Annotated in this window: 50 protein-coding genes (1 of these 50 cut by a window edge); 18 read left to right on the top strand and 32 right to left on the bottom strand. The window is 63.0% G+C overall.

Annotated features, from left to right (window positions below; all coding sequences use genetic code 11):
• Nucleotides 1–1,562 carry the 3' portion of a GGDEF domain-containing protein gene (locus ACP7DE_RS04375; protein ID WP_426071361.1) on the top strand. The gene continues 226 nt to the left of window position 1, outside the view, so 1,562 of the gene's 1,788 nt are visible here — the last part of the coding sequence; its start codon lies beyond the left edge, outside the window; its stop codon occupies nucleotides 1,560–1,562.
• Between the two features lie 134 nt (nucleotides 1,563–1,696).
• On the opposite strand, the gene ACP7DE_RS04370 is transcribed toward ACP7DE_RS04375, so the two are convergent.
• The 4 genes from ACP7DE_RS04370 to ACP7DE_RS04355 form a co-directional block, all read right to left on the bottom strand.
• Entirely contained in the window at nucleotides 1,697–2,218 is a 522-nt protein-coding gene (locus tag ACP7DE_RS04370) for a DUF4262 domain-containing protein (RefSeq protein WP_426070926.1), read from the bottom strand.
• An 88-nt stretch (nucleotides 2,219–2,306) separates the two neighbouring features.
• Entirely contained in the window at nucleotides 2,307–3,695 is a 1,389-nt protein-coding gene (locus ACP7DE_RS04365) for a tetratricopeptide repeat protein (RefSeq protein WP_426070925.1), read from the bottom strand.
• Nucleotides 3,696–3,871: 176 nt separating this feature from the next.
• The gene (locus tag ACP7DE_RS04360; RefSeq protein ID WP_426070924.1) at nucleotides 3,872–4,501 is read right to left on the bottom strand and encodes a 3'-5' exonuclease; all 630 of its coding nucleotides are present in this window, start codon (nucleotides 4,499–4,501) and stop codon (nucleotides 3,872–3,874) included.
• A 48-nt stretch (nucleotides 4,502–4,549) separates the two neighbouring features.
• Nucleotides 4,550–5,800: an Hsp70 family protein gene (locus ACP7DE_RS04355; protein ID WP_426070923.1), complete on the bottom strand. Its 1,251-nt coding sequence runs from the start codon at nucleotides 5,798–5,800 to the stop codon at nucleotides 4,550–4,552.
• A gap of 177 nt (nucleotides 5,801–5,977) precedes the next feature.
• Between ACP7DE_RS04355 and ACP7DE_RS04350 the strand changes: the two genes are divergently transcribed.
• A complete protein-coding gene (locus tag ACP7DE_RS04350) occupies nucleotides 5,978–8,062 on the top strand; it encodes an Ig-like domain-containing protein (RefSeq protein ID WP_426070922.1) in 2,085 nt (694 codons plus the stop codon).
• A gap of 178 nt (nucleotides 8,063–8,240) precedes the next feature.
• On the top strand, nucleotides 8,241–9,347 hold the full coding sequence (locus ACP7DE_RS04345) for a LacI family DNA-binding transcriptional regulator (protein ID WP_426070921.1): 1,107 nt from the start codon (nucleotides 8,241–8,243) through the stop codon (nucleotides 9,345–9,347).
• 166 nt (nucleotides 9,348–9,513) lie between these two features.
• Here ACP7DE_RS04345 and ACP7DE_RS04340 read toward each other — a convergent pair whose 3' ends face one another.
• Nucleotides 9,514–9,933, bottom strand: a complete 420-nt coding sequence (locus ACP7DE_RS04340; protein WP_426070920.1) for a YidB family protein — start codon at nucleotides 9,931–9,933, stop codon at nucleotides 9,514–9,516.
• A gap of 260 nt (nucleotides 9,934–10,193) precedes the next feature.
• Between ACP7DE_RS04340 and ACP7DE_RS04335 the strand changes: the two genes are divergently transcribed.
• The 3 genes from ACP7DE_RS04335 (at nucleotide 10,194) to ACP7DE_RS04325 (ending at nucleotide 11,769) form a co-directional block, all read left to right on the top strand.
• Nucleotides 10,194–10,406 (top strand): hypothetical protein, encoded by a 213-nt coding sequence (locus ACP7DE_RS04335; protein ID WP_426070919.1) that lies wholly within the window; start codon nucleotides 10,194–10,196, stop codon nucleotides 10,404–10,406.
• Nucleotides 10,407–10,515: 109 nt separating this feature from the next.
• On the top strand, nucleotides 10,516–11,223 hold the full coding sequence (locus tag ACP7DE_RS04330) for a hypothetical protein (RefSeq protein WP_426070918.1): 708 nt from the start codon (nucleotides 10,516–10,518) through the stop codon (nucleotides 11,221–11,223).
• A gap of 72 nt (nucleotides 11,224–11,295) precedes the next feature.
• On the top strand, nucleotides 11,296–11,769 hold the full coding sequence (locus ACP7DE_RS04325; protein WP_426070917.1) for a DUF6328 family protein: 474 nt from the start codon (nucleotides 11,296–11,298) through the stop codon (nucleotides 11,767–11,769).
• 4 nt (nucleotides 11,770–11,773) lie between these two features.
• On the opposite strand, the gene ACP7DE_RS04320 is transcribed toward ACP7DE_RS04325, so the two are convergent.
• Nucleotides 11,774–12,232, bottom strand: a complete 459-nt coding sequence (locus ACP7DE_RS04320) for a DUF421 domain-containing protein (RefSeq protein WP_426070916.1) — start codon at nucleotides 12,230–12,232, stop codon at nucleotides 11,774–11,776.
• Nucleotides 12,233–12,262: 30 nt separating this feature from the next.
• The gene (locus ACP7DE_RS04315; RefSeq protein WP_426071374.1) at nucleotides 12,263–12,439 is read right to left on the bottom strand and encodes a hypothetical protein; all 177 of its coding nucleotides are present in this window, start codon (nucleotides 12,437–12,439) and stop codon (nucleotides 12,263–12,265) included.
• Between the two features lie 389 nt (nucleotides 12,440–12,828).
• On the opposite strand from ACP7DE_RS04315, the gene ACP7DE_RS04310 reads away from it, so the two are divergent.
• Nucleotides 12,829–14,046 (top strand): MFS transporter, encoded by a 1,218-nt coding sequence (locus ACP7DE_RS04310; RefSeq protein ID WP_426070915.1) that lies wholly within the window; start codon nucleotides 12,829–12,831, stop codon nucleotides 14,044–14,046.
• A gap of 346 nt (nucleotides 14,047–14,392) precedes the next feature.
• Here the strand turns inward: ACP7DE_RS04310 and ACP7DE_RS04305 are convergent, their stop codons facing one another.
• Nucleotides 14,393–14,797 carry a hypothetical protein gene (locus ACP7DE_RS04305; RefSeq protein ID WP_426070914.1) on the bottom strand — a complete coding sequence of 135 codons (405 nt, stop codon included), beginning with the start codon at nucleotides 14,795–14,797 and terminating at the stop codon, nucleotides 14,393–14,395.
• 14 nt (nucleotides 14,798–14,811) lie between these two features.
• Nucleotides 14,812–15,327, bottom strand: coding sequence for a hypothetical protein (locus tag ACP7DE_RS04300; protein WP_426070913.1), 516 nt, complete (start codon nucleotides 15,325–15,327; stop codon nucleotides 14,812–14,814).
• Between the two features lie 205 nt (nucleotides 15,328–15,532).
• Here ACP7DE_RS04300 and ACP7DE_RS04295 point away from each other — a divergent pair, with 205 nt between their 5' ends.
• Complete coding sequence (locus ACP7DE_RS04295) at nucleotides 15,533–15,718, top strand: hypothetical protein (RefSeq protein ID WP_426070912.1); 186 nt, start codon at nucleotides 15,533–15,535, stop codon at nucleotides 15,716–15,718.
• Here ACP7DE_RS04295 and ACP7DE_RS04290 read toward each other — a convergent pair.
• From ACP7DE_RS04290 to ACP7DE_RS04280, 3 genes are all read right to left on the bottom strand, one after another.
• Nucleotides 15,693–16,124: a hypothetical protein gene (locus ACP7DE_RS04290; RefSeq protein ID WP_426070911.1), complete on the bottom strand. Its 432-nt coding sequence runs from the start codon at nucleotides 16,122–16,124 to the stop codon at nucleotides 15,693–15,695. The two genes, ACP7DE_RS04295 and ACP7DE_RS04290, sit on opposite strands and share 26 nt — an antisense overlap.
• Before the next feature lie 437 nt (nucleotides 16,125–16,561).
• Complete coding sequence (locus ACP7DE_RS04285) at nucleotides 16,562–18,097, bottom strand: hybrid sensor histidine kinase/response regulator (protein ID WP_426070910.1); 1,536 nt, start codon at nucleotides 18,095–18,097, stop codon at nucleotides 16,562–16,564.
• Nucleotides 18,098–18,108: 11 nt separating this feature from the next.
• Nucleotides 18,109–18,939 (bottom strand): alpha/beta fold hydrolase, encoded by an 831-nt coding sequence (locus ACP7DE_RS04280; RefSeq protein ID WP_426070909.1) that lies wholly within the window; start codon nucleotides 18,937–18,939, stop codon nucleotides 18,109–18,111.
• Between the two features lie 228 nt (nucleotides 18,940–19,167).
• On the opposite strand from ACP7DE_RS04280, the gene ACP7DE_RS04275 reads away from it, so the two are divergent.
• Together ACP7DE_RS04275 and ACP7DE_RS04270 are read left to right on the top strand one after the other, a co-directional pair.
• Nucleotides 19,168–20,409 (top strand): PepSY-associated TM helix domain-containing protein, encoded by a 1,242-nt coding sequence (locus ACP7DE_RS04275; RefSeq protein ID WP_426070908.1) that lies wholly within the window; start codon nucleotides 19,168–19,170, stop codon nucleotides 20,407–20,409.
• Nucleotides 20,410–20,729: 320 nt separating this feature from the next.
• Entirely contained in the window at nucleotides 20,730–23,060 is a 2,331-nt protein-coding gene (locus ACP7DE_RS04270) for a TonB-dependent receptor (protein WP_426070907.1), read from the top strand.
• Here ACP7DE_RS04270 and mdcH read toward each other — a convergent pair.
• The 8 genes from mdcH to mdcA form a co-directional block, all read right to left on the bottom strand.
• Complete coding sequence (mdcH, locus tag ACP7DE_RS04265) at nucleotides 23,057–23,995, bottom strand: malonate decarboxylase subunit epsilon (protein WP_426070906.1); 939 nt, start codon at nucleotides 23,993–23,995, stop codon at nucleotides 23,057–23,059. The two genes, ACP7DE_RS04270 and mdcH, sit on opposite strands and share 4 nt — an antisense overlap.
• Nucleotides 23,992–24,618, bottom strand: a complete 627-nt coding sequence (locus tag ACP7DE_RS04260; protein ID WP_426070905.1) for a malonate decarboxylase holo-ACP synthase — start codon at nucleotides 24,616–24,618, stop codon at nucleotides 23,992–23,994. Before ACP7DE_RS04260 ends, mdcH begins: the two co-directional genes overlap by 4 nt.
• Nucleotides 24,618–24,746, bottom strand: coding sequence for a hypothetical protein (locus ACP7DE_RS04255; protein WP_426070904.1), 129 nt, complete (start codon nucleotides 24,744–24,746; stop codon nucleotides 24,618–24,620). The genes ACP7DE_RS04260 and ACP7DE_RS04255 overlap by 1 nt, the downstream gene beginning before the upstream one ends.
• A 61-nt stretch (nucleotides 24,747–24,807) precedes the next feature.
• Nucleotides 24,808–25,620: a biotin-independent malonate decarboxylase subunit gamma gene (mdcE, locus tag ACP7DE_RS04250; RefSeq protein ID WP_426070903.1), complete on the bottom strand. Its 813-nt coding sequence runs from the start codon at nucleotides 25,618–25,620 to the stop codon at nucleotides 24,808–24,810.
• A complete protein-coding gene (locus tag ACP7DE_RS04245) occupies nucleotides 25,617–26,471 on the bottom strand; it encodes a biotin-independent malonate decarboxylase subunit beta (protein ID WP_426070902.1) in 855 nt (284 codons plus the stop codon). The genes mdcE and ACP7DE_RS04245 overlap by 4 nt, the downstream gene beginning before the upstream one ends.
• Nucleotides 26,468–26,776, bottom strand: a complete 309-nt coding sequence (locus tag ACP7DE_RS04240; RefSeq protein WP_426070901.1) for a malonate decarboxylase subunit delta — start codon at nucleotides 26,774–26,776, stop codon at nucleotides 26,468–26,470. Before ACP7DE_RS04240 ends, ACP7DE_RS04245 begins: the two co-directional genes overlap by 4 nt.
• Nucleotides 26,763–27,662, bottom strand: a complete 900-nt coding sequence (locus tag ACP7DE_RS04235) for a triphosphoribosyl-dephospho-CoA synthase (RefSeq protein WP_426071360.1) — start codon at nucleotides 27,660–27,662, stop codon at nucleotides 26,763–26,765. Before ACP7DE_RS04235 ends, ACP7DE_RS04240 begins: the two co-directional genes overlap by 14 nt.
• A gap of 8 nt (nucleotides 27,663–27,670) precedes the next feature.
• Entirely contained in the window at nucleotides 27,671–29,347 is a 1,677-nt protein-coding gene (gene mdcA, locus ACP7DE_RS04230) for a malonate decarboxylase subunit alpha (RefSeq protein WP_426070900.1), read from the bottom strand.
• Between the two features lie 115 nt (nucleotides 29,348–29,462).
• Here mdcA and ACP7DE_RS04225 point away from each other — a divergent pair, with 115 nt between their 5' ends.
• Nucleotides 29,463–30,395 carry a LysR family transcriptional regulator gene (locus tag ACP7DE_RS04225; RefSeq protein WP_426070899.1) on the top strand — a complete coding sequence of 311 codons (933 nt, stop codon included), beginning with the start codon at nucleotides 29,463–29,465 and terminating at the stop codon, nucleotides 30,393–30,395.
• 187 nt (nucleotides 30,396–30,582) lie between these two features.
• Here the strand turns inward: ACP7DE_RS04225 and ACP7DE_RS04220 are convergent, their stop codons facing one another.
• From ACP7DE_RS04220 to ACP7DE_RS04210, 3 genes are read right to left on the bottom strand one after another with little or no spacing between them, the layout of a single operon-like run.
• Complete coding sequence (locus tag ACP7DE_RS04220) at nucleotides 30,583–32,424, bottom strand: glycoside hydrolase family 15 protein (protein ID WP_426070898.1); 1,842 nt, start codon at nucleotides 32,422–32,424, stop codon at nucleotides 30,583–30,585.
• Nucleotides 32,425–32,427: 3 nt separating this feature from the next.
• The gene (gene otsB / locus ACP7DE_RS04215; protein ID WP_426070897.1) at nucleotides 32,428–33,189 is read right to left on the bottom strand and encodes a trehalose-phosphatase; all 762 of its coding nucleotides are present in this window, start codon (nucleotides 33,187–33,189) and stop codon (nucleotides 32,428–32,430) included.
• A complete protein-coding gene (locus ACP7DE_RS04210; protein ID WP_426070896.1) occupies nucleotides 33,189–35,456 on the bottom strand; it encodes an alpha,alpha-trehalose-phosphate synthase (UDP-forming) in 2,268 nt (755 codons plus the stop codon). Before ACP7DE_RS04210 ends, otsB begins: the two co-directional genes overlap by 1 nt.
• 259 nt (nucleotides 35,457–35,715) lie before the next feature.
• Here ACP7DE_RS04210 and ACP7DE_RS04205 point away from each other — a divergent pair, with 259 nt between their 5' ends.
• From ACP7DE_RS04205 to ACP7DE_RS04195, 3 genes are all read left to right on the top strand, one after another.
• Complete coding sequence (locus ACP7DE_RS04205) at nucleotides 35,716–36,837, top strand: mechanosensitive ion channel family protein (protein WP_426070895.1); 1,122 nt, start codon at nucleotides 35,716–35,718, stop codon at nucleotides 36,835–36,837.
• Nucleotides 36,838–37,004: 167 nt separating this feature from the next.
• A complete protein-coding gene (locus ACP7DE_RS04200) occupies nucleotides 37,005–38,186 on the top strand; it encodes a serine hydrolase domain-containing protein (protein ID WP_426070894.1) in 1,182 nt (393 codons plus the stop codon).
• 91 nt (nucleotides 38,187–38,277) lie between these two features.
• Entirely contained in the window at nucleotides 38,278–38,439 is a 162-nt protein-coding gene (locus tag ACP7DE_RS04195; protein WP_426070893.1) for a hypothetical protein, read from the top strand.
• Here the strand turns inward: ACP7DE_RS04195 and ACP7DE_RS04190 are convergent.
• Entirely contained in the window at nucleotides 38,436–38,819 is a 384-nt protein-coding gene (locus ACP7DE_RS04190; RefSeq protein ID WP_426070892.1) for a YkvA family protein, read from the bottom strand. The genes ACP7DE_RS04195 and ACP7DE_RS04190 overlap by 4 nt on opposite strands.
• A gap of 92 nt (nucleotides 38,820–38,911) precedes the next feature.
• Between ACP7DE_RS04190 and ACP7DE_RS04185 the strand changes: the two genes are divergently transcribed.
• On the top strand, nucleotides 38,912–39,136 hold the full coding sequence (locus ACP7DE_RS04185) for a hypothetical protein (RefSeq protein WP_426070891.1): 225 nt from the start codon (nucleotides 38,912–38,914) through the stop codon (nucleotides 39,134–39,136).
• A 168-nt stretch (nucleotides 39,137–39,304) separates the two neighbouring features.
• Here ACP7DE_RS04185 and ACP7DE_RS04180 read toward each other — a convergent pair whose 3' ends face one another.
• Complete coding sequence (locus ACP7DE_RS04180) at nucleotides 39,305–39,529, bottom strand: hypothetical protein (RefSeq protein WP_426070890.1); 225 nt, start codon at nucleotides 39,527–39,529, stop codon at nucleotides 39,305–39,307.
• A 265-nt stretch (nucleotides 39,530–39,794) separates the two neighbouring features.
• Between ACP7DE_RS04180 and ACP7DE_RS04175 the strand changes: the two genes are divergently transcribed.
• A complete protein-coding gene (locus tag ACP7DE_RS04175) occupies nucleotides 39,795–43,181 on the top strand; it encodes a hypothetical protein (protein WP_426070889.1) in 3,387 nt (1,128 codons plus the stop codon).
• A 6-nt stretch (nucleotides 43,182–43,187) separates the two neighbouring features.
• On the opposite strand, the gene ACP7DE_RS04170 is transcribed toward ACP7DE_RS04175, so the two are convergent.
• From ACP7DE_RS04170 to ACP7DE_RS04160, 3 genes are read right to left on the bottom strand one after another with little or no spacing between them, the layout of a single operon-like run.
• Nucleotides 43,188–44,000: a ferritin-like domain-containing protein gene (locus tag ACP7DE_RS04170; RefSeq protein WP_426070888.1), complete on the bottom strand. Its 813-nt coding sequence runs from the start codon at nucleotides 43,998–44,000 to the stop codon at nucleotides 43,188–43,190.
• Nucleotides 44,001–44,027: 27 nt separating this feature from the next.
• Nucleotides 44,028–44,984: a DNA-binding transcriptional regulator DsdC gene (gene dsdC / locus ACP7DE_RS04165; RefSeq protein ID WP_426070887.1), complete on the bottom strand. Its 957-nt coding sequence runs from the start codon at nucleotides 44,982–44,984 to the stop codon at nucleotides 44,028–44,030.
• The gene (locus ACP7DE_RS04160) at nucleotides 44,984–46,303 is read right to left on the bottom strand and encodes a D-serine ammonia-lyase (protein WP_426070886.1); all 1,320 of its coding nucleotides are present in this window, start codon (nucleotides 46,301–46,303) and stop codon (nucleotides 44,984–44,986) included. Before ACP7DE_RS04160 ends, dsdC begins: the two co-directional genes overlap by 1 nt.
• A gap of 330 nt (nucleotides 46,304–46,633) precedes the next feature.
• Between ACP7DE_RS04160 and ACP7DE_RS04155 the strand changes: the two genes are divergently transcribed.
• Nucleotides 46,634–46,858: a hypothetical protein gene (locus ACP7DE_RS04155; protein ID WP_426070885.1), complete on the top strand. Its 225-nt coding sequence runs from the start codon at nucleotides 46,634–46,636 to the stop codon at nucleotides 46,856–46,858.
• 343 nt (nucleotides 46,859–47,201) lie between these two features.
• Here ACP7DE_RS04155 and ACP7DE_RS04150 read toward each other — a convergent pair whose 3' ends face one another.
• From ACP7DE_RS04150 to ACP7DE_RS04140, 3 genes are all read right to left on the bottom strand, one after another.
• The gene (locus tag ACP7DE_RS04150; RefSeq protein WP_426070884.1) at nucleotides 47,202–49,280 is read right to left on the bottom strand and encodes a TonB-dependent receptor; all 2,079 of its coding nucleotides are present in this window, start codon (nucleotides 49,278–49,280) and stop codon (nucleotides 47,202–47,204) included.
• An 89-nt stretch (nucleotides 49,281–49,369) separates the two neighbouring features.
• A complete protein-coding gene (locus tag ACP7DE_RS04145) occupies nucleotides 49,370–49,765 on the bottom strand; it encodes a DUF2946 domain-containing protein (RefSeq protein ID WP_426070883.1) in 396 nt (131 codons plus the stop codon).
• Between the two features lie 54 nt (nucleotides 49,766–49,819).
• Nucleotides 49,820–51,964, bottom strand: a complete 2,145-nt coding sequence (locus ACP7DE_RS04140; RefSeq protein WP_426070882.1) for a TonB-dependent siderophore receptor — start codon at nucleotides 51,962–51,964, stop codon at nucleotides 49,820–49,822.
• Nucleotides 51,965–52,207: 243 nt separating this feature from the next.
• On the opposite strand from ACP7DE_RS04140, the gene ACP7DE_RS04135 reads away from it, so the two are divergent.
• The gene (locus ACP7DE_RS04135) at nucleotides 52,208–55,714 is read left to right on the top strand and encodes a DUF748 domain-containing protein (protein ID WP_426070881.1); all 3,507 of its coding nucleotides are present in this window, start codon (nucleotides 52,208–52,210) and stop codon (nucleotides 55,712–55,714) included.
• Nucleotides 55,715–55,769: 55 nt separating this feature from the next.
• On the opposite strand, the gene ACP7DE_RS04130 is transcribed toward ACP7DE_RS04135, so the two are convergent.
• Nucleotides 55,770–56,368 (bottom strand): hypothetical protein (locus ACP7DE_RS04130; protein WP_426070880.1); only part of this gene is annotated, 599 nt, incomplete at its 5' end.

Here is a 56,368-nt window from a genome sequence, read left to right as displayed (position 1 = left end):
TCGAGCGCTTTGCCGAACTGCAACTGCCGGGCAAGCTGTTTCTCAATGTCAGCCCCGAATGCTTGCTGCTGCGCAATGCCCGCCATGGCGAAACCCTGGAATACATCGAGCACATCGGCATCAATCCGGACCGCGTCATCATCGAGCTGACGGAAAACCAGCCCACCTACGACTACGAACTGATGCGCGAAGCGGTGCTGCATTACCGCAACATGGGTTTCCAGATCGCCATCGACGACCTGGGTGAAGGCTTTTCCAGCCTGCGCCTGTGGTCGGAATTGCGCCCTGAATACGTGAAAATCGACATGCATTTCATCCAGGGCATCAATAACGACCCCGTGAAACTGCAATTCGTGCGCTCGATCCAGGAAATCGCGGAGAAATCGGGCACGCTGGTGATCGCCGAAGGCATTGAGGCGCAGACGGAATTGCTGGTCTTGCGCGACCTGGGCGTGGCCTTCGGACAAGGCTATCACCTGGGCCGGCCCAACGCGGTGCCGGCGCGTGCCCTGCCGGCGGAAGTGGTGCAGGCGCTGGGGCGCAACGGCGTGGCCGTGTATCCGCAGCGCAGCAGCCTGGAAAAGAATGGCGCCAGCATCCGCAAGCTGCTGCACCAGGTAGCGGCCGTCTCGCCGCAACGCAACAATAACGAGGTGTACGACATCTTCCTGAAAGACCCGAAGCTGATGATCATCCCCGTCGTCGACGACGGCGTGCCGCTGGGCCTGATCAGCCGCTTCGAAATGATCGACCACTTTGCCCGTCCCTACCAGCGCGAACTGTATGGCAAGAAATCATGCAGCCTGTTCATGGATGCCACGCCCCTCATTGCCGACCACGAGACGAGCTTGCAGGAACTCAGCTACACCATGGTGCAGTCGGATGCCCACCATCTGTTCAACGGCTTCATCATTACCGAACACGGCCGCTACCTGGGCATGGGCACGGGCCACGACTTGATGCGCGAAATCACGCAGATGCAGATCAATGCGGCACGTTACGCCAACCCGCTGACGCAACTGCCCGGCAACGTACCCATCAACGAACATATCGACCGCCTGCTGCACAGCGGTAGCCGCTTCTGGGTCTGCTATTGCGACCTCGACAACTTCAAGCCCTTCAACGATGTGTACGGCTACCGCAAGGGCGACGACGTGATCCAGCTGACGGGAGAAATCCTCAGCAGCCATTGCGACCCGAACCGCGACTTCATCGGCCATATCGGCGGCGACGATTTCATGATTTTGTTCCAGAGCGAAGACTGGGAAACGCGCTGCCAGGCCATGCTGGAACGCTTTGCCGCCGCCATCCTCGCCTACTACAGCACGGGCGACTGCGAACGGGGCGGCTACATCAGCGAAGACCGGCAGGGCAAGAAAGTGTTTTATTCATTGATCAGTCTATCCTTGGGCGTCATCAAGGTCGAGGCGCACCAGTACTACACCCACCATCAGATTGCCACGCAGGCGGCCGAAGCGAAGAAGCAGGCAAAGAAAATCCACGGCAACAGCCTGTTCCTGGACCGGCGGCAAGGCACGGGCGTGGCGCGCATGGATGCCTAGCCTAGGCAGGCAATATGCGGCGGAACGCAAGCAACGGGGAACACCAGCAACGGCCCAAGCTGTGACGCAAGAGCACCGGGGCGAACACGCACAGCGGGCCGTATCGGCACAAACCCTGGCCGTCGTCCCTGCTGTCATGGCGCCGGCGGCGCCGTTCCCAGCAGGGGCTGGCTCTCCACGTACTGTGCGCTGGCTTGCGCCTGCCACGGGAAATGGCCATCGCACGACGGCCAGACGATCTGGTACAGCGTAAAATCATCGCCCTGGTAGCACCAGCGCGCATAAGCGACGTAGTTGCGGTATTGCTCGACGGGCACGCGCACGAAGGCGCACGGATGGTCCTTCAGCAAGACGTCCGTGGTGGCCGTGAAATCCGTGATGGCGCCGCTGCGCGCGGCATCCAGTGCCACGTCGTGTATCTGGTGGGCCATGGATCGAGGCAAGCCCATGATGAGAAATTCAGGCTGGCCGAAGCTGTGACAAGCGCCTATCGTGAAGGCATAGCCGGGACCTTCTTCATCAGCACTGATATGGACGCCATGCCAGCCATGCGTGGCGATGTCATCGACGACTTTTTGCTCGGATGCATCCTCGCCTGCCTGCCTTACCCTGTTCCACCTTTCACTGTGCCAAAAACCCGCACTGGATGCACGCATTGTGCAAGCATTGCCTCATGGCGGCGCGACATGCCTGTCAGCAATTATCACATGCAGCGCGCGTCCATGCGCGCACGGTGCCGGTGCTTCAGTCTGGCAGCGGCAGCGGCGGGGAACGCCCCTGGTGCCATTGCCGCATGCGCTGCTGCGCCTCTTGCAGCTGTGCCGGCTTCAGCCTGGCGGCGATCGCTTCCCTGGCCCGGGTCGCTCCGCTATCGCCACCCTCGGCCGCCAGCGCCAGCCACATGTAGCCGCTGAGCAAATCCTTCTCCACGCCGCGCCCGCTGTTATACATGCCGCCCAGGTTGTACTGCGCCAGCGCATGACCCTGGCCGGCCGCATGCGTATACCATTGCACGGCCAGACCATCGTCTTGCGCTACGCCATGGCCGTTCGCATACATGACGCCCAGATTGTTCTGCGCGCTGGCATCGCCCTGCTCTGCCGCCGTGCGGTACCAACGCACGGCGCACACATCGTCGCGCTCCGCACCCTGGCCATTGGCATACATCACGCCCAGGTTGAACTGCGCATTCGACGCGCCCTGGGCTGCCGCCCTGGCATACCAGTCCAGCGCCTGCTGCAAGTCGCGGGCGATGCCGCGCCCGCCCGCAAACATGCCGCCCAGATTGTATTGCGCCATGCAATGGCCCTGCAGGGCGGCGCGCCGGTACCAAACGAGGGCGCGCGCCTCGTCCTGGTCCACGCCCTGGCCGCGCGCCAGCATCAGGCCCAGGTTGAACTGGGCGTCGGCATCATCCTGCTCGGCCGCCCGCTGCAACCAGGCATAGGCGCGCAGCTGGTCGGGCACCACGCCCAGGCCTTCCGCATAGGCCACGCCAAGTTGCCGCTGCGCTACGGCCAAGCCCTGGGCAGCGGCTTGGCGGAACCAGGCCAGCGCCTGCGCATCGCTTTGCACCACACCCTGGCCGCGTTTGTAGACGAGCCCCAGGTTCAGCTGCGCCTGCGCATCACCCTGCAAGGCTGCCTTGCGGAACCAGGCCAGGGCCAGCGCATCGTTCTTTTTCGCGCCCAGCCCTTGGGCATACGCTTCGCCCAGCAAGGATTGCGCGCTGGCCACGCCCTGCTCGGAGGCGCGGTAAAACCAGGCCAGGGCCAGCTCGTCGCTCTGCAGCACGCCCCGCCCCTTGCGGTACATCTGTCCCAGGTTTTGCTGGGCCGAGGCATCGCCCTGGGCGGCCGCGCGGCGAAACCACAGCACCGCGTCCTCGTTGCTCTGCGCCACGCCCCGGCCGTGGTAATACAGGGCGCCCAGGTGGTTCTGCGCGTAAGCCAGCCCTTGCAGCGCGGCCAGGCGTAGCCAGACAAAGGCGCGCGCATCGTCCTGCGCCACGCCTTCGCCCTTCTTGTACATCAATCCCAGGTTGAACTGGGCGTAGGCATTGCCCTGCTCGGCAGCCGTGCGGAACCAGATATACACCTGGTGGCTATCTCTGGCAGTATGGTGCTTGTCCATGTGCGCCCCCATCCACATTGCGCTTGCCGGCAGCACGCGCAAAACGGCGGACCAGGGCGACGAAATCGTGTGTTGCTTAAATTTTAAATTCGATGCGGGGGAAGGACTTGAGCAGGCTCAAACGAAATAACAAAATTATATCGTTTTAATGAGCCCGCTTCGAAAAGAAACGGGGATCAGCGGCGTGATGGATGCTTTTGCAGGAATTGCGGCACTTTCGCGGCGGCCAGCTTGTTCAGCGACACCAGCAAGTCGGCGTCGACATCGGCAAGGCCATAGTTGCTGCGCAGGTGGCGGCCGATATGGATCAGCACTTGCGCGGCCACTTCCGCATCCGACTCAGCCCTGTGGGCGGCGCTCTTGAAGACGATGCCGAGCTGGCTCGACAGCAAGCCCAGCTTGTAGCTGGCCATGCCGGGAAACACGCGGCGCGACAGTTTCAAGGAACACACGAGCGACTGGTGTGCGGGCGTCAGGTTCAGCCTGGCGCTTTCCGCGCGCAGGAATTTCTCATCGAAGCTGGCATTGTGTGCCGACAAGGCATCGCTGCCGATGAAGTCCAGCAACTGCGGCACCACCTCGGCCACGGGCGGCGCCTTATCCACCATCGCCTGCGTGATGCCCGTCAAGCCCGTGATGAACGAGGGAATGCGCGCATTGCAGTTGATCAGGGTCACATAGCGGTCCGTGATTTGCCCGCCTTCAATGCGCAAGGCCGCCACTTCCGTGATGCGGTCGCCCATGTCGGGAGATAAACCGGTCGTCTCGAAGTCGATCATGACGATCGGTTTGTCAAACACATTCATGGGGCGTTCTTTCGTGGGTGCGGCAGTGGCATGGCGAAGCCGCGATTATCAACCGAACTTGCGTACGGCGTCCAGCGCCAATCCCGCACCGATACTGCCGAACAGGTCGCCTTCGACCTTGCGTGCGGCCGGCACCAGGGCGGCGATCTTTTCGCGCAGCAAGCGCACGCCGCTCGAGCCGCCCGTAAAGAACACGGTATCGACGGCGTCCGGCGCCACGCCCGCGTCACGCAACAAACGCAGCACGGTTTCTTCCACGGAACCGCACAAATGGCCGATGGCTTCGTCGAATTGCGTACGTTTCAGCAACAGGCTTTGCGCGGGCGACAAACGGTCCAGTTCCAGCTGCACTTCGGCCGCGTCGGACAGGGCAATCTTGCCCTCTTCCACTTTCATCGCCAGCCAGTGGCCAGCGCGCTCGTCGATCAGCTTTTGCAGACGTTTCACTTTGTCTTGCTCACGCGCATCGCGGCACACGTCGGCCAGCTGCACCCAGATCTTCTTGGTGTAGGCCAAATTGATCGTGTGCCAGGTAGCCAGGTTGAAATAATAGCTGGACGGCACTTCGCTATTGTTATGCAGCCGGCTACCGTAGCCGAGCAGGGGCATGACGGATGACAGGCTCAGATATTTATCGAAGTCCGTGCCACCGATGTGCACGCCGCCGGTGGCGAGGATATCGTCGCGCCGCTCCGCCTTTTTCGCCCGCGCGGGCGACAAACGCACCAGCGAAAAGTCGGAGGTACCGCCGCCGATGTCGGCGATCAGCACCAGTTCTTCCTTGTCGATTTGCGACTCGTAGTCGAACGCGGCAGCAATCGGCTCGAACTGGAAGGCGACATCCTTGAAGCCGACGGAACGGGCCACTTCGGCCAGGGTGTCTTGCGCCAGCTGGTCGGCCTGCGCATTGTCGTCGATAAAGAAGACGGGACGGCCGAACACGGCGGACGAGAATTCGCGGCCGGCGGACTGCTCGGCGCGGCGTTTCACTTCGCCAATAAATTGCGCCAGCAACATGCGAAATGGCAGCGCGCGGCCGCCCACTTCCGTCTGGCCATCGATGAGACTGGTGCCCAGCAAGCTTTTCAGCGAGCGCATCAAACGGCCCTCGTAGCCGGCCAGATAGCCGGCCAGCGCCGCGCGGCCAAAACTGACTTCCTCGTCTTCCGCATTGAAGAAGACAACGGACGGTAAGGTCGTCTTGCCATCTTCCAGGCCGAGCATGGTGCTCTGCCCGGGACGTGCCCAACCTACCGTGGAATTTGACGTGCCGAAATCGACGCCGCAAGCATTGGCCATGTCGACCCTTCCCTGAATAAAGGGGCGTTATCTTATCAGAATGCACGCCATTGCACCAGAAAAATACTTCCGAAACGGCCAAGACAACAAGCTTGCTTTGCATCAAGTAGTGACGGCGTGCAAAAGCTACTCTTGAGATTGATGCCGAGCAACTCGGCGAGCTCCCGGAGACCCATCGTGCCCCTCGCCCCCCTGCGCCACCCGCGCCACCTGCCCACTGCTGTGCTGCCCGCCACTTTTCTGGCTGTCTTCCTCGTTTCCCTCGCCGGCTGCGGCGGCGGAGGCGGTACCGATACGCAGGTGTCCGGCGGCTGCTCGCTGCACAGCACGACAGGCTGCGGCGGCAGCCCGCCACCGCCCATTGTGCCGCCCGTGACGCCGCCAGTCACCCCGCCGGTGACGCCACCCGTGATTCCACCCGAGCCTGCCAACCTGGCCAGCGCCGTCAACCTGGTCTTTTCCAGCACGGAACTGGCCTCGGCAGGCCTGGCCGGCAGCGAAGTGGCCGTCACGGCCCTCGTCAAGGATGGCGCCAACCTGGCCTTGCCAAACGCAAAGATTTCCTTTGCCACCGATTCCGGCATCCTCGGCAGCGTCGATGCCGTGACAGACAAGAATGGCCAGGCACACGCCCTGCTGGGCACGGGTGGCGCGAACAGCAACCGCAGCATCACCGTGACGGCCAATGTCGGCACGCGCAGCGGCAAGGGCACGGTGGCGGTCACGGGCAGTAGCGTGGAACTGCTGGGGCCGGCCGCACTGATGCTGGGCCAGGGTGCCGACCTCACCGTCACCGTGCGCGACTCGGCAAAGCGGCCCGTGGCCGGCGCCGCGATTGCCTACAGCACGGGCGCCGGCAATGGCGTGCGCGTCAAGGATGGCGGCGCGGCGCTCAGCAATGCGCAAGGCCAGCTGCTGCTGCGCCTGACGGCAGGCAGCCTGGGCAAGGATGCCGTTTCCGTCAGCGCACTGGGCGCCGCCGCCACGCAAGCATATGCCGTGGCCGGCAGCGACCTGCGCCTGAGCCCTGCCGTGGGCCAGGACGCCAGTGGCGCTGACGTACTGCCGGAAGTGACGACCCTGGCGTGCCAAGCCATCGATGCGCGCTACGACAAGGCTGGCGCGGCGCAAACGGGCAGCGCCAGCCTGTCCACCTCGCGCGGCAGCCTGTTTGCAGACAGCGCCTGCAGCCAGGCCTTGCCCGCCAGCTTGATTTTTAGCAATGGCAACTTACCGCGCAGCTATGTGCAGTCGGCCAACGCGGGCGTGGCCACCATCACGGCCGCCGTGGCGGGCGGGCCCACGGCGCAGACGCGGCTGGAATTCGTCGCGCCCTTGAGCGCTGCCAGCAAGCTGGCAGCGCAAGCGGAGCCGGCCGTGCTGCGCGCCAATACGACCAATTCGGCGGCTTTGGCCGATAACACCAGCACCATCAGCGCCGTAGTCCGCGATGGCGCGGCAAACAACCTGGTCAAGAACGCGCCCGTGCTGTTCAGCATTTTGAGCGACCCCAGCGGTGGTTACCTGCGGCAAGCCGGCCGCGTACTGACGGGTAGCGACGGTCTGGCCCGCGCCGCGTATGTGGCGGGGCCGGCCGATAGTGGGCGCGACGGCGTGCTGATACAGGCCCGCATCGAGGGCGCACCGCAAGCGGTGGCCACGGCCCTCGTGCGCCTGACGGTAGCGCGGCAAGCGCTGTCGATCAAGCTGGGCACGGGCAACCTGCTGCGCGAATACTCGGCCAGCGTGCTGCAGAAGGACTTTGCCGTGTTCGTTTCCGACAGCGCCGGCAACGCCGTGCCCGGCGTCGCCATCACGGCCGCCGCCTGGCCCAGCCACTATGCCAAGGGATATTACGTGTGGGAAGCGGACAAACCCGAGTTCCCCGACACGGGCGTCTGGCGCCGGGCCCTGCCCCACTACAGCTGCGCCAACGAAGACGTCTTGCGCAACGGCATTTTTGACGCCGCCTATGACCGCAACGGCAATGGCGTGCTCGACCCGGGCATCCCCCTGACCGTCAGCGCCAGCGGCCTGAGCGACGCGCTGGGCATGGCTACCGTCACCGTCAGTTATCCGCGCAATGTTGGTTCCTGGGTACACGTGGCCCTGACAGTGCGCGGCACCGTCAGCGGCACGGAAGCGAGCGCCACGGCAGAATTACCGTTGCCCACCCTGGCCAGCGATTTCAGCGCACGCCGCATCGACCCGCCGGGACGCATCAGCCCCTATGGCAGCGGCCCCTGCGACAGTCCCGATTGAGCAGCTGGCAGACCACTTGCCATTCAGCCATATTTTTGCAACATGAACAATAAGCGTGATGGGCATGCAGTCTTGCCATGCAGCAATTTTTTACGCTATGCTCGTTCTGCCCGCCCAGGCCGCAATAAGCGGCCGGGCCTGCAGGAATACTTTGCGACAGCCAGCTTGCCAGACCAATATGCGAAAAAAGAATACTGTAGACCGGACACCCAGCACCACCCTCCCCGTACCCGGTGCCGGGCGGCGCGTGACCTCGTATGACGTGGCCCTGCTGGCCGGCGTCTCGCAATCGGCCGTGTCGCGCTGCTTCAAGCCCGGCGCCAGCATCTCGCCCGCCACCCACGCCAAGGTCATGCAGGCGGCCATCAGCCTCGACTACATCCCTAACGCGGCCGCGCGCAGCCTGATCACGCGCCGCTCGAACCTGGTGGCCGTCATCATTTCCAACCTGGCCAATTTGTACTATCCGCAGGTGTTGTCCGACCTGAGCCAGCAAATCGCCCGCCAGGGCAAGCGTTTATTGCTATTCACCCTGGAGCGCGATGCGGACATCGGCAAAGTCTTGAGCGATGTGTGGCAATACCAGGTCGACGGCGCCATCGTGGCCGCCGGCCTGTCGGACGAGCAGATGGCCGAATTCGGCCGGCGCGACGTGCCGCTGGTGCTGTTCAACCGCAGCCCCCGCGAGCACGCCGTGCATGCCGTGCTGTGCGACCAGGCCGAAGCGGCGCGCCTGCTCGTATCGCGCCTGGCGGAGGCAGGCCATCGCCAGTTCGCCATCATCGACGGCCCCGGCGACTCGGCCGTGGCGCAGGAACGCAAGGCCGGCGTGCTGGACCGTTTGCTGACCCTGGGCTTGCCCGCGCCCATCGTCGTCAGCGGCAACTACGATTACGCCAGCGGCGGACGCGGCTTGCGCAAGGTCATCGACCGCCTGGGCCGCGTACCGGACGCCGTCATTTGCGGCAACGACATCATGGCCATCGGCTGCCTGGACACGGCGCGCCACCAGATGGGCATCCAGGTGCCGCTGCAGATGTCAGTGGCCGGCTTCGACGCGCTGGAAGCGTCCGGCTGGCTCAGCTACGACATCACTACCCTGCGCCAGCCCGTGCAAAAGATGGCCACCGATGCCGTCGCCATGCTGGGCGAACTGATGGAGCGGCGCGGCGGCAGCGCCGAACGGCGCCGCTATTGCTCGTATCTGGTGGAGGGAAGTACGGCGAGGCTGACCAGCGAACCGGCATATGTAGCACAACACCTCGGCATGATGGCCGCCGCCTGAAAAACACCCATGGCGTTGTTGCCTGCCCCTCGCCGTACTCGCGTACTGTCTTCGGGGCGGCGCCTAGCCACAGGCGTTTTTCAGACGTTAACACCGATCACCCAGAAACCTTGCACATAAAAAACCTCGCATCGCTGCGAGGTTTTTTGTTGTTGCATCGGCTGTATCAACCGAAGATCTTGCCCTTGAGCATACTCAAGCCCTGACTGACGAGGTCATTGCCTTCTGGTACTTGACCATTCGGCGTCAGCTTGTCGATCAGCTGGGGCAGCAAGGCTGCCAGGCCGCCCGAGGCCGCGTCCGGGGCGACGCCCGCTTTTTCAGCGATCTGGGTGATCGTGTCGGCGCCCAGCGCATCCTTGATCTGGTCGCCGGACACGGGCGCATTGGCGCCGGTGCCGATCCAGCTGGCCACCTGGTCGCCCAGGCCGCTTTCCTGGAATTTCTGCAGCAGGCCAGGCAAGCCGCCATGCTGGTTGACCAGGTCCATCACACTGGCCATCAATCCCGATGGCGCTTCCCCATCCGCGCCCTTGTTGCCCAAAGCGCTCATCGCCTGTCCTGCAAGTTGATCTAGCAAACTCATCGTATTCTCCTGAACGCTATCGATTCGTGCCGCGTGACCGCGGCATCCGGCATGGCGCAGACCATTCCACCCCATGGAAAACATTATACTATGAATAATAACAATGCTATAATCACAATCTCGCGGCGAGCGCGTGGACGGACTCACTGTCGAGCCGCCCACCTCCATCATATTTAGTTCGGCACAACATGCAAGCGTAAATTGACGGTTCGCAAAACCGTGTAGAATTTATTTTCCTACTTACTGAGGAGTATCAACACATGAACATCAATCAAGCGGTAGACAAAGCCTACGAAAACAAGACGTTCAAGGAAATCGCCGATGCGCCCGTCGATGCGCTGCAAGGCGTGAGCGAGAAGGATGCGGAGCTGCTCAAGCAAGCGTTCAATATCAAGACCGTGCGCGATCTGGCGAACCTGAAATACTCGAAGTGGGCGCGCGCCATCGTCACCCTGGCCGATACGGAAGAATAAACCGGGCCATGCCTTTGACAACCGCGTCAGCACAGCCCGCCCCAGTCGGCGGGTTTTTTCATTCTGGCCAGCTAGCGGCTGGCAAGCCGCTAGCCACGCGGAGGCGCCATTGGCCACGCCGCTGACCCTGCCCGGCATCTGCTGGCCCTTGCAAGCGAGCACGGGCCATCTTGCCGTCACCACCTCCCACATCACGGGCCACTTTCGCGCCGGCGCGGGCGAAGACGCCATCGTCCTGTGCGACCTGCTAGCCGCCGGAAAGTTTCGCAATGGCGCGGCTCGCCACTGGTGCCGCACGCACCAATGCTACTGGGGCACGCAGGCCGACCTGGCCGATCGGCAGGCAAGGCAGCAGATGCGTTGCCGCCGGCACGCCAATCCCATGGGCTATGTGCTGTACCCGGCGCGCTTCGACCCCGGTTGCTTTCACGCCACTACCTTGCGCCTGGGGCCGGACGGCCTGCTGCAACTACGCGCCCGGGCCGATGACGGCGGCGCCCTGCTGGCGCGCGACGCGGCCGCGCTGGCCATCGACTGCCGCGCCCTGCCCGGCCTGTTTCCTCCCGACGTCGTGCAGCTGAACATCACGCCGCCCGCCGCGCGAGCCTACGCCGCTGCCTTGCAGGCCAGCACGCCGCTGGACTGCAGCGACTGCGCCCGCTGCGGCCATCCGCACCTGGACTTGGACAGCTTCGCGCTGGCGCCGCACCGGCGCCACAGTTGCGGCCAGTGCGGCCATGACGCCTCGCACAGCGCCACGCCCATCGTCTCGACGCCCCTGTGGCGCTTGCGTCTACGCATCACACAATGCTACTGACGGTGCGCCGCGCCACAGTCGGCCTGGTCCTTGCGCGTAGACTGGCGCCATCACCACCACGAGGACGGTCCCATGCCACACGCGCAACACCAGGATGAAGATGGCCAGCCAGGCGACGAAGGCGACTTGTCCGACCTGCTCAGCGAATTGCGCATCCTCTTGCCGGGCGCGCAGATGCTCACCGCCTTTCTCATCATCCTGCCCTTCAACGGCGGCTTTGCGAAGATCGTGCAAGCGGAAAAAATCGTCTTCTTGCTGACGTTTTTCCTTTCCATGATCAGCCTGGTACTGCTCAGCGCGCCAGCCATCCAGCACCGCATCATGCGTCCCCTGCAAGACCGCGAGCGCTTCAAGCGCGTGGCCGACCGCATCATGATCTGCGGTGCCTTTTCGCTGGCCTTGGCATTCATCCTCGGCACCAATCTGGTGATGTCGGAAGTGTTCGGCCACATCGCCGGCATCGTCGCCTGCGTGCTGATGGGTTCACTCATCATTTGCATGTGGTGGTGGCTGCCCTTGCACTTGAAGCGCGACAGGAAAATCTGATCATTTACTTTTGCAAGATAGTGATCTTGCCATCCGCTTCCAGGAACGCGCATTTCATGTCCGGCAACGGACAATCAGCCTCGCGTAGCGCCTGCTCGACATCGCCGCTGGCCACGCGGCATTTCTTTACCACGTCGTTGAAAATCACGCCATCGCGGCCCAGCAGCACGGGCGTGCCATCGACCAGCTCGGCAAGCTTGCGGCTGCGCGAAGTGATCCAGGCAATCAGCATGTTGAGACAGATCAAAGTCAAGGCCAGGATCAAGCCGCCGGAAATCGAATCGTCGCCGCCCGACAGCGAGTTCGATACCGCTTCACTCAGCAGCATGACGACCAGCAAGTCAAACGGCGTGAATTGCCCCACCGTGCGCTTGCCCGTCATGCGCACCATCAACAGCAAGGCCAGGTAGACCATAACGGCGCGTGCCACCAATTCCCACGCAGGCAAATCCAGATCGAACATGACAATCCTCCCGACAGGTGATTGCCATATTTATACGTCTATTTGCTCCGGCATGACCACACCGCTGGCCTGCTCCAGCAGGGTTACGCGGAAAATTCCCACCATCTGCCGCAAATTTACCTTGTGATGCAGGCGCTCTGCGGCGCGCCCCACGTGTTCTTCCTCGGCGACGGCGCTGAAGTATTGCTGCTGGCCAATATCGAGCATGTCAGACCTTATGGGAATCAAGTTAAGCTAACTATGTCCACGACGAACTTGACTTGCCCAGCCATTCTGTCTTCACTCCGCCACACCAATTTCGCCACAGCCCTGCAATCTTCGCCCGTCTGTGGAGGAATTCGAAGAATTCCGTGTTATCGTTAACAACAAGCGCAAGCGCTGTCATGTGCAGTGCAGCATATTTTTACCGCCTCCCGGCAGAACTTGCCCGAATCTTTTACAATATTGACTGTGGGCAGCTCTTCTGACCCGAAATGCCGGGGCTGCTACTCCGCCTTGCCTTTCTTCACTTCGCATCCGGTAGCGCATTGCTGCCACTGCGGCTGAGCCACAGCACGCTTCTTCACCCTGTCATTGCTTACCCAACTCACAAGAACATGCACGCCTCCGTAGATCCCCTGATTCCGCGCGTCACTGCGCCTTATGGCGCTGGCTATGCCGACCTGGCTCTGGCCATCGGCGGCCTCGCCATCGGCACGGGCGAATTCGCCTCCATGAGCATCTTGCCCGTCGTGGCCGACGACCTGGGCACGACCTTGCCGCAAATGAGCCACATGATCAGCGCCTACGCGCTGGGCGTGGTCATCGGCGCGCCATTAATCACCATCTTTCTGGCGCGCATGCCACGCCGTCTGATGCTGATCTGTCTGATGCTGATGTTTGCTGGCGGCAACTTGCTCAGCGCCATCGCCCCCAACTACAGCTTACTGGTGGTGGCCCGCTTTGTGGCCGGCATCCCCCATGGCGCCTACTTTGGCGTGGCAGCCCTGGTGGCGGCCGCCCTGGCCGAACCGGACAAACGGGGACAAGCTGTCGCCCGTGTCCTGATGGGCTTAACCGTAGCCAACATCTTCGGCGTGCCGCTGGCCACGTATATCGGCCAGACCCTGGGCTGGCGCTCGGCCTTCTTGCTGGTCGCCGCGCTGGGCTTGCTGACCATGCTGATGGTGCGCATCTTCGTGCCCATGGTCGCTGCCGGCGATGCGAGCCCGCGCCGCGAACTGGGCGTGTTCCGCCGCCTGCAAGTGTGGCTGACCCTGCTGATGGTGGCGATCGGCTTCGGCGGCATGTTCGCCGTCTATACGTTCATCACGCCCACCTTGCTGGAAATCACAAAAGTGTCGCCGCTGGTCATCGCCATCTTGCTGGCAATCATCGGTGTCGGCATGACCTTGGGTAACCTGATCGGCGGCTGGCTGGCCGACCGCTCGCGCCTGTGGACCATCTTTGGCGTGCTGCTATGGAATGTGGCCGCGCTGGCCGCGTTTACTTATACCAGCAGCAATGTCTGGCTGACGGCGATCAACCTGTTCGCCATCGGCGCCGGCATCGCCGTCGCCCCCGCCGTGCAAACGCGCCTGATGGACGTGGCCGGCGACGCACAAACCGTGGCCGCCGCCCTCAACCACTCCGCCTTCAACATCGCCAACGCGCTGGGCGCCTGGGCCGGCGGCATCGCCATCGCCATGGGTATGGGCTTGCGCTCGACAGGCTGGGTCGGCGCCATGCTGGCCTGCGGCGGTATCGTCGTGCTGGGCATTTCCGTGCTGGTGGAAAACCGCAGCCGGAATGTGAGCGGCGCGCAGCCGGCTTAAGGTTTAGTTCGGCAGTCGCCTGCCCGGGCGACCGCCCGGTGCATCAGATCGTCACATGGCGCCGCTGGCGAACTTGTTCACCGAATGGCATCCACGCAGCTCGCGCCCCAGCTGGCGCGCCAACGCGCGTAATCCTTCGTGGCGTTGTCCGATTCCAACGCCACCAGCATCCTCGCCACCTCATGAAAGCCGAACTGGCAGTAGCTGCACCATATATCGTCAATATTTTCCAGGCTACAGCGTTCGAAGCGGCCGTTGGCGCAGCATGGCATCACTGAGGCCCAGCGTCCGCAGCGCTTCCCTATGAGTCATCGATCACCCCTGGCGTCATCTGTCTCGCCCTCCATCAGGCATCCACCCACGCAAACAGCGCCTTGTCCGGTGTCACGGATTGATGCCATGCCGACGTCAACTCCACGAGAAATCCAGCCAGGTCGAAGGGATTGATATCCAAACCCGCCCAAGGCGCCGTCTTCGACCACGCCACCGCGGTATCAGTCAACTCGTCGTCCGCCATCCGCCCGAGCGCATGCGCGATATCATCCCCGAACACGTACAAATCGCGCCCCTCGATTCCTGCCGGCCTGAGAGCCGGCGCGGCTGACTGGGTCAGCAAGTGTGCCAGTGACGCGAAGTCCAGCTCCCCCGGCAAGGTAATGCCGGTGAAGGGAAAAGAGTTACACGCCTCTGTCCAGCCCGCACACGCGCGCATGGCGGAGGGGGAACAGACAAAGATATCGATTTTCTTCATAGTGCATCCAAGCATCAGCTCACGTCGTGCCCGTTCGACGTCTCGCGGGAATATAGTTTTTCAAAATCGGCGGCACTGCCAGCCTCAGCCCACAAACGAGTGATGTAGTCGAATTCCCGCTCGAAAGGCTGCTCAAAATCGGCCACATCGATCGCGTACTCGCAATTGCGGCTCAGCATGACCAGCCAGTCGGGGTAGCCGAGGGCCGGATACAGGCGCGTCAGCTTGGCGTCGAGCGATTGCACGCTTTCCCGACCTGCCAGGTAGGCGGCGCGCAGTTCGACGATGTATTTGCCGGCAAGGAATTGCTCCTCCAGACGCGCGTCGCCACGATAGCGTCCGATGATGGCTTCGGCCAGCGGCAACACCTCGTCAATGCCCCGGGCGCTGGCCAGCAGCACGATATCGAGGTCGTCGCCTTCCTGATCGAGGCGCAAGCACTCCACGGCCCAGTCCACGCAGCGGTCCGCCCGGCCATCGCCATGGCGCAGCTGGAAGCATTCCAGCTCAAGTTCTGTCAATTTTTCCATTGTTATTCTTCCCAAGCGCGTCATGGACATATACGCGCCCGCCTCGCTGCTATAAAAGGTGAATGGTGAATGGTGAATGGTGAACGGTGCTCGGCACCTGGAAGGATGATTGTTGCGACCCTATTATACGACAGGCAGCGAAAAGCCCGCGCAAGAGCTAACGCTGGAGCAGACCGGGAGCCTGCTTCGATATAGTAAGGAGCGAATGATTGATTATACTTCTGCCAGCGGGGCATTTAAGCAGAACAAGGGAAACAATGAATCAATTGGAAATATAAAACTCCAGGCGCATCAGGAAAATATTCTTTTAAAGAACATCAGAACAGGCCATGCGCGCGGCATGCCGAACATGGCCATCACACCGATTATTGCGGATTCGACGCCACGATGAACGGATCGAAAGTCAGCAACGTGTTTTTCGCCAGCAACAAGGTCATCGTATATTGCACATTGCTGCCTTTGGCATTGACGCGGCCACCCCATACGGTGTTGTCGTATTGCGGGTAGGGCGCCGGATTGATCATGCCGTTACTGATGGCAGTACCGCCGAAGCTGTGAATGGAAACCTGCTCGGCCGGATCCAGCGATGTCACGTTCCAGACGATGGTGTCGCCGTTCTGGCACGTCGTCACCAGTTCGTTACCGCCTTCGTTGCCGTTGCCCGAGTAGCCAGTCGTATCTACCATGAAGACATACTTGCTCAGATTTTTTTGTGCCACTGCCTGACCGACATTGACCGCTACCAGTACATTAATTACTGCCATGGTTTTACCCCTCTTTGGAATGGAATTAAACATTACAGCTATCCTTTGTGCGATGGAATAATGAAGATCCAGTCAGATTCCCGGCAGCGCTATCGGCGCAATCGGACAGCATAACCGGCGCATAAAAATACGCGAAATGTATCAATTAAAAATACGCAGAATATATCAATAAATCACCAAATCTATCGACAATATTTATGCGCCAGGCGATCAATGATATTTTTTGACCTCCATTACCGCAACCACGATGAGAGGATATTTTATTTATTTTTTCAAGTCAAATTATTTTTAATAATATTTAGAATCTATCCATTAATAACATTTAATTTTTAAATGAAATTTCTTTTATATTTAATATTGGAATTCCGTGTTTGATTTACCGCAAACAATAGAGGCATACCAACGGAAACAGATGATGGGGAGAAAGAAAACAGGCGCCGGCAATGGGTGCCGCATGGCTCTACGGCAACTCAGGTCGCTTGCAGCATCTTTTGCAGCACCGTATCGAGCTCATAAAAATCCACGGGCTTGGTCAGGTGCAGGTCAAAGCCCGCATCGGACGCCATCTGGCGGTCCTTGTCCTGGCCCCAGCCCGTGACGGCCACGAGGATGGCGTGCCGCCCGCAAGGCTGGCTGCGTAACAATCTTGCCACGTCGTAGCCGTTCATATGCGGCAAGCCGATGTCGAGCAGGATCACTTGCGGCATGAAGCTGTGCGCTGCCGCCACGCCGGACGCGCCGTCGTAGGCCGTGCGCACTTCATAACCGAGGATGTCGAGCGCCAGCGCCAGGCTTTCGGCCGCGTCGGCGCTGTCGTCGATCACCAGCACGGTGCCCTCGCGCGTGCCGGCCAGCAGGCGGCGCTCCACGGGCGCGGGCGCTTGCAGCGGCACGACCGGCAGCGGCAAACGCAATTCGAAGGTGCTGCCCTGGCCCACGCCGTCGCTGTGTGCGCTAATGCTGCCGCCATGCAATTGGGCCAGGCCGCGCACCAGCGACAGGCCGATCCCCAGGCCGCCCTGGGCCCGCGACAGGGCCGGCTCCAGCTGCGCAAACAGGTCAAACACTTTGTCCAGGTACTCGGGCGCGATGCCGATGCCCGAATCGCGCACGCTGATCAACACCTCCTCTTGCGTGCACGACACTTCCAGCCCGATGACGCCGTTGGCCGGCGTGTACTTGACGGCGTTGGTCAGCAGGTTGGCGATCATCTGCCCCAGGCGCGTGGCATCGGCGTCGAGCCAGATGGGCTGCTGCCAGTGCTCCACGAGCACCTTGTGGCCGGACTGCGCCGCCAGCTCGGCCACGCTATGCAGGGCCGCTTCCACCACGGGCGCCAGCTCCACGCTGGCGCGGCGCAATTCCAGGCGCCCCCGCGTGATGCGCGACACTTCCGTCAAGTCGTCGACCAGGTGCGTCATATGGCCCACCTGGCGACCCAGCACGTCACGGGCCCAGCGCAGCTGGGGGTCGTCCAGCTGCGCCAGGCGCAGCACTTCCAGCACATTGCGGATCGGCGCCAACGGGTTGCGCAGCTCGTGCGCCAGGGTCGCCAGGAATTCGTCCTTGCGCCGGTCGGCGGCCGCCAACTGCTCGTTGAGCACACCTGCTTCCTTGCGCGCCAGCTGCAGCTGCTGCTCGTATTTGCGTCGGTCGCTGGCGACAAAGGCGGCGATTTCGTCATAGCGCACGCCGTCATGCACGCGCCGCACAGCATTGAACAGCATGGGGATGGATCGCCCCTGGCGCTGGCGCATGTCGAGCAAGATTTCCGACACGCTGCCCTGCACCTGCATCAGGGGCAGCCAGTGCGTCTGGTGAAACACGCGCCCGCCGATGGTCAGCAAGTCTTGCAGTTTCTTATTGCCGATCAATTCCCCTGCGCCATAGCCGAGCCAGCCGCAAAAGGTGGCGTTTGCCTGCACGATGGTGCCGTCGGCCGTACACAGCAGCAAACCGCAAGCCGCATGCTGGAACAAGGTATGAGTGTCAGGCAAGGAAGGCATCGTATCGCGCATTACAGATACAGGCCGTCAAGAAAGTGGCGGATGGCGCGGTAACTGGCATCAGGCACGCTCATATGCGGGCAATGGCCCACATTCTCGACCATCTGCAAGCTGCTGTGCGGCAACATTTCGCGCAAGTACTGCCCCACGGGTGGCGGCGCGATGAAGTCGTCGCTACATTGCACGATCAGGGCCGGCGTGCTGTTGCGCGGCAAGATGGCGCGGTGGTCGGACAAGAACGTGGCTTGCGCGAAATGCCGGGCAATGACGGGATCCGTGCGGCAAAAGCTGTTCACCAGGTCTTGTCCCAGCACCGGCTGCCCGGGCGCACCCATGATGGCCGGCGCCATGCTGGCGGACCAGCCCAGGTAATTGCTGTCCATGGCGGCCAGCAAGTCGTCGATATCGGCACGGCTGAAGCCACCCCGGTAGTCGGCCGCCTCGTCATCGATATAACAGGGCGACGGCGCCAGCATGACTTGCGCGGCGAACAGTTCCGGCTCGGCAATGGTCGCCAGCAAGGCGCTCATGGCGCTGACGGAATGGCTCACGCAAATCACGGGGCCGCCGCCGACGGCATGGATAACTTGCCGCAGATCGGCGCCATGCGCGTCAAGCCGCGCGTAGCTATCGAAATCATAGGCACCCAGGTCCGAAGCGCCGCTGCCGACCAGGTCGAACAGCACGGTACGGTAGTGGGGGCGAAACAATGGCTCCAAGTAACGCCACATGATTTGATCGCAGCCAAAGCCGTGCATGAACACCATGGTGGTTACCGCGCCCGCCTGTGGCGCAGCGCTGTATTCGCTCACGCGGACATTGTTCCGATCTTCTATGCGCATGCCTTGAATATTTCCATGTGGAATGTAAATTAACTTGTTGCTAGCATCTTAGCATGCGCGATTTGGCCCTGGGCAACACCATTGGCGCTGGACAAATACCATGCCACGGCGGATAATGAGAACGATTCCCATTATCAAACTACCGGGCTTATGCCTGAATTTCCCTGTGCGCCCTGGTGGCGCACGCTGGCGGCAACAAGCCGGTTTCATGTTGAAGGTTTGTACCGCATGCGCGCTTTCTGGACTGTCATACACCGCTGGGCTGGCCTGACCATCGCCCTCTTCCTCATCGTCGCCGGCCTGACGGGCGCCGTCACCTCGTGGGACCATGAACTGGACGAATGGCTCAACGCCGATATCATGGACACGCCGGGCCGCGGCCCCCTGCAAGCGCCGTTTGCTCTGGCGCACAAGGTAGCTGCGGCCGACCCGCGCGTGGAAGTCAATTACATGACCCTGGGCCTGGAAGAAGGCCATGCCGCCGCCTTCATGGTGCGTCCGCTCACCGACCCGAGCACAAACAAACCGTTCGTGCTCGACTACAACACCGTCTACATCGACCCCGTCACGGCGCACATCACGGGCACGCGCGATTCGACCGCCATTTCCCTGTCGCGCCGCAGCCTGATGCCGTTTTTGCGCCATCTGCACTACAGCCTGCACGTGCCCGCCTTCTGGGGCACGGATCGCTGGGGCTACTGGCTGATGGGGAGCGTAGCCCTGATCTGGCTGCTCGACAGCATGGTGGCATTCTATCTGACGACGCCGCGCCGTTTGCGTGCACGGGCTGACGCGCCGCGCCACCGCGACGCCGCCAACTGGTGGCAGCGCTGGAAACCGTCGTGGGTGGTGCGCTGGGCGGCCGGCGGCTACAAGCTCAATTTCGATTTGCACCGCGCGGGCGGCCTGTGGGTGTGGGCCATCATCCTCGTCGTGGCGTTCACCTCGTTCTCGCTGAACCTGTACCGCGAAGTGTTCTATCCCGTGATGTCGCTGGTATCGACCACCACGCCGGGCCCATACGAAACGCAGACGCCGGCACCGTACGGCACGTATATCAAGCCTGTGATCGGCTTCGAGCAGGCCGTAGAGATCGCCAAAAAACAAGCCGTGCAGCGCGGTATCACGGCGCCCATCGGCGGCATTTATTATGGCGGCAATTATTCCTTCTACAACGTCTCTTTCTTCGACCCGGCCGATGAATTCGGCGCGGCCGGCATGGGCCTGTCGAACCTGTACGTCGATGGCATGGACGGCAGCATCATCGGTCAGCACAAGCCGTGGGAAGGCACGGCGGCCGACGTCTTCGTGCAACTGCAATTCCCCCTGCACTCGGGCCGCATCCTCGGCCTGCCGGGACGCATATTGATGTCCTTCATGGGTATCATGGTCGCCATGCTGTCGGTGACGGGCATCGTCATCTGGGAGCGCAAACGGCGTGCGCGTCGTCTGCAGGCGAAGAGCCATTGAAGTCACCTGAGGCAGCGTTTCCATAACGGCGCAGGCGGATTCATTCAGTCTGCGCCGCACACCTTGCCACCGGCCTGAGCACGCGCAACGCGCAACGAATAGCGGTCATCGCACCTCCACACTTTGCTACCCAATAGCCGGCACATGCCGGCTGTCTGCGCTGCGCGCTTTCCGTACGCGGCCCGGCCAACGCCATCAAATGCAGTTTACTTGCAATAGCATTGCGCGCAAGCTACTATTGCAACTCTATTGCATTTACATGTTCGCGCTGCGCCTGCGTCCAGCGCCAGCACCACATTCCGCCTTTTTTAGAGAGTCCTATGCACTATCACGTATTCGCAGCTGCCATGCTGGCCACTGCTCCACTCGCTTACGCAACGGACGACATCACCCTGCGAACCATCAAAGTCCGCGCAGACCGGCCATCCACCATCGACAGCGTCGTTTTGGTCGAGAATGTGCAGGCCCAAAACAGAACGCTCGGCGGCATGCTCGAGCATGTCTCGGGCGTGCAAAGCAGCGCCTTCGGGCCGAATGCCGGCGCACCGGTGATACGCAGCCTGAGCGGAAACCGGGTACAAATCCTGGAAGACGGCCAGTCCATCCTCGGCATGAATGCGCTCAGCGGTGACATCAACATCCCTTTCGATCCGCTCTTCGTGCGCAGCGTGACCGTGAACAAATCATCGGATAGCGTGCGTTTCGGCGGCAATGCGATTGGCGGCAGCGTCGACGTCGATTCCGGCATCATTTCCAGGAAAATGGAGGCCAGGGAAAAGGACCTGGAATTTATACTGCGCAAGGGCTTCAACGATGCCAACGCCCAGGGCTTGCGCATGAACTTCAACGATCAACAGCACTTCTCGACCAATCTGCAGATGTCATTCCAGAAAATCGGGCATTACGATATTCCGGGAAACAGCAAGGCCGGCGCTTGCAACAGCCAGCTGTTCCCCTTGCAGGGCGGCGTGAATACCTTTTTGGCCGACAGTTGCCAGAAAGAAGCGAGGATCCAACAGGTCTACAACAAGGCTTCGCAGCCCTTTATCGACCAGTTCATGACAGAAAATCCGGACTGGGCGGACGGTGATTTTTCCTTCTATACCAATAGCCCGACGTCCGTCTGGCAGCGCAAAACCTACGTCAATCCGGCCAACCCCGCTTACGTGCCGGGCACGCCATCGATGACCAAAAACAAGATCAACAAGGACGTGACCCCCGATTACCACGGCACCCTGGGCAACAGCTATGCCAGCAACTCCCACTTTGCCGTCGGCACGACCTACTTTTTTGATCGTGGCTACGTGGCCGTCAGTCTCGATTCCAAGGAAAGCGAGTATGGCATCCCTGGATTTTCCATGGAAAACAAGTCGTTCGGCGCGAATCATGACGAGGGGCTGCCCGTCGGTGTGGTGATCAAGCAGGATAAATATGCGCTGGAAGCCAATCTGCTCGCCCCTGCGGCCTACGTTGAAAGCGCGCAATTGCGCGTTTCGCGCTTGAACAATGCGTCGGGAGAACGTCTTGGCTCCACCAGAGCGAATGACTACCGGTTTGACACCAATCAAGCCGAGATCCTGCTCGCGCATCGGCGCGCGGGGCCATTGAGCGGCTTGCTTGGTTTGAGCCATAAAGCCAGGGATATCGCCGGTACCGGGTCGCAACTTTACCTTCCCGATGCGAGCACAGCTAGCCGCGCGCTGTTCGTGAAGGAGAGCCTCGACTTCGACTGGGCCACCTTCGATGCCGGCTTTCGCCATGAAAAAGTGGACCACGAGATCCGCAAGAGCGGATTCAAGACGTCGAGAAATGCGAGCAATTCCAAACTCGAGGACAGGGCGTTCAGCCTGAACAGCTATAGCCTGGGCGCCTCGGCCAAATTTGGCCAGCTTTTCGGTGCAAAAATGCGCTATGCATCCTCGGAAAGAGCACCCGATGTCAATGAGTTGTATGCGAGCAATCGGCACTATTCGATCCTGGCCCAGGAAGAAGGAAACCAGAATTTGAAGGCCGAGCGCGCGAGGAATACCGAACTCACCGCCCTGTTCGGCAATCGCGGCTTTACCATGTCGGCAACCGGCTACGTCATGAAGTACGAGAACTATCTCTACCTTGGCCACTCGGGGATGCAGACGGCAAATCGCCTGCCATTGAAGTATTGGAAGCAGACCGATACGACGGTCAAGGGATTCGAGATCGACGTATCCCAGGTCATTCAGCTGGGCGGCTACGGCAAGCTGAACATCTCAGCATTTGCCGACTTGGTCAAAAACAAGGCGGACAATCCGGACAAGCTGCGCGCGCACAACGACGGCGAGTATCTGCCCAACATGCCAACCAATCGCTACGGCGCGAATCTGCTGTGGGAGAACAAGGGGTGGAAGGCCAGGGTTTCCAGCACCTATTACGACAAGCAGAAGTACCTGGGGAAAAGCGTCAGCGAGGAAGTGCCGCTCGATGGATACAACATGGTGAACTTCCAGGTGAGCCGCGAACTCCAGGTGCCAAATTCGCCGTTTGCAGGTATCGAAGTGTTCATCAGCGGCACCAACCTTCTTGATGACGATGCCAGGCCGCACAATTCCCCACTGAAGTACATTGCGCCATTGCCAGGCCGGGGCTTCCAGCTTGGATTGAGTGCCAGGCTTTAAGGCACGGTGTCACCCCGCTCGCGCTGCACCAGCGCCAGCAAGCTGTTGCCCCGGTTGCCATCGCAGCAGACGGCCACGCCATCCGTGAAGTCAGGCGCCGTCAAGCGCGTCAGGACGCTGCCGGGCGGCATTTCTAGCGCCAGCCGGGCACCCCGCTCCCACGCCAGGCGCGAGGTAGCGGTCCACTGCACGCGCTGCGCCATGTTGGCGGCCAGGCTGTCGCGGATGCGGGCCGGGTCGAACAGCGCGCGCGCCGCGCTGCTGCTCAGGTAGACGAGCGACGGGCGGCGCACGGCCACGCCGTCGAAGGCGGCGCGCAAGTCCAGCGCGGCGGCGTCCAGCAGCGGGCAGTGCGACGGCACGCTGATGGCCAGGCGCCGCGCCTTGCTGGCGCCGTGCGCCAGGGCCAGCGCCATCACCGCTTGCAGAGCGGGCTCGCTGCCGGCAATGGCAATCTGGCGCCGCGCATTCAGGTTGGCGATATACACAGGCGTTGCGGCGCCATGCACCTGGGCCAGCAATGGCTCCAGTTGCGCCTGATCAAGCCCGATGATGGCCGCCATGCCGTAGCCGACCGGGTACGCCTGTTCCATCAGTTGCCCGCGCCGCGCCACCAGACGCAGGGCATCCGCATAATCGAGCGCCCCGGCCACGACGGCCGCCGCATACTCGCCGATGGAAAAGCCGGCCACCATGTCGGGTGTCGCGCCGCGCGCGGCGAGCGAGCGCGCCATCGCCACGCCGGCGATCAGCAGACACAGTTGCACGGCCCCAGTCGAGGCCAGCGCACAAGCCGTGTCCAGTGCCAGCGGATCTTGGCCCAGCACGCCCGCCGCTTCAGCCAGGGCCGCCGCCACGGCCGCATCGTCCGGCAGCGCATGCAGCATGCCCGGATACTGGGCGCCCTGGCCCGGAAAGGTAAATACCACGCTCATACAAGCTCCCATGGCGCGGCCGTCAACACTGGGCCATGATCCGTCTTGAGCAGAATCTTCGCACGCCCCGCCGCCCACTCGGCATACGCAAAGCCGCCAATGCCCGTGTCGATCTGCAAGTCCAGACGGCACGCCGTGACACTTGCCGCAATGGCGCGCAGCGCGTCGGCCTGGGCGGCGTCCGGTGGCGCGGCGATGCGCAGCACGAGATCGAGGTCGCTGTCGGCGCGCAGCACGGGCAAGCCGCTGGCCAGCGCGAAGCCCACGCCGCCCGTCGGTCCCCAGGCCCAGCCTGTGGCGTCGAGCAAGGGCGCCACCTGCCGCAGCGCATCGAGCGCAGTACAGGAAACACCAGGCTCCGGCGCGCGCGCCAGCCGCGCCAACCGCGCCAACATTTCCGGCGTCACCCGGCGCAAGACGGCGGCTGCCTCCACTTCGCACGCATACCGCTCGCTGCGCAGCATGCCGCGCAAGCCCACGGGGATGCGTCCGGACACGCAGCTGGCGCGCCGCACCACCAGCGGCGCCGCCTGCAGCCAGGCCGCGTCAAGCCAGGCGGGCATGGGACTATCTTCCGGCAGACCGGACGCCCACAGCAAATCATGCGCGCGGAAATCCGGCATCAGGCCGCCACCGCCTTGACGGCAAAGAACGGCAAAGAGCTTCCCGGCGTACAGCCCAGGCCCGTATGAGACGTACCCACCGTGAGCGAATGGCATAACGCCAGCAGTGCGGTTCCCTCAATGATCATGATGTGTCTCCTGCATAGGAATGGAATGACTTGATGTCTACTCTATTGGTGCATCTGCTCCCTACCACTGCTGCCCTAGTATCTCCCTGACCCTGCCCGAGGCCCGGCGGTGCGGCGCACCCAGGCGGCTGGAAAGATCGTGCCCTGGGTCGGCGCGGATGTCGGCCAGCGCCGCCTGCAGGCTACCCTGCACCTGCGCCAGATCAAGCTCTGACGGCGCGTCCGGCTGCGCCACCTGCAAGGTTTGCCACAACAGCCCCAGGGTGGCGTAGTTGCGGATGTCGTAGGCCATGGGCGCGATGGTCTCTGCCAGCGCTTCCAGTGCCTCCACCGTGCGCAAGGTGATGCGCGCCGCCGACGCCTTACCCATCGCGTGCACCATCACTTGCGGATCATCGAGCGCGATCAGGCGGTTGGCCTGGTAGCCGTGCGCAAGAAAGGCGCCCGACATGGCCTTGCCGACGATCAGGCCGATCACGGGATGGCCGGCCAGACGCGCCTCGGCATAGGCTCCCGCCGCGCCGGCCAGCGCCTGGTGGATACCGTACGCTTCTTCGCGCCGGCCGTAGGCCTGGCTGGCCACGTCGATGACGGCGACGATGGGCCGCTTGACGGCCAACTCGTGGTCCTCCAAAACTACCTGCTGCACGGCGCGCGCCAGCCGCCACGCTTCGACCAGGCCGATTTCACCCGTGCGCGCCCGCACAAAACGGTTGTCCGGGTCGGGCAGCACGGCCAGGTAACGCGCCGGCTCGCCCGCCAGCGGCGCGTCCACCACGCGCACGGAAGCGGGATAGCCGTCCAGCGGTGCAGTGCTGTCGGTCAGGGCCGCCAGCCAGATGGCGCCTCGGCTGGTATCGGTGATGGCGTTCATGCTGCGACTCCTTTGCTGTAGCTGGCACGCACGGCGCCTGCCGTGGCTTGCGGGCCGGCGTCCACTTCCGCCAGGCGGGCCAGGAAGACGTCTGCCTGGCTGCTGCGGTGCTGCGCCGGCAGGCCGCGCCGGAACAATTCGGCCACGGTGGCGCGCATCTGCGCCGTATCGTCTGCCACATAGGCGTCGGCCAGGCCACTGTGAAAGCGCTGCTCGCCGCCCGTCAGGCTCCAGATGAACGGTTTGTTGCGCGAGTCGAATTCGTCCACGCCAGCCTCCTGCTCGATCACGGCCGGACCATTCAGGCCCAGGCGCGCCTCGCGCGTGACCACCAGGTAGCTGCACAGGCCAGCCGCGATCGACATGCCGCCGTAGCAGCCGACGGTGCCGGCCGTGATGCCGATGACAGGCTGGTAGCGGCGCAGGTCGACGATGGCCGCATGGATATCGGCAATCGCCGCGAGGCCCAGGTTGGCTTCCTGCAGGCGCACGCCGCCCGTTTCGAACACGATCACGGCGCGCGTCGGCACGCCCTGGCGGTTGTCGCGCGCCGCCAGTTCCAGCGCGCCGGCGATTTTTGCGCCGCCCACTTCGCCCATGCTGCCCCCCTGGTAGGCGCCTTCGATGGCCAGCACCACGGCCGGCTGGCCGTCGAACAATCCCTTGGCCACCACCACGCCGTCATCAAACTGCGCCGTCACGCCCTGTTGTGGCAGCCAGGGCGAAGCGATGCCGCAAAACGGATCGAGCAGTTCGCGCATGCTGCCCGCATCCAGCAAGGCCCGCGCCCGGCTGCGCGCCCCCCGTTCGATGAAACTGTCGCGCTCCAGCAGTTCTTGTAATGTGCTCACGCCGCCCTCCCCGCTTGTAATTCTTCGTAGGCTTGCTCGATGCGCATGCGCACCACGCCCGGCGTGGCGCCGCAATCGTTGATGACGATGCTGGCCGCCGGCAGCGGCTCGCCGCCGAATACGCGCTGCAGGAGCGCATCCCAGACAGCGCCCTTGCCGTCGACGGAGGTGTTGACCATGATGCGGGTCACGCCATCGTCGCCGGGCTGCAGCAGCACTTCCAGGTCGCCCGAACCGACCACGCCGGCCAGGGCGCGCCCTGCCGCCGGCTGCCCGGCCGGGAATGTATAGTCACGCGTTTCCATGCGTTTCTCCTTCTGTCAATCGATCCAGGAACAGGGTGGCCGCCAGCAGGTCCGCCGCGCCGCCCGGCGACACGCCGCGCGCCAGCGCCACCGCTTCCAGCGCCAGCAGCGCCTGCGACCCGGCGGCAGTGGCCGCGCCGCCGGCGGCCAGCACCTGGGCAGCCCCCGTTTGCAGCGCCTGCAGGGCCGCCTCGCCGCCGCGCGACAGCACGCAGGTATCGTCCAGCTGGCTGATAATCGCCAGCAAGGCATTCAGGCGCGCCGTCGTTTCATTGTCGCCGCGTGCCCGCGAGGCGTGCAGTTGAACCAGTCCCACACCGGTCACCAGGGGAAATCCGGCGCGGGCCTGGCCGCGCGCGCCTTCGACCCGATACCGGCGGCAGGCCAGCTCGCCCTTGTTGCCCGTCTCGCCAGGCGCGCTGCGATCGTGCAAACGCGCCAGCGCACCGGCCCGCGCCGCCACGGCTTTTGGCGCCAGCGACGCGCCGCGCGCGCCCTGTTGCGCCGCCGCCGTCACCAGCAGGCCCAGCGCCCAGATGGCGCCCCGGTGCGTGTTCACGCCGCCCGTGGCCGCCAGCATCAGCACCTCGCCATCGCGGCCGATGGCGCCAATGCGCTGGCGCAGGCCGTCGTCATCGTCGTCATCGTTACCGTCCCAACCCGCTTGCGCCATGGCGGCAAACACCGGCTGCAGCGCGCACGCGGAATGGCACATCAAGGCCCAGTTCAAGTCCGCGTGGGCGCCACGGCTGCGCAAATCGACCAGGCCCGGTTTCGGCGTCAGAGTCACTTCATCGAGCAGCGCCTGCAGCACTTGCCGCGCCAGCGCGGAGCAGCGCTGCCGCACCGGCATGGCGCTAGTCATCATCATCGTCGTCATCGTCATCGTCGTCACTACCAGCTCCTGAACTTGGCGGGGGGTTGATACAGGCCGTCGGACCATTCGACCAGGTCGGCGATGCTTTTCGCGGCTAGCAGCGAGCGGCTGGCGGCACCGCGCTGCACGCCGATATCCTCGGGCAGCGCGATCAAACCGTCGGCGCGCAATTTGGCCGTGGTTTTCGGGTCGTGGCGCAGGCCGATGGGCGTCACGCCGGCGACCGCCGCCAGCATGGCCCTGCGCTCGTCGAGCGAACGGGCCTTGTACAGATAGGCGATGCCCTCCTCCGTCAGCACGTGGGTGACGTCGTCGCCATAAATCATCACGGGCGCCAGCGGCATGCCGCTGGCCTGGCCCACGGCCACGGCATCGAGCGATTCGACAATCGTCGGCTGGCCGCCATCCTGGAACGTTTCGACCATTTGCACCACCAGCTTCTTGCCGCGCGCGAGAGGATCGTCCGTCTCGATCAGGTCCAGCCAGGCGGGTGTCGGGTGGCGCCGGCCGTGCGGATCGTGGCCCATGTTGGGCGCGCCGCCAAAGCCGGCCAGGCGGCCGTTCGTCACGGTCGAGGAATTGCCCAGGCCATCCATCTGCAGGGTGGCGCCGATGAACAGGTCGACCGCGTACTGGCCGGCCAGTTGGCACAGGGCGCGGTTCGAGCGCATCGAGCCATCCCTACCCGTGAAAAACACGTCGGGCCGCGCGGCCGCATAGCCTTCCATGCCCAGCTCCGCGCCGAAGCAATGCACGCTCTCGACCCAGCCAGTCTCGATGGCCGGTATCAGGGTCGGATGGGGATTGAGCACCCAGTTGCGGCAAATCTTGCCCTTCAAACCCAGTTGCTCGCCATACGTGGGCAAAATCAGCTCGATGGCGGCCGTATTGAAGCCGATGCCGTGATTGAGCGACTGCACCTGGTGTTTTTCATACACGCCGCGGATCGCCATCATGGCCATCAGCACGTGCACGGGCTTGATCACGCGCGGGTCGCGGGTAAATAATGGCTCAATGAAAAAGGGCTTGTCGGACTGCACCACGAAATCGATCCACGAGCCGGGCACGTCGACCCTGGGCAAGTCGCTGACATCATCGACGATCTGGTTCACCTGGGCGATGACGATGCCGTCGCGGAAAGCCGCCGATTCCACCAGCGTGGGCGTGTCTTCGGTGCTGGGGCCAGTGTACAGATTGCCCTGGCGGTCTGCCATGTAGCCGGCCACCATGACGACGTTCGGCGTCAGGTCGACGAACAGGCGCGCATACAGCTCGATATACGTATGGATGGCCCCCACTTCAAGCAAGCCATCCTGCAGGAACTGGGCGATGCGCAGGCTTTGCGTGCCGGCAAACGAAAAATCGAGCTTGCGGGCGATGCCCCGTTCGAACAGGTCCAGGTGTTCAGGCAGGCTGACGCTGGGCATGATCAAGTGCAGATGGTTGATCTTGTCAGGATTGACCTGGGTCAACATGCGGGCAAGGAAATCGGCCTGCTTCTGATTATTGCCTTCGAGAACAACGCGGTCGCCCGGCGCGAGCAAGGTTTCGAGCACGGCGACCATGTCGCCCTGTTGCAGCACGGGACCGTTCGCGTAATGGCGCACGGCGTCGAGGCGGCGGCGTTTCTCGGTGCGCCGCGTGTCCCATTGTTTCTGCCGCTGCGCTGGCGCTGCTGTGGCGGTTGACATCATGCCTCCGGATGAGCTATCGAAGCCTAACGATAGAACGAAAACGGCGCCGCGACAATCAAGCTGCTACCATATTCATTACTCTGAAGTGAATGAACTCACGATAATCACGGTGATCATGGCTATCAATGAAGAAATTACCCTGAAAAAGCTGGAAGTTTTTCTCAGCTTTATGGAATTGAACAAGCTGGCGAGGGTCGCCGATGCGTTGGGCCAAAGCACCGTCAGCGTGCACCGCGCCCTGCACTCGCTGGAAGACGGCTTGCGCTGCCCCCTGTTCAAGCGCGAGGGACGCAGCCTGATCCCGCTGCATGCGGCCTACACCTTTGCCGAATCGGCGCGGCGCGCGCTGGCCGAATGCGAGGAAGGCGTGCGCAAGGTGCGCGAAATGTCGGGCATCAACCCCGTGCGGCTGAAGATCGGTTCGCTATATTCCTTGACCTTGCACTGCATCCCGCAACTGGTAATCGCCCTGAAGCTGCGCCGGCCCGGTCTCGACATCGACCTGACCCTGGGCTCGAACCGCGAACTGCTGCAAAGCCTGGCTGACGGCCGCCTGGACGCCATCATCGTCGGCGTGCAGGAGGAAGAACGACATGCCGGACTGGTGGCGGTGCCGCTGTTCCAGGACGACGTCTACCTGGCCGCGCCGCTAGCCTCGCCCTATGCGGGGGCCGCATCGGTGGACTTGCGGCAACTGCGCGATGACAAATTCGTCACGCTCAACGAAGGCTTTGTCACCTCGCAAAGCTTCAACCATGCATTTGAACTGGCGGGATTCGTGCCCGACACAGCCATGCGCGTGGGCGATATCTTCTCACTGATCAACCTGGTCAGCGGCGGCCTCGGCTACAGCCTGCTGCCCGGCAGGGTGCGCGCCTTCAGCTCGCGCATCGAACTGCTGCCGCTGGACGCGCGCTACGGCTCGCACCAGCAAATCACCCTGCTGATGCTGAGCAGCCGCGAGCGCGACCCGAATTTGCTGGCGCTGGCGGCGGAGTGCAGGTTGTATGGGCGGGGCGAGCCGGCTTTACCCAAGACTTTGACTTGATATCTAAACGATGGAAAAGCAAACCAGGGCCCGAACCCTCAACCCGGGCTCCACGGGCCCAGCGGGCCTGAAAAATGCCCAGCGAATGGGCAGACCCTGGCGCGCGGGCGCAGACAGTACGAATGTACGGCAAGCCCAAGCAACGCAGCCATGGGTATTTTCTCAGACCCGCGATCCAGGCCCACACTTAAATAGCACTATCCCAAGGCGCCGACAACCTGACCGCGCAATTGATCAAGCCCACCATCGAGTAGGTCTGCGGAAAGTTGCCCCACATTTCGCCCGTCACGGGATGCGTGTCTTCCGACAGCAAACCCAGGTGGTTGCGCGCCAGCAGCATCGTTTCGAAGATCTTGCGCGCTTCATCCTTCCTGCCGATACGGGCCAGGGCGTCGATGCGCCAGAAGGTGCAGATATTGAAGGCTGTTTCCGGCTTGCCGAAGTCGTCGGGCGCCTCGTAGCGGCGCATGTAGGGGCCGTCACACAGCGACGCTTCCAGCGCATCGACGGTGGCGATGAAACGGGGGTCCATGGGGTCGATGAAATTGACTTCCGCCATCAGCAAGACGGAGGCGTCCAGGTCGCGCCCGCCCAGGCTTTCCGCGAATGCCTGGCGTTCCTCGCTCCACGCTTCGCGCAGCAGCCGTTCGCGGATCAGCACGGCGCGGCTGTTCCAGTGCTCGGCCCGGTCCGGCAAGCCCAGCTTATGCGCAACTTTCGCCAGGCGGTCGCAAGCGGCCCAGCTCATCAGCATGGACGAGGTGTGGACGCGCGCCCGCGTGCGCAACTCCCACATGCCCGCGTCCGGCTCCGCATGCAGCCGGAATGCCTGGTCACCCACGGCTTCCAGCGCGGCAAACTCGGCCTTGCCGGCCCGGTGGAACAAGCGGTGATCAAGAAAAGCTTGCGCCGCACCCAGGACGATGTTGCCGTACACATCGTGCTGGAAATGTTCCTGCGCCTGGTTCCCAACACGCACGGGGCCGTTGCCCCGGTAGCCGGGCAAGTGGGCTAGCGTGGATTCGGGCAACTGTTCTTCCAGGCCGATGCCGTACAGGGGCTGGATGTGGCCGCCCTTCGAGCGGGCCACGATATTCGTCAGCCAGCGCAAATACTCTTCCATCGTGCCCACTTCGGACAGGCTGTTCAGCGCGCGCACGACAAAGAACGCGTCGCGCAGCCAGCAATAGCGGTAATCCCAGTTGCGGCTGCTGCCCGGCGCTTCCGGGATGCTGGTGGTCATGGCGGCGATGATGGCGCCCGTGTCTTCATATAAAGACAGTTTTAAGGTGATGGCAGCGCGGATGACCACGTCCTGCCATTCCAGCGGCACGGCCAGGCGGCGCGTGTAGGTGCGCCAGTAATTGATGGTTTCCTTTTCAAAGATGCGCGCCGTCTCCTCAATGCCGCCGGCCAAGGTTTCATCGGGGCCCAGCAGGAAGTTGGCCGTGCCGCCCAGCACGAAATACGTTTCACTCAATACATAGTTGAGCGATACATCCGTGTTCAGGCGCAAGGTCTGCTCCGGTCCTACATAGCGGATGTGGTGGCTGCCCTGCGTGATCTGCGGCGCCAGCTTGCCCCAGTCATAGCGGGGACGCAGGCGCACCCGGATGCGCACGGCGTGGTCGAGCGGACGCACGCGGCGGATCAGCATCAGCGGGCGAAACATGCGGTCGCGGCTGAGGAATCGGGGCGCGAAATCCGTGATTTCCACGCCGCGCCCCTCGGTGTCATACAGGCGCGTGCGCAGCACGGCCGTGTTCGGCTCGTAACATTGCTCGCTGCGCGCAAAGTTTTCAATGTCGATGGCCCACACGCTGCCGTTTTCCGTCTCGTCGAGCAGGCGGTTGAAGACGGGATCGCCGTCGAAGCGGGGCAGGCACGACCAGACGACCTGGCCCGCCTGGTCGATCAGCGCGCTGAAGGCGCAATTGCCCACCACGCCGCAGTTCAGGGACGCTTGCGCGGAAGGCGGGCTGGCTTGCGGCGCATGGGCGCCGCTGGGGGTATCGTAAAGGGTCGTCATAGGCTACTCCTTAAAAGCGAATACGGACGCGGCCAGCAGCGTGGCGCGCAAGGCGCCCGGGCTGGCCAGGCGCAGGGTGGCGGCGCTGGGGCCGCTGCCCACTTTCACGCCCTGCCCGCCAACTTGTTGTACAAAGGCAAAGCCTGCCTCATCTGTGGTGTCGTCGCCCGCGAACACGGGCCGGCGCCCGGAAAACGGGGTTTCGCGCAGGAAGGCGGCGATGGCGCCTCCCTTGTCCGTGGCGGCCGGTTTGGCTTCCAGAACCATTTTGCCATGCAACAGCAACACCCCGGGGCACGCTTGCACAGCATCGCTCATTTCCTGCACGCACAGCTGCTCGAGTTCAGGCGCCAGCCGGTAATGCAGGGCTACGGCGCCCCGCTTCTGTTCCACCAGCAAACCGGGGTACATCGCCGCCAGTGCCCGGGCGCGGGCCAGCGCGGGCGACACGTCAGGCGTAGCCGCCACATGCAGCGCGCCATCGGCGCCGCGCCGCTCCACGCCATGCACGCCCGCCACCGGCAAGACCAAGGGCGCCAGCATGGCATCGATCTGCGCCACGGGACGCCCGGAAATGAGGGCCAGCGCGCCGCCATGGCGCTCGGACAGCAGCGCCAGCGCTTCGACCATGCCCGGCTCCAGGCGCACGCCATCGGGCGTGGGTGCCAGGTCGACCAGGGTGCCGTCGAAGTCGAGGAAGACGGCGCTGCCGGGCATGCTCAGCAGCTGCAACAGGGCTGCGCTATCGTCAGACATCTCCATCATCAAATTCCCTTGCGCCGCTTGATGCGGCTGTGGGCGTCGATCTTGGTCATGACCTTGTCGCGCTGGCGCAAGCGGGCCGCGTCCAGCAGCATGCGCCCGGCCCAGCGGTAGACATTGAAATGTTTCACACGTGCCCGCATGCTCTTCATGCGCTCGCGCTGTTCCACGGGCGGCATCACCAAGCCACGGTACAGCGCATCGGCACCCTGCTCGATGTGGTAAGGATTGATGATCAGCGCTTCATGTAGTTCCCGCGCGGCGCCCGTGAATTGACTTAGAACAAGTACACCCATCTCGTCGTCGCGCGCGGCAATGAATTCCTTGGCCACCAAGTTCATGCCGTCATGCAAGCTCGTCACCATGCACACCTCGGAAGCGCGGAAATAGCGCTGCAAGTCGTCCTGTCCATGGTGCTCGGCCTTCAGCAGGATGGGCACGTAATCGCCGCCGCCGAAGCGGCGGTTGATGCGCTCGACCATCTTGCGCACGCGCGCATCGAAACTTTGATATTCATCGAGTGAAGCGCGGCTGGGGGCGGCGATTTGCACAAACGTAAAATTGCCTACCATGCCGGGCTGCTGTTCCAGCATGCGCTCGACGGCCTGGAAGCGTTCGACGATGCCTTTCGTGTAATCGAGGCGGTCCACGCCGATGCCCAGCAAGTGGCCGGGTGCCACGCCCAGTTCGGCACGGATTTGCGCACGGCAAGTGGCCACGTCCGGCTGGTCGGGATTGTCGTCCGGCCAGGCGATGGAAATCGGATAATCCTCCACCTGCGTCATCTCGCCGCCATAGGAAATGGTCGACGCTTCCGGCTCAATGCGGGTTTCCAGGTAGCGATCCACCGTTTCCAGGAAATTCTTGCGGTGGAATGGCGTGTGGAAGCCAAGAATCGTGCTGCCCAGCAAGCCGTCGAGGATTTCCTCGCGCCAGGGGCAAATGCCGAACGATTCAGAGTTTGGCCAGGGAATATGCCAGAAAGTGATGATGGTCGCCTTCGGCAAGGCTTCGCGCACCATGCGCGGCAGCAAGGCGAAGTGATAATCCTGTACCAGCACGACGGGATTGTCCGTCTTCGCCTCGGCAATCACGGCTTCGGCGAAGCGGCGGTTGACCTTGACGTACTGCTCCCAGTCGGACGAGCGAAACACGGGGCGCACGTGGGCGATATGGCACAGCGGCCACATGCCTTCGTTAGCAAAACCATAGTAATAGCCCTGCTCTTCCTCTTCCGTCAGCCACACGCGGCGCAAGGTATAGCTGGGATTGTCGGGCGGCACGGGCACGTGGTCGAATTTATCCACCGTCTCGCGGTCGGCGGAACCGGCGCCATGCGCGATCCAGGTGCCGGAACAGGCGCGCATCACCGCTTCCACGGCCGTTACCAGGCCGCTGGCCGGGCGCTGCACCGCTATCCCATCTTCGGTTTTGGTGTGGATATACGGTTCGCGGTTCGATACCACCAGTACCTGGTCGCCTTGCAAGTCCGCTTCCAGCAAGGCGCGCAGCTTGTCCGGCGTCCAGTCGGACGACCAGCCGTTATCGCCCTGGCGTTCCAGATGGTATTCCTGCAGCAATTCGCGCAAGTCGCCGATCAGCGGCTGCATTTCCGGCGGCGGCGCGGGCGCGGCGGCGGGCGCCGTGGCGGCGGCCACTGCGCCATTACTTTTCGGCAGCAACTCGCCCCGCAAGATATCCTTCACAGCCGACAGCCAGCCGCGCCAGCTCAGGTGGGCCACGAAGACGGTCATCATGGAAATCAGCACGGCCAGCACGGCCAGGAAGGCAAAGATGAAACGCTTGGTATCGGTATTGCGGCGCTCGACAAAGCTCATGTCCTGCACCAGTACCAGGCGTCCCAGCTGGGACGCATCCTGCATGACAGGCGTTTCGCTGATGTGGACTTGCCCTTGCGGCAATTGCGCCAGGGATTTGTACAGGCCGCCCGTGGGCGGCGTGCTCCAACAGCCGATAGAGGCCGGGTATTGCGCGGACTGGTAGACGAGGTGGCCCGCATTGTCGCAAAAGCCGATGGCGATCAGGCGTTCGTCGCGCGTGGCGCCCTGGAACAGTTCGCCGATGCGGCTGGCATCTTGCGCGGGCAGGTATTCGATGAGCGATGGTCGGAGGGTTCCGGCGAGCAATTCTGCGCGGCTGTCGAGATCGCGCACATACCAGCGCAGGGTGATATTGTCGAGCAGGGGTACCACAATATATGCAAACAGTCCCAGCACCAGGGCCAGTGGCAGGATAAAGCGCAAGGACATTCGGAGTGATCGTACTATCATCGTTTTCCTTTGCAAAAACAAAAAGCATGGCAAGTATGACTATGTTTTCCATGCGGCGACGCGCGTTTGCTTTCCGTAATGAAACGTCAACGTGGCATGGCGCAGCGCAGCAATTTCTGCCAGTATCCACCTGGAGGCAGGTCTTATCCGTTCGGCAACGCACGCCCCCGCGACGTCATCTGCCCGTAAAATAGCCGCTTCCGATCTCCATCTCACCCATTTCAAGGAGTTTTCGCCTATGGATCTCAGCACGTTCCACTCGCTGATGGGAGGCCCGCTGCGCTCGGCGCTGACCGTGCTCGTTTCCGCCCTGCTCGTCACTCTGGTCGCCATCGTCGTGCACCGGGCCGGCATCGGCTTGCTGAAAAAACTGGCCAATGGCCACCCGTTCACCAGTAATGTCGCGCGCGTGGCCTTCCGCGCCAGCCAGCTGTGCATGATCGTCTTCGGCTTGCGCGTGGTGCTGGCCGGCGCGCCCGACGACACGCCGGGCCTGGTCGCCATGTCGCATCTCACCAGCGTGGCGCTGATCATCGCGCTGACCTGGCTGGCCATGCAATGCATCGAGTCGCTCAGCATCACGATTTCCCAGATCAATCCCGTCGATGCGGCCGACAACTTGCGCGCGCGGCGCAGGATTACCCAGGCCCGCGTGCTGACGCGCAGCGCGCACGCCATCGTCGTCATCCTGGGCCTGTCCTTCGTGCTGCTGACCTTGCCCGGCGCGCGGCAGATCGGCGCCAGCCTGCTGGCTTCGGCCGGCGTGGCGGGCCTGGTGGCCGGTATCGCCGCCCGCCCCGTGCTCGGCAATTTCATTGCGGGGCTGCAAATTGCGTTCTCTCAACCCATCCGCATCGACGACGTGCTGATCGTCAATGGCGAATGGGGCACGGTCGAGGAAATCAAGGGCACGTATGTGGTCGTGCGCGTGTGGGATGAACGCCGTTTGATCGTGCCGCTGCAATGGTTCATCGAAAATCCGTTCGAGAACTGGACGCATACCTCCTCGGACATCCTGGGCACGGTCTTTCTGTGGCTCGATTTCAGTATCCCGATCGAGCCGCTGCGCGCGGAATTGACGCGCATCTGCGCGTCCGCCACACAATGGGATGGCCGGGTCTGCACCGTGCAAGCGACGGATTCGAACGAGCGGGCCGTGCGCGTGCGCTTTCTGATCAGTGCGATAGATTCGGGTACGGCCTTCGAGCTGCGCTGCATCGTGCGCGAGCAGATGCTGGCCTTCATCACCACCCACTACCCGCACAGCCTGCCCCGCTTGCGCTCCACGCACGACCCCATCGAAGTGCGCGAGATGCAGGCGCAGAACGACAGTGTGTCGCTGTACAAGGTTGAGGGCTAGGCTTACAAACAAGGCTTAAAAAACGGTCACACCCTGCTGTAACGCTACTGGCGTAAATAAACACCGCTCTGCCCCTTTGTCACTGCTGTAAAGCAATGTTTTGTCAATCGCCCCTATGACGGGCGGAAATATTGTTAAGATCGTTAAAAACAGCAAAGAGAGAATCAATGAAACGAAGAAGCGTGCTGGGACTGGGCGTCTCACTGGCCCTGCTGCAAACGGGCTGCGCCACCGATCCGGCCAAGCTGGCGTGGGAAACGGCATTTGACGGCTTCATGCGCGATGGCCTGGCCCGCACGGAAACGCCGGGCATGAGCGTGGCCGTGGTGCGCGGCGAGCAAACCATCTTCGCGCGCGGTTATGGCTGGGCCGACATCCAGGCCGGCAAGAAGGCCGATGCCAACACGGTGTTTCATGTCGCCTCCGTCAGCAAGCTCGTCACGGCCACGGCCGTCATGATGCTGCTAGAACAGGGTGCCTTCCAGCTAGACGACAAGGTGGCGGCCTATCTGGACTTCCCGCTCATGCATCCGAAGTTTCCCGATGTGCCCATCACCTTTCGCCATTTGCTCAGCCACACCTCGGGCATTTCCGATGCCGTGTACGACAAGACCGCGGCGTTTGCGGTGCAGGGCGATCCGCGTCTGCCCCTGCGCGACTTCGTCAAGGGTTATCTGTCGCGCGGCGGCGCCTGGTATGACGCGGACCTGTCGTTTGCCGCCCGGCCAGGCACGGAATGGCGCTACAGTAATGTGGGCATCGCCCTGCTCGGTTATCTGGTGGGCCGTTTGAACCCCGATGGCCTGGACGCCTACGCGCACGAGCACCTGTTCGAACCGCTGGGCATGGACAGCACGGCCTGGAACCTGGCCGGCTTGCCCCGGCGCGCAGTCGTCGCCCAACCGTATGCGCACAAGGAACCGGGCCTGCAAGTGCTGCCGCCCGTCGGCTATCCCGACTGGCCCGCCGGCCTGCTGCGCAGCTCGGCGCATGACTTTGCCCGTTTCCTGGCTATCTTCAGCAATAGCGGCCGGGTCGATGGCCACCGCTACCTGCAAGATGCCACCCTGCAATTGTTTTTTTCCCCGCAAGCCGCCGCCGTCGCGCCTGCCGATGCGTCCGTGCGCCAGGCCCTGGTCTGGCTGCTGCGCGACGTCGACGGCAAGCCGCTGGCCACGCACAGCGGCGGCGACCCGGGCGCCGCCTCCGTCGTCTGCGTCGACCGCGCCAGCAGGACCGCCGTGCTGGCCTTCGCCAACGTCAGCGCCGACAAGGAGTTTCGTTCATTCCAGAAAGAAGTCGTGCTGCGCCTGCTGGCTCATGGGGGCAGCGGCGCGCAAGCCCGGTAGGCATGCCGCTTGTGTGAGCGGGCGCACGGTGGCACCCGGGCAAGAACGTATGCTGTGCTGGTCAAACTTGACACTCAACGAGGAGACCAGCATGACAAACCGCATCGGCAACAAGGACGTGGCGCAGCAGCGCAGCAAGAGTGAAAAAGCCCGCATCAAGGCACAGAACATCGCCAGCGAGGCGGTCAAGAAGGCCGAGGCCAGCGCCCGCTACCGCAATGCGGTGAAGGGCCAGCCCGTTCCCGGCACCTAGGCGCCGAACCAGCCGCGCAGCTTGTCGGCGGCGCGTTCCTTGACCTCGGCCGTGATGTAGGTGGCAACCGTGGCGACGGCTGCCGCCAGCACGGCCAGGTCATCCGCATAGCCGACCACGGGCGTGATGTCGGGAATCGCATCGATGGGCGAAATGAAATAGCCGAGCGCGCCGTAAATGGCCGTCTTGGCCCACAGCGGGGTATGTGGCTGCTGCGCCGCGTAATACAGCCACAAGGCTTTCTCGATGACTTCGCGTCCCGCGGTCTTGGCGAACTTGACGACCTTGTCCCAGAAGCTGTCTTCCGTGTATTTCTTTTCATACTGCTTGTCGGCCTGGGCGGCGTGGTCTTCTTCCAGATTCTTTTTTCTGCCAAACATCTGCTGCTCCTGTCTGCCGCGCACGGCGTTACGAATGCGCACCTTAGCATAACGGCGCGCCGGGTGTGCGGCGGGCAAGGTAGGCAATCACCATGGAAATAGCCACCACCACGGCGCGCGCCGCCGGCCTGCGCTACACGGGCGACCACCAGAACGGCATCGCCCGCCTGGGCCAGCCCGGCAAGTTCCGCTACCGCGACGCGGATGGCCAGCTCCTGCCCGATGCCGCCACCTTGATGCACATCAAGGCGCTGGCCATTCCCCACGCCGGGACGGACGTGGATCTGCCCGCGCGCTGCAGCGCATGCGCGAAGTGACGGGCGAAGATACACGGCGAAGGAGTTGCGCACCTGATCGGGCACCTTGCTAGCCGCGCTGGCCCTGCAGGCGTTCGAGCAAGTCGATTCCGAGGCGCAAGAGAAGACAACATCGTGCAAGCTGCCGGCGCTAGCGCCGGAAGAAGCGGCTGCAAGGGGCCGTTCAAGTCAAGCTTGGCGCCCAGGCTGGCAACGTGCCGACAGTGTGAGGGCATCGCTGCCGCAGACCGGCAAGGCGCCGTGGCCAGCTTCGCGCGCCACAGGCGACGGCGCGGCATCGCCCGTCTGCGCCTCGCCCGCAGTCATCACCGTGGCAGCCAGGGTCGAGAAGGTAAACAGGCAGATCAGCAGAAACGGCTTGTTCACGTGAATGGACTGGTCTGGCTTGGGCATCGCATACTCCGTCGGACTGGTTGGCTGTTACAGCATGAACACGATCATCGCGTGTTTCCGCAAGGCATACAATCAGACAGTTTCGACAAGATGGGTAGGACAACGCTGACAGCGCTCATCGCTAAAGACCCGTGTCGGCAGATTTGACACCGGCGCCGGTCCGTATCAGACAAGCCCTTGTTTTTGCGGCACAATTTATGCGGGAACGCTTCCTGCTTCACCTCTTGCCTGGGCACGCTTGGCGCCAGTCAACGGGGGAACGATCATGAGCTTTATTAAACAGGCGCTGCTGGCGCTGCTGCTATGCGCGATGTCTGTCGCGCACAGCAGCAGCATCGGCTACACGGCAACATCGCTGGGTGGCACGCAGTGGCGCTACGACTATACCGTCAGCAATACCACCCTGGCCGTGCCCATCGAGGAATTCACGCTGTTCTTCAGCGTGGGCCAGTACGCCAACCTTCACGACGTCTCCACGGCGCCGGGCTGGGACGTGCTGCTGGTGCAGCCTGATCCCGCCATTCCCGCCAGCGGTTACCTCGACGCGCTGGCGCTGGCGGGCGGCATCGTCCCCGGCGCCACGGCCACGGGCTTTTCCATCACCTTCGATTACCTGGGCGCGGGCAGCCCCGGCGCGCAGCCGTTTTCCATCCTCGACCCCGTCTCCTTCATCGAGCTCGAGGCGGGCAGCACGCAGCCGGCCGCCGTCGCCTTGCCTTCCACGCCCTGGCTGCTGCTGGCAGGCGTGCTGGCCGTCGCGTGCCGGCGCCGGCGCCAGCTGGCCGCCACCGCGCTGGCCACGGCCCTGGCGCTGGGCCTGTGCGCCTGCGGTGGGCCCGGCGATCCCACGCAGCCGCCCGCACCGAAAGTCATGCTGGCCGCCGCGGCGACTACCAGCGCCACCGTCCAGGCCGCTGGAGACTTCGAAGTGACGCAGCTGGAAAAAGTGGCCGAACAGCGCGTCAGCCGCACTGCCTGGGACTACACCTACCTCGTGCACATCCGCAACAACGGCCGCGCGGCGGCCAGCAATGTACAAGCCGTGCTGACCAGCGCGCCGGAAGGCAGCACCATTATCGATGGCAATGTGCTGGCCGGCAGCATCGACGCGGGCGCCACCGTCACGCCCGACGACACCATCATCGTGCGCATCGAACGCAACATCGCCTTCCAGAGCACGGCCCTGGCGTGGACCTTCAGCGCCAACGCCAGCATCGAACTCGATCCCGTGCTGCCCGCGCAAGTGGTGACGCTGTCGCTGGCCGAGCTGGGTTTTGCGGACGGCGCCGACAGCGTCAAAGTCAGCGGCGCCGTCACGGACGTGCTGCTGCAGGACGGCAGCCTGCGTTTTTCCACGCCCGGCGACACGGGCGTCTACCAGCACGCACAGTTTTCCCTCAGCAAGGGCAGCAGCGTCACCACCCTGAACCTGCTGATCCAGACGGCCCTGCCCACGAGCGTGGAAACCTATGTGGAGCCGGACGACGATGGCAACTTGCCCGCCACGGCACCCGTGCTGGCCATCACGGGGCTGGGGCCGAACAACCGCCTGCAGCCGGGCGCCCTGGCATTTCGCCTGGTGGGCGCCGCCCCCATGGCCTTGCAGGACGACAGCGACGGCTTGCTGTCCAGGCCGGACGGCGCGGCCGTCAGCCTCAAGCAGTATTGGGTTTTCGATGCCGCCAGCGGCACCTTCGGCATCAGCGCCACGGCCATGCAGCAATTGCTGGCATCCTTGCCCAACGGCAGCTACGACCTGACCCTCAATTTCGTCTCGCAGGATGGTGAATTCACGGCCAGCTATGCCTTGATCGTCGTCAAATCCTCCACCTCCCTGCAAGGCCAGCTGCGCACGCCGGCAGGCGGCAATGCCACGGGGCTGGCCGGCAAGAAGATGTTATTGGCTGGCTACAACAGCCACCAGCGCCAGGTGGCCGTGGTCGACGCCACGGGCGCCTTCCACTTCGATGGCGTGCTGCCCGACACCTACCAGCTGACCTTGAACGACCTGGTCCATCCGAACGTGGTCAGCGTCAGCGCCGTCGTCTTCGCCAACAGCAGCACCGTCAGCGTCGGCATCGTGTATCCGTACGAATCCGGCCTGGTCCAGCGCACCACCCCGACGCAGCGCTATGTGGCGGGCAGTGTCACGCAGGATGGCGCCGGTCCGCCCGCGCGCGCGGTGCCCGCCAGCTCCCGTGGCACGGGCGACGTCACGCCGCAGGCTGACGAGGGCAGCAAGACATTTACGGCCACGGCGGCCGCGCAAAACCAGACCATCACCTCGCCCGTCGCCTTCACGGTGCCCAAGGGCACGAAAAACGTGGGCGTGAAAATCACCGTCAGCACGGCCGAGTACCCCGTCTACACGACGGCGCAAAGCCAGTACAACGATACCTGGTCGTACGCCGTGACCGGTTTGCCCGGGGTCAACCTGGCCGCCACGGGCGCCGTCAACCAGACGCACTTCACGCAGGGCACCATCGTCAGGACAGAATGCGTCGACGTCAGCAAGCAAACCAAGGAGGGGGCTTTGACCCTGAGCGGCAATGTCAGTGCCACGAATATCGGCGACAGCGCCCTGGCCACCGTCACGAAGGTGGAGCTAAGTCTCGTGTGCAAGGGTTTGAAGGTGACGCAGGCAACATTCCTCTCGCCCAACAAGGCTGCCCAGCCCGTACTGCAGCCAATCAAGCTGACGGGCAATCTGGCGGGGCCGTATGTGTCCGTGTCGCAAGGCGCGGCCACGGCCACCCACACCGTGCCGCTGGAATTGCACTACACGCCGGCGGCCGCGACGATAACGGAAGTGAACATCGGCGTTTCTTCCGGCGGCGGCAATCCCGCCTTCAGCACGGAGAATTTATTGTCCCAGACCAATACCAAGAGCGCCGGCAAGGTAACAATCCCCAGCCTGGTGCTGCCCGCCTTTGCCGGCGCAAAACTCGACAAGAAGGCCGTCGTCACGCTGCGCCTGAAGGGCCGCATCGACAACACCGATGCCAGCTCCGACCCGGCCGAAGGAGGGCAAGTGGAGTTCAAGGGAAGCACGGCCTACATTCCCCTGTACCTGGCCAACAACGAGGCGGTGCTGGCGGCGCGGCGCTACGGCACGCGCGACGCGGGCGGCGATTCATGGGCCACGCGCCTGGCCATCGCCTGGCTGGCGGGCAAGGCGTACCGTTTCGACGACATCAGCGGCCAGCATGTGACGCAGACGGCGGCGGGCGATTCCATCCTCGGCCACCGCGGCCACAGCGACGGCCAGCAGATCGACTTGCGCTACGCGGACGGCGCGGGCGGCTACTCGGATGCGCTGGGCGGCCAAAACAATGGCGCGGCCATCCACCAATTGATCATCGACGCGAAAGCGGAAGTGCTGGCCAACCCCGCGCAAAAGCCGAAACTGGCAGCCCTGCTGGCGTGGATCGCGGCGAACCGGGCCATGCTGGCCCAGGAAGCGGCACCGGCCAGCACGCGTATCATCTACATCGGCCCCAGCTTCGTCAAGCTGGCCCTCGTCGACGGGCGTTTTTCCGCCGCGCCGACCGACAAGATTCCGGGCGCAGGCGCCTGGCTCAAGCCGATCAAGGTGCATATCGAAGCAGGACATCTGAGCCACTGGCACATCAGCATCACGGCCCATCCATAGATAGCGTCAGGCGGGCAAGTCGGACAGTTCCAGCTCCGAAAAACCCGCCCGACGCCGCGCTTCCAGGTTGAACGGCCCGCGCAGGGTGGGCGCTTCGTAGCGCAGCGCCAGTTCGGCATAGGTGGCACGCAATTCCAGGCCCCGCTGCTGGCACAGGTAGCCATACCAGCGGTTGCCGATTTCCACATGCCCCACTTCATCGCGCAGGATGATGTCGAGGATGGCGGCCGCCGCCATGTCGCCCGCCTGCGCCAGCTTGGCGCGCAGCGGCGGAATCGCGTCCAGGCCCCGCGCTTCCAGGGTGCGTGGCACCAGCGCCATGCGCGCCAGCACGTCGCCGCGCGTCTTGTCGACCATTTCCCACAGGCTGTCGTGGCCGGGGAAGTCGCCGTACGTGTGACCCAGCACCTGCAGATGTGCTTGCAGCATGGCAAAGTGCGTCGCTTCTTCTTTGGCCACGCGCAGCCAGTCCGTGTAGTACTCGGCCGGCAAATCCGGGAAGCGCCACAGGGCGTCCAGCGCCAGGTTCATGGCATTGAATTCGATGTGCGCGAGCGCATGCACGAGCATGGCGCGCCCTTCCGGCGTGATCATCGAACGCCGCCCCACCAGGCGCGGCGGCACCAGTTCCGGGCGCTCGGGACGGCCCGGCACGGGGCCGGATGGCGCCAGCGGCGCCAGCGCATCGAGCGCCATTGGCGCTTCGGCCATGGCTGCCACCAGCGCCACCTTGGTGGCCGGGTCCGGTTCCAGCAGGCAGGCGAGCGCGGTGGCGCGCAATTCCGCTGGCGCGGTGGGGGTCGATGGGGATGGCTGCATGGGAATTCTTTCGTGCGTGTTTAGCATTTACAATGAGGGGTGCAGTGTATCAAGTGCTTGCCCCAGCAGCCAGTCCAGCAGCGCCTGCACGCGCGCCGGCAGCGCGGCGCGCCCGCTGTGCACGAGGTAATACGCCTGCGGGCTGGCCAGGGCAAAGCCGCCAAATGGCAAGACCAGCTGGCCGCTGGCCAGCCACGGCTGTACCAGTTGGCGCCGGCCCATGGCCACGCCCGCGTGGTGGATGGCTGCCTGCGCACACAGGTCGGCGCGGTCGAAACGCAGGCTGCGCGCGGGCAAGCGCACGCCTGGCGCCTGCGCATCCAGCCACAAACGCCATTCGGCATCGGGCGCGCAGGCGGGCCAGGCCAAGGTGTCGTGCAACAGGGTCGCCCCTGACAAGTTTTGTGGCATCTCAAACAGGCCGTGTTCGCGCGCGTAGGCGGGGCTGCAGACAGGCGCCAGCCATTCATCCATCAGCTTGCGCGACGCCAGGCCGGGAAAGCTGCCATCGCCATACTGCAAGGCCAGGTCGACCTGGCCGGCGCGAAAGTCGACTGCATCATTGCCCACGCGCAAGTCAAGCGACAAGTCCGGATACTGCGCAGCGAACCCTGCCAAGCGCGGCAGCAGCCAGCACTGGGCGATGGAGGGGCGCGCATGCACGGTGACGCTGCCCGCCAGCGCATCGCCGCCGGCAATGGCCGCATGCAAGCCATCCCAGCCAATTTGCAGGGCGGCAAAGATGCGTTCGCCGTCTTGCGTCAGTTTTACTTGCCGCGTCAATCGTTCGAACAGGCGCAGGTCCAGGCTCGCTTCCAGCCGCGCGATGCGGTGGCTGACGGCGCTGGGCGTGAGCGCCAGTTCCTGCGCGGCCAGCGCGAAGCTTCCCTGGCGCGCCGCCACGAGAAACGTGTGCAGGTTGGCGAACTGGCTGGCCGTGAGCGTGGCCCTGAGCGTGGCACTGCGCGGCGCACCGGCAGGCATCAAGCGGCTCCGGCCACCAGCAGCGCGCGGCCGCGCGCCACGTAGGCGGCCATTTCCTCTTGCGGCACCATGCTGCCGCCCGTGCCCCATACCAGGTGCGTGGCCGTTTCCAGGTGCTGCTGATATTGCGGCGTGGCCAGCACAGGCTGGATGCCCGCGAAACCGGCCACGGCGGACGGTTCCAGGCGCAAGCCTTGCGTTTGCTCAAGCGTCGCCAGCAAGCGGTACAGTTCTTCATCCGTGACGGTGGCGTAGCCGTCGATCAGCCGCTGCATGGCGCGCCCGACGAAGCCGGACGGGCGTCCCACAGCCAGGCCATCGGCGGCCGTGAGGTTGTCGATGCCGATCTCCTGCACGCTGATCCGATCATGCAAGCCCGTGTGCACGCCCAGCAGCATGCACGGCGAGTGGGTCGGCTCGACAAACACGCAATGCACGAAATCGCCAAACGCCAGCTTCAAGCCAAAGGCCACGCCGCCAGGGCCGCCGCCCACGCCGCACGGCAAGTACACGAACAAGGGGTGATCCGCATCCACCGCGACGCCGTTTGCATCGAACTGGGCTTTCAGGCGCTGGCCCGCCACCGCGTAGCCGAGGAACAGGTCGTGCGAGTTTTCATCGTCGACGAAGTGGCAGGTAGGGTCGTTCTCCGCCTGCCTGCGCCCCGCTTCCACGGCCACGCTGTAATCGGTCGCGTACTCGACCACGGTGACGCCATGGCTGCGCAATTTATCCTTCTTCCATTGCCGCGCATCAGCCGACATGTGCACGGTGGCGCGAAAGCCCAGGCGCGCGCTCATGATGCCAATCGACAAGCCCAGATTGCCTGTGGAACCGACGGCGATCGCATACTGGCCGAAGAATGCCCGCACGGCGTCGCTGGCCAGCAGGCTGTAATCGTCGCCCTCATTCAGCAGCCCGGCATCGAGCGCCAGCATTTCCGCGTGTTTCAGCACTTCATAGATGCCGCCACGCGCCTTGATCGAGCCGGAAATGGGCAAATGGCTATCTTGCTTGAGCCATAGCTGACCGATCGTCATGCCAAGCGCCGCCTGCATGCCTGGCAGCGGCACGACGGGCGACTCGATGACGCCGCCGCTGGCCTGCGTTTCTGGAAACGCCTTGGCCAGGTATGGCGCAAAGCGCGCCAGGCGCGCACTGGCGTCCGCCACGTCGGCCGCCGTCAAGCCCACATCATTCAAGGCCTCGGCCGCCGGCGCGATGGCGGGATTGAACCAGCTCAAGGGCTGCAAGGCCATCAATTCTGTAATCAGTGGAAATTTTTCGCGCAGCGCGGCGATGGCGGGAGTGGGCAGCATGGCAACCTCGTGAAGGAAGAAGCCTTGATTAGACCGCATCCGGACGCCGCTGGCAAAGGATGGTTGATCAGGCAATGGGTGACGGGGGGTCATGTGTCCTGCCTTCGTCCTCCGCATGACATACCTGAATTAGCGAACTTCGATCACTGTAGGACGTGGACGGTATCGAATGCCGACAACGCGCATTTGTTTTACCCTGAACTCCGCGATAGCTAAATCTAATTCTTCAATGCACTATCGATTAAAGAAAAAATTCCACAAAGGCACAAAAATAAGTTATCTTTAAGGCAAATAAAAGGAGACATTTTTCTCTTTTCTACTGAGGCAAAAATGCGCTCCAAGAATGACAAAGTCGCTGCTACCGATATGGACACCCTGGACTGCGCAAGACAGGACGATTTGACGGCCCAAAAGGTCGAGGTTGGCATTATCTTCCAGGAAATGCTCGATACCGCCACTGCCGCCGCCTACCTTGCCAGGAACAAGGTGCCGATCGCCACCGCGCTGCGCGTCCTGACGGGGTCACGGCGAAAAAAGAGCGGAGGCGGAATTTGATGGCTTTGTGCCGGATTACCTGGGATGGCGCCGTATACCCGATGCCCGATGCCGGGCGCATCCGCTCTCCGGAAACATTACTGAAGTCAACGCTGGGGCGTTGCCACACTTGACCGCGATATGGCCTAGTCGAACAGCTCAGGGTTTCAAGGGAAGAGAAGCCACTTCATACCACACGCGCAACCTCGCTCAATATGGGTTATCGTCACATGGAAAATACCAAATTACCGAAAAGAAACATGCACACATTGTCACGAACACCTGATTACCGTCGATGGGTGACTCTTGCAGGCGCCTTCCACCACCACCGGCAGCAGGAAGGCGCCCTTGCTGATTGCAAGGCTTAGAACTTCAGCTGCAGCCCCACATCAACCGACCGGCCCTCGGCCGGCAAGGCTTGCAGCGCCCCGCCCTGCGCATTCAAGCCGGACAAATACACGCCACCGAGCGGATCCGCGTAGGCGCGGTTGAACAGGTTGCTCACGCCCGCGCTCAGGCTGGCCATCTTGCTCAATGCCACACTGCTGCGCAGATTGACGAGGGCAAAGCCGCCCGTTTCCGGTTCGAAGCGGCGCGCATCGACCTTGTCCTTGCGGGCAACGATCTTCGTTTCGATGCGGCTGCTCCAGGCGCCCAGCTTGTGCTCGACGGCCAGCAAGGCGTTGAACGGCATCATGCGGTACAGATCGCCGCCATCGCTGCGCTTGCCCCGCGTGTAAGCGGCGTTGCCCGTGGCCATGAAGCGGCCCCAGCGCGCGCTGCTGGCCAGCGGCAACTGCCACGTCACATTGGCGCCATACAGCTTGGCGCCGTGGTTGGCAAAGCGCAGAAAGTTACCATTCGCGCCCATCTGCATATAGGGATTGAAGGCCGCCAGCACGTCGACATCGATGTAGTTGTCGATCTTGCTGTAATAGGGATTGACGCGCAGGAACCAGCCGTCCTCGCCGCCGCCATGCCAGTCGGCCGTCAACGCCGCCGTGTAAGCCGTCTCGGGCTTCAGGTCGATATTGCCCACGTAACCGTTGCCGTCGCCAAACCAGTTGGTCATGATCATGGCCATCGAGCCGCGCCCCCAAGAATAACGCTCGTACAGGTTGGGCGAGCGCAGCTTGCGCGCCAGCGCGAATGCATAGCTGCTGGCCGCGTCCGGCGTGAAGGTCGCTTGCGCCGAGGCATCGATATTCGTGTCGCGCTGGCTGCGGCTGCGCGCATTGAAGGCCCTGGCGGCCATCACGTCGGGCATGTTCATCATATTGGTGCCATACGATTGCACATCGCCCGACTCCATGCGCACGGATTCGCCGCGCACGCCCAGCACGCTGCTCCAGCGCGCATCATGACGCGTTTCCAATTCGCTAAACAGCACGGTGCGGTCGCGCTTGCCGTCATTGATGTTCAGATAGGTGCGCGGCCCCATCATCATGGAACCGGGCACGGCCGGCCAGTAATCGTCGAGGCGGAAACCGTGCCATTCCTGGCCCAGGCGCAACTCGCCCGCAGCGGTCGGCAAACTGGCCATCAGCGCATAGCCTGTATTGCGCCCGTGCGTCAGCATCGGCATCGTGCCCGTGCGCTCAGGCGAGAAAAAGCCCATCTCGTGGTCCGTCTGCTGCCAGTAGGCGCGCGCGTCCAACACGCCCCAGGCAAATGTGCCCTGGTAAGCGAGATTGGCGAACTGGCCATGGTTGTCCGTCATGTCCATGTACTGGTTGGGAAAGCCCTGGTATGGGATGTGCTGCACGCCGGCGCGCAGAGTCAGCTGCTGGCCCTGGCCTTTCGCCGCCAGCACGATGGCCTGGTTGATGCTCTCGAACATGCTTCCCAGCACCTTGTTGCCGTGACCATCGTCATAGCTGTGGCCGCGCGTGTAAGCACCGCTGTAGCCGATGCTCAGCGTGTCGCTGGCGGCCGAGGCACGCACGCTGGTCGCCACGCTATTGTTGACGCTGCGGCCCGAGACGGCAAAACTGCCTTGCGTCAACAGCGGTGCGCCAAGCTGGGCGAACACGGGCGCGCTTGACTGCACCTCGATGGTGCCGCCGATACTGTCGCCGCCCGCGCTGACGGGCGTCACGCCCGCGATCAGGCGGATGCGCTCCACCTGCTGCGGGTCGATATAGGACAGCGGCGCATTCATGTGATTGGCGCAAGCCGATGTCAGTTCCATGCCATCAATGCGAATCTTGATACGATCATCCGCGAAACCATTGACAACTGGCAAGCCGGACACGCCGCCACCGGCCGCCACACTGTAGCCGGGCGTGCTACTAAGCATCAGCGCCGTGTCGGCGGCGGGCCGGTAGCCTTCCTTGACGCCCGCGACGATGACTTTCATCTCGGGCAAAACATCTTCAGCGCGCGTTTGCGCCACGGCGGGCATGGCGATGGCGAGGGTAATTAATAAGGGGAAATGTTTCATGCTGCGGCTTTCAAAATCTGTATGGGCAAGATGAACAGACGCAAGCGCACGACACGCGCGGCGCAAGGCAGTTCAGGGAAAGGGACAGATCAGAAAGCGGCAGGCGGGCCACGAGGCTGGACGGGCGTCCAGGCGAACAGGGGCGTGACGGATTGGTAGAACAGCAGGGGCAGCAAGCCTGTGAAGATTTCTCCGGAAGCGAGCACGAGGGTCGTGGGCGGCACATCCAGGGTGGCCGCGTGCATGCTGCAGCACGGGCAATCGCCCATGCGCATGCTGCCCTTGGAGGTATCGGGCGCATCCGTGGAGATTGGTGCGGGCAGCATGGTCATGCCCCCCGCCACCGAGCAGATTTCCAGGCTGGGCACGGCCATGCCGCTGGCGACTGTCAGCGCGCGCGACACCGTGGGGGCGAGCGTGGCCAGGAAGATGGCGATACACGCGATCCACAGGACGATGCGGGCCTTGCCTTTGCTGATGAACATGGCAACATTGTATCAGTGCAAGCACCCGGCGCACAGCGCGCAAGTCAAAGCTTCTTACAAATCCACTTTCATCGACAGCTTGATGGCGCGCGGCGCACCGGACGCCAGACGCGTGCCGGCGCCGGCCCAGTAGCGCTTATCGGCCGCATTTTCCACGTTCAGCTGCCACACGACGGCCTTGTCCATCATGCGGCCGGCATAGCGGGCGCCCGCACTGAACAGGCTCACGCCACCCAGGAAGGCCTGGTTCAGGTCGTTGACGGGACGGGCGCTGTAGTAATACGCGCCGCCGTTGACGGACAGGCCCGGCACGACGTCGAACGCATAGGCGAGGAAGGCGCTGCCCGTGCGCTTGGAAGCGTTTTCCGGCGCCTTGCCGTTGTAGTCGGCGTTGATATGCGCAAACTTCGGGTCGAGGAACTGGGCCGACGTCTGCCACGACAACTGGCGCGTCAGCTTGCCCTGGGTCGACAGTTCCAGGCCGCGGTAGCGCTGCTCGCCATCCGAGGTGAACACATTGCTGGCATTCGTGTAATAGCCGGGGCGCTTGATGTCGAATAGCGCAGCCGACAGCAAGGTGCCGTTCGGCATCAGCCAGCGCGTGCCCAGCTCTTTCTGTTTGCTCACGCCAGGCGCCATCTTGACGCCCTGGTTGAGCGTGCCCGTCGGGCCAGTCTCGCCCTCTTCTAGCCCGCGTGCCGACGACGCATAGAACGAGATGGCTGGCGTCAGCTTGTAGATCAATGAGACCATCGGCGTGGTCTTGCTGACGTCGTAATGGCTGGCGCCCTGGTCGCTCTGGTAGCTGCTGCGGCGCACGCCGATGACGCTTTGCCATTGCGGGCTGAAGACCATGCGGTCAAGCGCATACAAGCCCGTGTCGCGCGTCTCCAGCGCGGCCGTCGTCGGCGAAGTCGGTTTGGGACCGAACACGACATTCGTCACGGGCACGGGCTGGTACAGGTTTTGCGATGCAATCGTGTAATTGCTCTGGTAAATCGGATCTTGCGATTTGTCCGTGCGCGAGGCGCCCAGGGTCAGTTCATGGGCGATAAAACCCGTGCTGAAATTGCCGGCCAGTTCAAAGCGCAGCAAGTCCGATGCCGTCACGCTGTGCTGGATATTGCCGGTGATGCGGCCTGCGCCCGTGGCCAGCGCCGCCGCGTTGTTCAAGCGGAAAATGGCCAGGCGGCGGTCGCGCGCCGTTTCCGAGTGGCCCGCTTCCACCGTCAAGGCCCAGCCATCCGTGATGGCATAGTCGGCGCGCAATTGCGCGTTTTTCGTTTGCGCTTCGAAATTCGACCAGTCTAGGCCGATCAGCTGGCGCGGATCGACGGCGCGCGGCAAGCTGATCACGCCTTTCACGGCGGCCGGCAAGGCCACGCCCGCCTGCTCCGTCACCTTGCGGCGCTCGTATTCGAGGTCCGCTTTCAACAGCAGCTGGTTCGTCACGCGCCAGTCCAGTGCGGTGGCCACGAAACGGCGATTGCCGTTGCCCACCTTATCCAGGTAGGAACCCAGGGTGCCGCCAGCCGCGTTGATGCGCACGCCAAATTCCTGCTGCGCGCCAAAGCGGCGGCCCACGTCGACATTCGCTACGGCACTGCCACGCTCGTCAAGGCTCAAGCCCATGCTGGTGACTGGCTTGCTGCCGGCCCGCTTGGTGACGAAGTTGACCACGCCGGCGGGCGAAGTAAAACCGTAGTACAGGGCCGAGGCGCCCTTCAGCACTTCCACCCGCTCCTTGTTTTCCATGGGCACTTGCGAGAAGTTCATGATCGGCATGGAACCGTTGAGGCGGTAATTCGTGCGGTTTTCCACGGCAATGCCGCGTATCACCAATTGATCCCACGTTTCGCCGCCATTTTGCTGGCGCGTCACACCCGCCGTATTGCGCACGGCATCGTACAGGCCGGACACGGCTTGCTGCTCCAGCAATTCGCGCGTGATCACGTTGACGGTCGAGGGCACGTCCATGATGCTGGCGCCGCGAAAGCTGCCCGCCTCCGTGGTGACGGGCACCAGCCCTTGCGCGCGCGCCCCCGTCACTTGCACGGCTTGCATGACTTTCGCATCGCCAGCCGTCAAGTCGTCCTGGCCGCTGGCCGCATTGACCGCCAGCGCGGCGTGGGAAGCGAAGGCCAGCGACAGGGCGGCGGCGACTGGAAGTAAGCGGGTGCGGGGAGAGACGACAGGCATGACATCGGGCTTTCAATAAAAAATAGGTACAAATGGGAACTTACGGTTGCGGCCATGATACCGATAATGAGAATCATTATCAAGAAAGAGTGAGTTTGTGTGAGTTTTTTAGAAGAAACAAGAGCACCCCGGCGCCTGTTATCACATGAACACGTTTGGATTTTGCAGACGAGGCCGCAAAGAGGCATACTGACAGTCACGGCGCGCAGGATGTGCCGCCCAACAAGATCAAAAGGTCAGTTCGTGAACACAATCGACAACAAAAGCGTGCAGACGAAAACCTTTCGCTGGAAACGCTGGCAGCGCTGGGCCGTTGGCACAGGCTGCGCCCTGGCCGCCTACAGCGCGGCCGGCTTCTGGCTGGTGCCCTACGTCATCAAAAACCAGTTACCCAAATTTGCCGAGAAAGAACTCGCGCGCCAGGCCAGCATCGCCGACGTACGCTTCAACCCGTTTACCTTGCGCCTGGAAGCGGACCAGATCGCATTCAAGGAAGCGGCTAGCGCAGATGGCAAGAGCGGCACGAGCGGTGACCCGCTGCTGTCCATCGGCACCCTGGCCGTGCAGCTGGAATGGAAATCCATCGTGCGCCGCGCCTGGAGCCTGGCGGAAATCCGCATCACGGCCCCACAGACGCATTTGACCATCACGCCGGACGGCAAGTTCAACCTGGCCGAAGTGCTGGCCACCTGGCAACGCAATCACCCGGAAAAGAGCGACGGCGGCATGCCGCGCCTCGTCATCGCCCACTTTGCGCTGGAACAAGGCAAAGTGGACTGGCAAGACCAGAAGGCGGGCTATGCGGACAACTTCACGCCGATCAACTTTACGCTCGACAATATCTCGACCCTGCCCGATGCCAACGGCAGCTACAGCCTGAGCGCCGACGCGGCACGCGGCGGCAAGCTGCATTGGCGCGGCACGGCCTCTCTCAGCCCGATCAGGGGCGAAGGCGAGCTGATACTGAACGACACTTCCCTGCCCGGCCTGGCCGCGTATTTGAAAGCCTACACGCGCGCACAAGTGAGCAGCGGCAAGTTGTCGGCGCGCCTGCCCTACGCTTTTTCCTATGCCGACGGCACGCTGCAAGCCACGGTCAAAGGCGCGGGCCTGGCCTTGCGCGACCTGGCGCTGGTGCAAGGCGATGTAAAGGGCAAAGGAGAGCCATTCGCCTCGCTGGCTACCTTGGGCATCGCCGGCGTGAACGCCGACCTGGCACGCCAGAGCATCACCGTCGACAAGGTCAATCTGTACGGCGGCAAGGTGGCCGTGCGGCGCGACAGCAAGGGCGAGATCGACGTGGCGAACCTGATGCTGCCTGGCAATCCCGCACCGGCAGCTTCCGCTGCGCCTGCCCCACCGTCCAAACCGGGCAAGTGGAAAGTGGACTTGAAGCAAGTGGCCTTGGCCAACGTGGATGTGTCCGCCGTCGATGAAACCGTCTCCCCTGCGCTGCAGCTGAGCGCCAAGCAACTCCAGTTGAGCTTGCAACTGGCCCTGCAGCAAGGGCCGGCGGGAAACAGCATCCTTGTCGACGGCGCCAATGTCAGCCTGGCGGATTTGGCCATGCAGCGCGGCGCGCATATGCCGTTCAAGCTGGCCCAATTGGGCTTTACGAAAGGCAAGATCGACCTGGCGGCGCATACCGTGCACCTGGGCGCCGTAACGGCCAGCGGCGCGCAAATCGACCTGGCGCGCAACCGCCAAGGGGAATTTACGATTGCGCAAAAGCTGCCCGTGTTTGCCTCCGGCAAAACCGACACAGGCAAGGAAACCTCGTCCGCACCTTCTGCGCCATGGTCCACCAAGGTAGACAAGGTAGAACTGAGCAAGTTCGGCGCCCGTTTCGATGACGCGGGCACGGGCATCAAGGGTAACTTGCAAGACGCCCGCCTGTCCCTGCAAAACGTCAGCAACGATATGCAACAGGCGCTGCCGTTCGAGCTGGGCGTAGGCTTGCGCGAAGGTGGCTTGCTTACGGCCAACGGCAAGTTCGTGCCGGGCACGGGCGCCGTCGATGCGCAGCTGAATCTGAAACAACTGACCCTGGCGCCCGTGCAAGCGCTGCTGGCGCAGCATGTGAAACTGAAGCTGGCTAGCGGGTCGCTCTCCGGCAGCGGCCGCCTGACGACGGGCGGCGGCGCGCCGAAAGCGCCAAAAGTACGCTATGAGGGCGGCGTGGATATCGCCGGCCTGGTGCTCAATGAAACGGATGGCAAGCGCTTCGCCTCGTGGAAAAGCGTGCGCGCCGACAAGCTGACCGCCAGCGTGGGCCCCGATTTTGTCGACATCCCGGAACTGCGCGTGGTGGAAGCAAACGCCCAGCTGATCATCGAAAACGACCGCAGCCTAAACGCGCAGCGCTTGCTGGTGAAGGCGCCGGAGCCGGCTCCCGCACAAACTGCTACAGCGACGCCAACAACAGCCAGCGCGCCGGCCGCCGACGCCGCCTTCCCCGTGCGCGTGCGCCGCGTGCGCCTGCAAAACGCCAAGCTGGACTTTGCCGACCTCAGCTTGCGGCCCCAGTTCGCCGCCAAGATTTATGAGTTGAACGGTGTCGTCACGGGCCTGTCGACGAAACGCGATGCGCGCAGCCAGATCGAACTCGATGGCCGCATCGACGAATTCGGCCTGGCACGCGTGCGCGGCCAGCTAAACCCGTTCGCGCCCACGGACAACACGGACTTGAACGTGGTCTTCAAGAACGTCGACATGGTCTCCGCCTCGCCGTACACGATGAAGTTCGCCGGCTACAAAGTGGCCGAAGGCAAGATTTCGCTGGACTTGCAATACAAGGTGCGCAACCGCCAGCTCGACGGCACCAACCAGATCGTGCTCGACAAGCTGACCCTGGGCGAGCGCATCGACAGTCCGGACGCCCTGAAACTGCCTTTGGAATTGGCGCTGGCCATCCTCAAGGATAGCGACGGGCGCATCGACCTCGGTTTGCCCGTGTCGGGCGACATGAACGACCCGCAATTCAGCTATGGCGCCCTGATCTGGAAAGCCGTGGGCAATGTGCTGACAAAAATCGTCACGGCGCCGTTCCGCGCGCTGGGCAACTTGCTGGGCATCAGTGCCGACAAGCTCGAATCCATCGACTTCGATGCGGGCAGCGCCGTGCTGCTGCCGCCCGAACGGGAGAAGATCAAGCAAGTGGCGCAAATCCTGGCCAAGCGCGAACAGCTGAAGCTGGCCGTGCCGGGCCAGTACAGCGACACGGACGGGGCCGCCCTGCGCGCCCAGGCCGTGCGCCGCGCCGTCGCCGCCAAGGCCGGCATCAAGCTCGAAGCGGGCGAAGAACCGGGGCCGTTGAACCTGGGCGAACGCAAGATACGGGGCGCCCTGCGCGAGCTGTACGGCGAACGCTTCGGCAAGGCCGAGCTGGACAAGCAGAAGAAAGCGGCGGAGTCGTCAGCTCCGGCGGCAGCGGCCGCATCAGCTGCCGCCTCCGCTCCGGCGACGGCAAAAATCCCCGTCTTGCTACGCTTGGGCAAGCTGATCGAGGGAGAGCCGCAAGTGGCCGACACTGGCGCGTTTTATGCCGGCTTGCGCGAGCAGTTGGAAGCAAAACAACCGCTGCCTGCCGACGCCTTGAGCAAGCTGGGCACTCAGCGCAGCGCGGCCATCCTGGCGGCCCTGCAGCAGGACGGCACGCCGGCAGCCAGGGTCAGCGCGGGAGCGCCGGAAAAAACGGAGGCTGCGCCAGGAAAGCTGGTGGGCTTGAAGCTGGGATTGGCGGCGCAATAAAAAAGGCGTTGTCTGCAACAAGCTTGCGGACAACGCCTTTTATCAAGAAACGAATTTATTTCTTTGGCTGATATTGTTGACGGTCAAATCCGCTGACATCAAATTCAAATACGGGTGCGCCTTCCTGAAAAATATCCACGGCCATCCGCACTCTTTTCGCTTTTTGCAGTTTCCCCAGGAATTTCTCATAATTGCGCAAGAAAATCGTCTCTGAACTATTGTCCGCAGGAGCCGCCGCGGAATAATTGACGGGCTTTTCATCATCAAATCTCACCAGCACCGTGCAATCCTGATAGGAGGGGCATAATATCTGCCCCTTTCTAATCGAAAAAATCACATCTTTACCTTGACGGTATCCTGTCCGCAAAGTCAATTTGGCGTTTTGTAATCCGCTGTAGGGGAAGTCAAAATTGACGGTATTGGTGCTATACACGTTAGCGAAAGAGGTCGTGCCGCCATCCATCTTATCTTCACTCACATCATAATTCCACTGTTTCCCCGTCACAACCAGGGCGATTGCATGAAGGATTAGTGGTCGGTTTGGCCGTAGGGCAAAAATATTGCTTGTAAACCTGCCAAGAAAGGCGTTTACTTTCAATATTTGGACGCGCAAATGGCAAACGAACCGATCTCGTTGGTGGCAGCATTCGATGA

The sequence above is a fragment of the Janthinobacterium sp. DSP2-3-3 genome (assembly GCF_049897325.1).
Taxonomy (GTDB): Bacteria; Pseudomonadota; Gammaproteobacteria; order Burkholderiales; family Burkholderiaceae_D; genus Janthinobacterium.
This window is presented reverse-complemented; position numbering and strand designations above follow the sequence as displayed.

What these genes read in the sequence shown, in the direction of transcription:
- ACP7DE_RS04190 (WP_426070892.1), bottom strand. Translation starts at nt 38,819, where the DNA reads ATGTTTGGCAGAAAAAAGAATCTGGAAGAAGACCACGCCGCCCAGGCC.
- ACP7DE_RS04145 (WP_426070883.1), bottom strand. Translation starts at nt 49,765, where the DNA reads ATGTTCATCAGCAAAGGCAAGGCCCGCATCGTCCTGTGGATCGCGTGT.
- ACP7DE_RS04260 (WP_426070905.1), bottom strand. Translation starts at nt 24,618, where the DNA reads ATGCCGGATTTCCGCGCGCATGATTTGCTGTGGGCGTCCGGTCTGCCG.
- dsdC (WP_426070887.1), bottom strand. Translation starts at nt 44,984, where the DNA reads ATGCCTGCCGGTGCGCCGCGCAGTGCCACGCTCAGGGCCACGCTCACG.
- ACP7DE_RS04300 (WP_426070913.1), bottom strand. Translation starts at nt 15,327, where the DNA reads ATGGAAAAATTGACAGAACTTGAGCTGGAATGCTTCCAGCTGCGCCAT.
- ACP7DE_RS04270 (WP_426070907.1), top strand. Translation starts at nt 20,730, where the DNA reads ATGCACTATCACGTATTCGCAGCTGCCATGCTGGCCACTGCTCCACTC.
- ACP7DE_RS04315 (WP_426071374.1), bottom strand. Translation starts at nt 12,439, where the DNA reads ATGCTCGATATTGGCCAGCAGCAATACTTCAGCGCCGTCGCCGAGGAA.
- ACP7DE_RS04235 (WP_426071360.1), bottom strand. Translation starts at nt 27,662, where the DNA reads ATGACGATGACGACGATGATGATGACTAGCGCCATGCCGGTGCGGCAG.
- ACP7DE_RS04340 (WP_426070920.1), bottom strand. Translation starts at nt 9,933, where the DNA reads ATGAGTTTGCTAGATCAACTTGCAGGACAGGCGATGAGCGCTTTGGGC.
- ACP7DE_RS04280 (WP_426070909.1), bottom strand. Translation starts at nt 18,939, where the DNA reads ATGCGCATAGAAGATCGGAACAATGTCCGCGTGAGCGAATACAGCGCT.
- ACP7DE_RS04175 (WP_426070889.1), top strand. Translation starts at nt 39,795, where the DNA reads ATGAGCTTTATTAAACAGGCGCTGCTGGCGCTGCTGCTATGCGCGATG.
- mdcA (WP_426070900.1), bottom strand. Translation starts at nt 29,347, where the DNA reads ATGATGTCAACCGCCACAGCAGCGCCAGCGCAGCGGCAGAAACAATGG.
- ACP7DE_RS04360 (WP_426070924.1), bottom strand. Translation starts at nt 4,501, where the DNA reads ATGAATGTGTTTGACAAACCGATCGTCATGATCGACTTCGAGACGACC.
- ACP7DE_RS04155 (WP_426070885.1), top strand. Translation starts at nt 46,634, where the DNA reads ATGCGCTCCAAGAATGACAAAGTCGCTGCTACCGATATGGACACCCTG.
- ACP7DE_RS04195 (WP_426070893.1), top strand. Translation starts at nt 38,278, where the DNA reads ATGACAAACCGCATCGGCAACAAGGACGTGGCGCAGCAGCGCAGCAAG.
- mdcH (WP_426070906.1), bottom strand. Translation starts at nt 23,995, where the DNA reads ATGAGCGTGGTATTTACCTTTCCGGGCCAGGGCGCCCAGTATCCGGGC.
- ACP7DE_RS04325 (WP_426070917.1), top strand. Translation starts at nt 11,296, where the DNA reads ATGCCACACGCGCAACACCAGGATGAAGATGGCCAGCCAGGCGACGAA.
- ACP7DE_RS04275 (WP_426070908.1), top strand. Translation starts at nt 19,168, where the DNA reads ATGCGCGCTTTCTGGACTGTCATACACCGCTGGGCTGGCCTGACCATC.
- ACP7DE_RS04335 (WP_426070919.1), top strand. Translation starts at nt 10,194, where the DNA reads ATGAACATCAATCAAGCGGTAGACAAAGCCTACGAAAACAAGACGTTC.
- ACP7DE_RS04150 (WP_426070884.1), bottom strand. Translation starts at nt 49,280, where the DNA reads ATGAAACATTTCCCCTTATTAATTACCCTCGCCATCGCCATGCCCGCC.
- ACP7DE_RS04160 (WP_426070886.1), bottom strand. Translation starts at nt 46,303, where the DNA reads ATGCTGCCCACTCCCGCCATCGCCGCGCTGCGCGAAAAATTTCCACTG.
- ACP7DE_RS04200 (WP_426070894.1), top strand. Translation starts at nt 37,005, where the DNA reads ATGAAACGAAGAAGCGTGCTGGGACTGGGCGTCTCACTGGCCCTGCTG.
- ACP7DE_RS04320 (WP_426070916.1), bottom strand. Translation starts at nt 12,232, where the DNA reads ATGTTCGATCTGGATTTGCCTGCGTGGGAATTGGTGGCACGCGCCGTT.
- ACP7DE_RS04170 (WP_426070888.1), bottom strand. Translation starts at nt 44,000, where the DNA reads ATGCAGCCATCCCCATCGACCCCCACCGCGCCAGCGGAATTGCGCGCC.
- otsB (WP_426070897.1), bottom strand. Translation starts at nt 33,189, where the DNA reads ATGATGGAGATGTCTGACGATAGCGCAGCCCTGTTGCAGCTGCTGAGC.
- ACP7DE_RS04240 (WP_426070901.1), bottom strand. Translation starts at nt 26,776, where the DNA reads ATGGAAACGCGTGACTATACATTCCCGGCCGGGCAGCCGGCGGCAGGG.
- ACP7DE_RS04355 (WP_426070923.1), bottom strand. Translation starts at nt 5,800, where the DNA reads ATGGCCAATGCTTGCGGCGTCGATTTCGGCACGTCAAATTCCACGGTA.
- ACP7DE_RS04370 (WP_426070926.1), bottom strand. Translation starts at nt 2,218, where the DNA reads ATGCGTGCATCCAGTGCGGGTTTTTGGCACAGTGAAAGGTGGAACAGG.
- ACP7DE_RS04180 (WP_426070890.1), bottom strand. Translation starts at nt 39,529, where the DNA reads ATGCCCAAGCCAGACCAGTCCATTCACGTGAACAAGCCGTTTCTGCTG.
- ACP7DE_RS04365 (WP_426070925.1), bottom strand. Translation starts at nt 3,695, where the DNA reads ATGGACAAGCACCATACTGCCAGAGATAGCCACCAGGTGTATATCTGG.
- ACP7DE_RS04140 (WP_426070882.1), bottom strand. Translation starts at nt 51,964, where the DNA reads ATGCCTGTCGTCTCTCCCCGCACCCGCTTACTTCCAGTCGCCGCCGCC.
- ACP7DE_RS04220 (WP_426070898.1), bottom strand. Translation starts at nt 32,424, where the DNA reads ATGACGACCCTTTACGATACCCCCAGCGGCGCCCATGCGCCGCAAGCC.
- ACP7DE_RS04310 (WP_426070915.1), top strand. Translation starts at nt 12,829, where the DNA reads ATGCACGCCTCCGTAGATCCCCTGATTCCGCGCGTCACTGCGCCTTAT.
- mdcE (WP_426070903.1), bottom strand. Translation starts at nt 25,620, where the DNA reads ATGAACGCCATCACCGATACCAGCCGAGGCGCCATCTGGCTGGCGGCC.
- ACP7DE_RS04210 (WP_426070896.1), bottom strand. Translation starts at nt 35,456, where the DNA reads ATGTCCTTGCGCTTTATCCTGCCACTGGCCCTGGTGCTGGGACTGTTT.
- ACP7DE_RS04185 (WP_426070891.1), top strand. Translation starts at nt 38,912, where the DNA reads ATGGAAATAGCCACCACCACGGCGCGCGCCGCCGGCCTGCGCTACACG.
- ACP7DE_RS04290 (WP_426070911.1), bottom strand. Translation starts at nt 16,124, where the DNA reads ATGTTTAATTCCATTCCAAAGAGGGGTAAAACCATGGCAGTAATTAAT.
- ACP7DE_RS04295 (WP_426070912.1), top strand. Translation starts at nt 15,533, where the DNA reads ATGATTGATTATACTTCTGCCAGCGGGGCATTTAAGCAGAACAAGGGA.
- ACP7DE_RS04205 (WP_426070895.1), top strand. Translation starts at nt 35,716, where the DNA reads ATGGATCTCAGCACGTTCCACTCGCTGATGGGAGGCCCGCTGCGCTCG.
- ACP7DE_RS04255 (WP_426070904.1), bottom strand. Translation starts at nt 24,746, where the DNA reads ATGATCATTGAGGGAACCGCACTGCTGGCGTTATGCCATTCGCTCACG.
- ACP7DE_RS04345 (WP_426070921.1), top strand. Translation starts at nt 8,241, where the DNA reads ATGCGAAAAAAGAATACTGTAGACCGGACACCCAGCACCACCCTCCCC.
- ACP7DE_RS04285 (WP_426070910.1), bottom strand. Translation starts at nt 18,097, where the DNA reads ATGCCTTCCTTGCCTGACACTCATACCTTGTTCCAGCATGCGGCTTGC.
- ACP7DE_RS04305 (WP_426070914.1), bottom strand. Translation starts at nt 14,797, where the DNA reads ATGAAGAAAATCGATATCTTTGTCTGTTCCCCCTCCGCCATGCGCGCG.
- ACP7DE_RS04225 (WP_426070899.1), top strand. Translation starts at nt 29,463, where the DNA reads ATGGCTATCAATGAAGAAATTACCCTGAAAAAGCTGGAAGTTTTTCTC.